Genomic DNA, 56,486 nt, shown 5'->3' on the forward strand with positions numbered 1-56,486 from the left:
ACATAAGTTGAGCGTAAGTGGCTCAGGTCCTTTGACTCCGGGGCGGGTGTGATGCATCCTTGAGTCAGATCCACTCAAGTAGTCAGTTGGAGGAATCGAAATGGCACGTGCGGTCGGCATCGACCTGGGCACGACTAACTCCGTCGTCAGCGTTCTCGAAGGCGGCGAGCCCACCGTCATCACCAACGCCGAAGGCGCCAGGACCACGCCGTCCGTCGTCGCCTTCGCGAAGAACGGCGAGGTGCTCGTCGGCGAGGTCGCCAAGCGTCAGGCGGTCACGAACGTCGACAGGACGATCCGTTCGGTCAAGCGCCACATGGGCACTGACTGGAAGATCGAGCTCGACGGCAAGAACTTCAACCCGCAGCAGATGAGCGCCTTCATCCTGCAGAAGCTGAAGCGCGACGCCGAGGCGTACCTGGGCGAGAAGGTCACCGACGCGGTGATCACCGTTCCGGCGTACTTCAACGACTCCGAGCGTCAGGCGACGAAGGAGGCCGGCGAGATCGCGGGCCTGAACGTCCTGCGCATCGTCAACGAGCCGACGGCCGCCGCGCTGGCGTACGGGCTCGACAAGGACGACCAGACGATCCTCGTCTTCGACCTCGGTGGCGGCACCTTCGACGTGTCCCTCCTGGAGATCGGCGACGGCGTCGTCGAGGTGAAGGCCACCAACGGTGACAACCACCTCGGTGGCGACGACTGGGACCAGCGCGTCGTCGACTACCTGGTGAAGCAGTTCGCCAACGGGCACGGCGTGGACCTGTCCAAGGACAAGATGGCTCTCCAGCGTCTCCGCGAGGCCGCGGAGAAGGCGAAGATCGAGCTCTCGTCCTCGACCGAGACCACGATCAACCTGCCCTACATCACGGCGTCGGCCGAGGGCCCGCTGCACCTGGACGAGAAGCTCACGCGCTCGCAGTTCCAGCAGCTCACCGCGGACCTCCTGGACCGCTGCAAGAACCCGTTCCACAACGTCATCAAGGACGCGGGCATCCAGCTCTCCGAGATCGACCACGTCGTTCTCGTCGGCGGCTCGACCCGTATGCCGGCCGTCGCCGAGCTCGTCAAGGAGCTCACGGGCGGCCAGGACGCCAACAAGGGTGTGAACCCGGACGAGGTCGTCGCCATCGGCGCCTCGCTCCAGGCCGGTGTCCTCAAGGGCGAGGTCAAGGACGTCCTGCTCCTCGACGTGACCCCGCTGTCCCTCGGCATCGAGACCAAGGGAGGGATCATGACCAAGCTCATCGAGCGCAACACCACGATCCCGACCAAGCGTTCCGAGATCTTCACGACGGCCGAGGACAACCAGCCGTCCGTGCAGATCCAGGTCTACCAGGGCGAGCGCGAGATCGCGGCGTACAACAAGAAGCTCGGCATGTTCGAGCTCACCGGCCTGCCGCCGGCCCCGCGGGGCGTGCCGCAGATCGAGGTCGCGTTCGACATCGACGCCAACGGCATCATGCACGTCGCCGCCAAGGACCTCGGCACCGGCAAGGAGCAGAAGATGACCGTCACCGGTGGCTCCTCGCTGCCGAAGGACGAGGTCAACCGGATGCGCGAAGAGGCCGAGCAGTACGCCGACGAGGACCACCGCCGTCGTGAGGCCGCCGAGTCCCGCAACCAGGGCGAGCAGCTCGTCTACCAGACGGAGAAGTTCCTCAAGGACAACGAGGACAAGGTCCCCGGCGACGTGAAGACGGAGGTGGAGACCGCGCTCACCGAGCTGAAGGAGAAGCTCAAGGGCGAGGACACCGCCGAGATCCGTACGGCTACCGAGAAGGTCGCGGCCGTCTCCCAGAAGCTGGGCCAGGCGATGTACGCCAACACCCAGACCGAGGGTGCGACGCCGGGCGCCGGGGCGCCGGGTGACGGCCAGGCCAAGGCCGACGACGACGTCGTCGACGCCGAGATCGTGGACGACGAGAAGGACCAGAAGGGCGGTGCGGCGTGACCGAGGAGACTCCGGGCTTCGAGGAGAAGCCTGACGTCCCCTCCGGCGCCAACTCCGACGACGCCGAACCGACGGCCGCCACCCCCTCCGAGGAGGAGGCGGCGGCCCCGGCCGGGGACGTACAGCAGACAGTGGCCCTGACAGCTCAGCTGGACCAGGTCCGCACCGCGCTCAACGAGCGCACGGGCGACCTGCAGCGGCTCCAGGCCGAGTACCAGAACTACCGTCGCCGTGTGGAGCGCGACCGGGTCCAGGTCAAGGAGGTCGCGGTCGCGGGCCTGCTGTCCGAGCTCCTGCCCGTGCTCGACGACGTCGGGCGCGCCCGGGACCACGGCGAGCTCGTCGGCGGCTTCAAGTCGGTGGCCGAATCCCTGGAGACGGTCGTCGCGAAGCTGGGACTCCAGCAGTTCGGCAAGGAGGGCGAGCCCTTCGACCCGACGATCCACGAGGCCCTGATGCACTCGTACGCGCCGGACGTCACGGAGACGACCTGCGTGGCGATCCTGCAGCCGGGGTACCGCATCGGGGAGCGCACGATCCGCCCCGCGCGGGTGGCCGTGGCGGAGCCGCAGCCGGGTGCCACGCCCGCGGCGGCCAAGGAAGAGAAGGCAGACGACGAGGAGAGCGGTGGCACCGAAGAGGTCTGACATCACGTCCGACCACTGCGGTGCACACCGACGGGGCGTGCGGCCGGCCGACTGGCCGGCCGCACGGCCGATCGTCCGGAAGGAGGGACGTCGATGAGCACGAAGGACTTCGTCGAGAAGGACTACTACAAGGTTCTCGGCGTCCCCAAGGACGCCACCGACGCCGAGGTGAAGAAGGCGTACCGGAAGCTCGCCCGCGAGTTCCACCCGGACGCCAACAAGGGCGACTCCAAGGCTGAGGAGCGCTTCAAGGAGATCTCCGAGGCGAACGACGTCCTCGGTGACCCCAAGAGGCGCAAGGAGTACGACGAGGCGCGCGCCCTGTTCGGCAACGGGGGCTTCCGGGCGGGTCCCGGTGGTGCGGGCGGCAACTTCAACTTCGACCTGGGCGACCTCTTCGGGGGAGCGCCCGGGGGCGGCGGTCAGGGCGGCGCCGGTGGGTTCGGCGGTGGTGGCCTGGGCGACGTCTTCGGCGGACTGTTCAACCGGGGCGGTGCGGGCACCCGTGTCCAGCCCCGCCGCGGCCAGGACATCGAGTCCGAGGTGACCCTCAGCTTCACGGAGGCCGTCGACGGGGCCACGGTCCCGCTCCGGATGTCCAGCCAGGCCCCCTGCAAGGCATGTTCGGGCACCGGAGACAAGAACGGCACTCCGAGGGTCTGCCCGACCTGTGTCGGTACCGGGCAGGTGTCGCGCGGGACCGGCGGCGGATTCTCGCTCACGGACCCCTGCGTGGACTGCAAGGGCCGCGGCCTCATCGCGCAGGACCCCTGCGACGTCTGCAAGGGCAGTGGCCGGGCGAAGTCGGCGCGCACCATGCAGGTGCGGATCCCTGCGGGCGTCCTGGACGGGCAGCGGATCAGGCTGCGCGGCAAGGGCAGCCCCGGCGAGCGCGGCGGCCCGGCCGGTGACCTCTACGTCGTCGTCCACGTCGGCGCCCATCCGGTCTTCGGCCGCAAGGGCGACAACCTCACGGTCACCGTGCCCGTCACCTTCGTGGAGGCGGCGCTCGGCGGTGAGGTGAAGGTGCCCACGCTCGGCGGACCGCCCGTCACCCTGAAACTCCCGCCCGGCACGCCGAACGGGCGTACGATGCGGGCCCGCGGAAAGGGTGCCGTGCGCAAGGACGGGACCAGGGGCGACCTGCTGGTCACCGTCGAGGTCTCCGTACCCGGCGACCTCGGCGCGGAGGCTCAGGAGGCCCTGGAGGCCTACCGGAAGGCGACCGCGGGGGAGGACCCGCGGGCGGAGCTGTTCCAGGCTGCGAAGGGAGCTTGAGATGGACGGCCGTCGACGTAATCCGTACCAGCTGACGGACGAATCACCTGTCTACGTGATCTCGATCGCGGCCCAGCTCTCGGGCCTGCATCCGCAGACGCTGCGGCAGTACGACCGTCTCGGCCTGGTCTCGCCCGACCGTACGCCAGGGCGCGGCCGGCGTTACTCCGCACGGGACATCGAGCTGCTGCGCACGGTGCAGCAGCTGTCGCAGGACGAGGGCATCAACCTCGCGGGCATCAAGCGCATCATCGAGCTGGAGAACCAGGTCGCCGCGCTCCAGCAGCGTGTCGCCGAGCTCTCGGCGGCCGTGGACGGCGCGGCCGTGGCCATGCAGCAGCGCGAGGCCCAGGTGCACGCCTCCTACCGGCGCGACCTCGTCCCGTACCAGGACGTGCAGCAGGCCGGTGCGCTGGTGGTCTGGCGGCCCAAGAGGCCGAAGGACTGAGACGGCCGGACAGGGCCCGCCCCCGGGGTTTCACGACCCGGGGGCGGGCCCTGTCCGCGTGGGGGCCGGAGTGCGGCGGGGAGCCGCCCGTACGGCTCGCAGGACGGCCTCCGGCCGCTTCCGTGGTGCCGGAGCCCTCAGGGGTCAGGCGTCCTGGTCCAGGATCCCCGAACGGGCGATCAGGTAGCCGAGCTGGGCGCGGCTCGTGCTGCCGAGGGTGGCCGACAGTTTGGCCACATGGGCCCGGCAGGTGCGGACGTTCATGCCGAGGCGGCGGGCGATGGAGTCGTCCACGTGTCCCTCGACGAGGAGTTGGGCGATGGAGCGCTGAACACCGCTGATGCCCGCGGGAGTCGGCTCGTACTTGATCTCTTCGAGCAGCGGGGCCGCCCTGGTCCAGAGCTGTTCGAAGACCTTGGCGAGGTACTCGACCAGGCCGGGGTGCCGTAGCTCCAGGGCGACCATGCGGTCGTCCTGGGCGGGTATGAAAGCGACGGTGCGGTCGAAGACGATCAGGCGTTCGATGAGTTCTTCGAGGGTGCGTATCTCCACGTGGTCGCCGGCCATGCGCTCGGCATAGGCGAGCGTGCTCTGGCTGTGGCGCGCGGTGTGCTGGTAAAGCGTGCGTATCCTGACGCCGCGGTGCACGACCGACAGCCCGCGCTCCAGGGACTTGCTGAGGCTGTCCTCGGGCCTCCCGCCGCCCGGCTGGACCGTGAGGACCTCGGAGCGGCATTCGGCGGTCGCCAGGTCCAGGGACGCGTTGATCCGGTTGACGCCCTCCAGCACGGTGATGGCGTGCGTGGTCGAGGGGCCCTGGGCGCTGATGTCCATGAACGGCTCGAAACACTCGGCCAGCGCCAAGGAATGCCGCCGCCGTTCCTGGATCTCGCGCTCGATGGGATGCATGTGCTGGGCCAGGACCGCCGACGGGGCGACCGGGCGGAGCCAGTCCGTGGCGTCGGGATCGGGATGCAGGAGGGCGAACTCGATCAGGCAGGGGGCTGGTTCGACCTCGGCGCGGGCGATCCGCCCGGTACGCAACGCGATGGCGTAAAGGCGCACTCCGTCTTCACACAGATCGGCGATCCCATGAGGATGTACCGGTTTTGCGGTACTTGCGCCCATATCTCCACCCCCCAGCTTCCTGCTCTTACAGGAACATGATGCATCGACTCGGTGGTGTTCGAGTGCCCAGGTGAGACATCGTCTTCAGTGCGGGGGAGAAGAATCCACAAGTGAGGACGAAGCCGACTATGTACAAGCGAATGCTTCGCTCGGCGCTTGCCGCCTCGTTCGTCGCGGCCATGGGTTTCGGGCTGTCGAGCGCGGGCGACATCGGCTGGAGCAGCGAGGCGGCTGCTGCGCCGGGTGACATCGGCTGGAACGTGCAGGCAGCAGCGCCCAAGGACATCGGCTGGATCGCTCCCCAGGGTGGCCAGGGGGACATCGGCTGGAACGCCCAGGGCGACATCGGCTGGAACGCTCCGGCTCGCACAGTCGCATGACCACCCCTCCGGACGACCGCACCTTCCGGCGGGAGATGGCTACGGCGTATCGGTCAGGGTGGCACTTCATCGATCTGCTCACGGCCCTCACCCGCCAGGGCGATTCGTTGATGGTCACCCTGTTCGGAGAGCCGATCGTCGTCGTGATGGAAACGGATGAGGACATCCGCGCCTATCGATGCCTCCGTCGGCCCCGGGGGGCTCCGCAACCGGTTCGCTGTGCCGTGAGGTACGGCATGATTTTCGTCAATCTCGATCAGCGCGACCACGAGCTGTTCGAACAAGAAGCCATTTCCGCCACCCCCCGCAGTGCCTGAACGATTCCCCCGTCGTTCCATATCGTTCAGGCGCTTCCCCCACACAACGGCGCCATCGTGACCTGAACACGGTGGCGCCGTTGTGCTGCCCGGAACCGGAAACCGGGTCCGGGCGGGTAAGGGAAGGGAAAAGGAAAAGAAAAGTGCGGCGGAAAGTGAAAGGCCGCAGGAAAGACGGAGCGAAGACGTTCAGCCCCTTCCGAGCGCCCTGTCCACGGCGATCTCGATGACGACCCGGTCCGGGTTCGGCCTCGGCGTGCGCTCGTACCGCTCCGCGTAGCGGCGTACGGCGTCGTCCACCTCGCCGGGCTCCGTGCGGACCACCGCGCGGCCCTCCAGGGTCGCCCAGCGGCGCCCCTGCATCTGGCAGACCGCGACCCGTGCCCCCTCCGGGCCGGCCGCCAGGACGTGGGCGACCTTCCGGCTGTGCCCGTCGGTGATGACGCGCGCCGTCAGCGTCTCGGGGTCGTACGTCACGCCGACCGGCACCACGTGCGGTGTCCCGTCGGGCCGCGGCGTCGTCAGCGTGCACACGTGGCGCTCCCGCCAGAAGGCGAGGTACTCGGGTCCGGGGTTGCGTACATCAGGCATGGGGTCAGCCTAGGTACAGGGGACACGAAGGGCCACGGCGGAGGCGACGGTTCAGGCTTGAGTGGAATAGACTCAACTTTGTACTCGTTGTGAGAGTCATAGTTGCCAGGCCGGATACACCAGCACGAGGAGGAGACAGCGCCCGTGGACGCCGAGCTGACCAACAAGAGCCGGGACGCCCTCAACGCGGCCACCAGCAGGGCCGTCAAGGACGGGCACCCCGATCTGACCCCCGGACACCTGTTGCTCGCACTGCTCGCCGGTGAGGACAACGCGAACATCACCGACCTGCTGGCCGCCGTCGAGGCCGACCAGGTGGCCGTGCGTACGGAGGCCGAACGGCTCCTCGGCGCGCTGCCGAGTGTCACCGGGTCGACCGTGGCGCCGCCCCAGCCCAGTCGTGACCTGCTCGCCGTGCTCGCCGACGCTGACCAGCGGGCCAAGGAGCTCGGGGACGACTACCTCTCCACCGAGCACCTGCTGATCGCCATCGCCGCGAAGGGCGGCCGCGCGGGTGAGATCCTCGACGGACAGGGAGCCGGCGCCGAGAAGCTGCTGGACGCGTTCGAGAAGAGCAGGGGAGGGCGCCGGGTGACCACTCCCGACCCCGAGGGCCAGTACAAGGCCCTGGAGAAGTTCGGCACCGACTTCACGGCCGCCGCGCGTGAGGGCAAGCTGGACCCGGTCATCGGCCGGGACCAGGAGATCCGCCGCGTCGTGCAGGTGCTGTCGCGCAGGACCAAGAACAATCCGGTGCTCATCGGCGAGCCCGGCGTCGGCAAGACGGCCGTCGTCGAGGGTCTCGCCCAGCGCATCGTCAAGGGTGACGTCCCCGAGTCCCTCAGGAACAAGCGGCTCGTCTCCCTGGACCTCGGTGCGATGGTCGCGGGCGCCAAGTACCGCGGTGAGTTCGAGGAGCGCCTCAAGACCGTCCTCTCCGAGATCAAGGAGAGCGACGGCCAGATCATCACGTTCATCGACGAGCTGCACACCGTGGTCGGCGCGGGCGCCGGCGGTGACTCGGCGATGGACGCGGGCAACATGCTCAAGCCGATGCTCGCCCGCGGTGAGCTCCGCATGGTCGGCGCCACCACGCTGGACGAGTACCGCGAGCGCATCGAGAAGGACCCCGCCCTGGAGCGCCGGTTCCAGCAGGTCCTGGTCGCCGAACCGTCCGTCGAGGACACCATCGCGATCCTGCGCGGCCTCAAGGGCCGCTACGAGGCCCACCACAAGGTGCAGATCGCGGACTCCTCGCTGGTGGCCGCCGCGACCCTCTCCGACCGCTACATCACCTCCCGCTTCCTCCCCGACAAGGCCATCGACCTGGTCGACGAGGCGGCTTCCCGGCTCCGTATGGAGATCGACTCCTCGCCCCTGGAGATCGACGAGCTCCAGCGCGCCGTCGACCGCCTGCACATGGAGGAACTGGCCCTGAAGAACGAGTCCGACGAGGGTTCCAAGCAGCGGCTGGCGAAGATCCGCCGCGACCTCGCGGACAAGGAGGAGGAGCTGCGCGGCCTGACCGCCCGCTGGGAGAAGGAGAAGCAGGGCCTCAACCGCGTGGGTGAGCTCAAGGAACGTCTCGACGACCTGCGGGGTCAGGCCGAGCGCGCCCAGCGCGACGGCGACTTCGACACCGCCTCCAAGCTGCTGTACGGGGAGATCCCCGGCCTGGAGCGAGAGCTGGCCGAGGCGGCCGAGGCCGAGGCCGAGCAGGAGGCCGCCAAGGACACCATGGTCAAGGAGGAGGTCGGCCCGGACGACATCGCCGACGTCGTCGGCGCCTGGACCGGCATCCCGGCCGGGCGGCTCCTGGAGGGCGAGACCCAGAAGCTGCTGCGCATGGAGTCCGAGCTGGGCAGGCGGCTGATCGGCCAGACGGAGGCCGTGCGCTCCGTCTCGGACGCGGTCCGGCGCACCCGTGCGGGGATCGCCGACCCGGACCGGCCCACCGGATCGTTCCTCTTCCTCGGACCGACCGGTGTCGGCAAGACCGAGCTGGCGAAGGCGCTGGCGGACTTCCTGTTCGACGACGAGCGGGCCATGGTCCGCATCGACATGAGCGAGTACGGGGAGAAGCACAGCGTCGCCCGTCTCGTCGGTGCCCCGCCCGGCTACGTCGGCTACGAGGAGGGCGGCCAGCTCACCGAGGCGGTGCGCCGCCGTCCGTACAGCGTCGTCCTGCTGGACGAGGTGGAGAAGGCCCACCCCGAGGTCTTCGACGTCCTGCTCCAGGTACTGGACGACGGCCGGCTCACCGACGGGCAGGGCCGGACGGTGGACTTCCGCAACACCATCCTGGTCCTGACCTCGAACCTGGGCAGTCAGTTCCTGGTCGACCCGCTGACCGAGCCCGAGGTGAAGAAGGAGCAGGTCCTGGAGGTCGTGCGGGCCTCGTTCAAACCGGAGTTCCTCAACCGGCTGGACGACCTGGTCGTCTTCTCCGCCCTGTCCGGTGACGAGCTGGCCCATATCGCGGGCCTCCAGATCGGCCGCCTCGCAGGCCGGCTGGCCGACCGCAGGATCACTCTCGACGTCACCCCGGACGCACTGGCCTGGCTCGCCGTGGAGGGCAACGACCCGGCGTACGGCGCCCGGCCCCTGCGCCGGCTGATCCAGACCGCGATCGGTGACCGGCTCGCGAAGGAGATCCTCGCGGGCGAGGTCAAGGACGGTGACACGGTCCGGGTGGACCGGGCCGGAGACGGGCTGACCGTGGGAGCCGCGCCGGCGGCGAAGAAGCTCTGAGGGCGGCCCTCAAGGAGCCGCGGCGGCGGCGAAGGGCCCGCTGGACCGGGCCCGGTGTCCCCCCGGCCGGACGTTCGCGTTCCGGCCGGGGGGACACGTGTGTGCGCGGTCCGCCCGCAATCATGCGTGCATGCGGCACGCACCGCCTGACGGGCAGCCCCCGAAATCGAGCCGAAATCTCTCGCTCGGTGGCCGAATTGAAGGAGGAGGCGTTCGTGGATGTCGCCGCACTTTGTATCCCGGCCATACATATTTCCCTCCTTGCTCGGAGCCGGATCCGTTCCCGCGCGGGTGATCGGGCCCCGCTCGATATCAGGACACTCCGGACTCTTTTCCTTCCTTACGAGCGCAGCGTTCCTGAATTCGGAAACCGGTAAGGTGCGGGCATGAAGGAGCGGATACCCGGTGAGGCGGACGCGGAGCCGAAGGATTGCAGAAGTGACAGTCTTATTCGCCGAAGCGAATTCCGTACTCTGTGGGCGGCTTTCGCTCAGTCGGTCCTGGGTGACCAGCTGGCCCGGGTGGCGCTCTCCCTGCTGGTTTTCGAACGCACCGACTCGGCGGGCTGGACCGCGGCGGCCTACGCCCTGACGAGCCTGCCCGCCCTGCTGTCCGGAGTGCTCCTGACCGGACTGGCGGACCGTTTCCCCCGGCGCACCGTCATGATCGGCTGCGACCTGGTCCGTGCCGTCCTCGTCGGGCTGATGGCCCTGCCCGGTACGCCACTGCCGCTGCTGGCCGCCCTGCTGGTGCTGGCACAGCTCGCCGAGGCTCCGTTCGGCGCCTCGCAGGGCGCCCTGATGCCGGCTGTGCTCGGCACCCGCCTGTACGAGCGGGGGCAGCGGGTCATGCTCATCACCCACCAGGCCGGGCAGCTCGTCGGCTTCGCCGTCGGCGGGGTCCTCGTGGTGTGGCTGGGCAGCCACGTCTCCCTGGGACTGAACGCGGTCACGTTCCTGGTCTCCGCCCTCCTGATCCGGCTGGGAGTGAAGGCGCGGCCCGTGGACGAGAGCGCCGACGCCCGGCCCAAGCGGATGAGCGCGCAGGTCGGCAGCGCCGCCGCGCTGATCTGGTCGGACCCCCGGCTGCGCTCCCTCGTCGCGCTCGGCTGGCTGGCGGGGTTCATCGTGCTCCCGGAGGGCCTGGCCGCCCCCTTCGCGGAGGAGGCCGGCGGGAGCGCCGCGTCGGTGGGACTCCTGCTGGCCGCGCACCCCGCGGGCATGGTCGTCGGCGCCGCCCTCCTGGGGCGGGCGGCCGTCGGCGCGGAACGCCGCAGGCAGCTGCTCGGGCCGCTTGCGGTGGGCTCGAACGTTCCGCTGCTCGTCTACTGGGCGGACCCCGCCGTGGGGCCCGCCCTGCTGGTGCTGCTGGTGTCGGGCATCTGTTCCGCGTACCAGATCACCGCCGGAGCCACCTTCGTCCTGCTCACCCCGGCCGGCCAGCGCGGTCAGGCCCTGGGGCTGGCGAGGTCGGGACTGACCGCCATGCAGGGGATCGGTGTCGCGGCGGGGGGCTTGGCGGCGGAGCTGTCCGGGTCCTCCGCCCGGACGATCGGCGGGGCGGGCCTCGTCGGGACGATCTGCGCGATCGCCGTCGCGGTCTCCTGGGCGCGGGCCCGGGAGACGAGCGCGGGGACGATTCCCCTGAGCGCGTAGGACTACCGGCCGCGAGGGCGGCTAGGGTCGACGGCAGGAAACCACGAGCGATCCACAGGAGTACCCAGCGATGTCTATCGACCCGTCCTCGATCCCCAACTTCGGCGGCCAGCCCGAGCCGCAGGCGGCAGGACCCGAGGGTCCCGTGGTCCCGGACCAGGACCTCGTCAAGCAGCTCCTCGAGCAGATGGAGCTGAAGTACGTCGTCGACGACGAGGGCGACCTCGCCGCGCCGTGGGAAGAGTTCCGCACGTACTTCATGTTCCGCGGCGAGGAGGAGCAGCAGGTCTTCTCGGTGCGTACGTTCTACGACCGCCCGCACGCCCTGGACCGGCGTCCCGAGCTCCTCGACGCGATCGACGACTGGAACCGCCGCACGCTGTGGCCCAAGGTCTACACCCACTCCCACGAGGGCGAGGAGGGTGCGGCGGCCTCCGTCCGGCTGATCGGTGAGGCGCAGATGCTCATCGGTACCGGCGTCAGCCTGGAGCACTTCGTCTCCTCGACGGTCAGCTGGGTCCGGGCCTCCATCGAGTTCGACAAGTGGCTCGTGGAGCGTCTGGGCCTGGAGCCCGGCGAGAAGAAGACCGAGGGCGAGGGCACCGAGCAGTCCACCGAGGGCTGACCCGGGAACGGCGCGCCGGTCCGGCACGGTGCCCGGCCGAGCACGTACCGAGGGCCCGGTCCGGGCGGTGGTCGTCGTGACCGCCGCCCGGGGCCGGGCCCTCGCGCGCGCCGCGCGGGTCAGTGCGCGGCGAGGCTCTTCAGCCGGGTGACCGCCTCGGCGAGCACGTCCGCGCGCTTGCAGAACGCGAAGCGGACGAACGGCGCGCCCTGGTCCCGGTGGTCGTAGAACACGGCGTTCGGAATGGCCACCACCCCGCACCGTCCGGGCAGTTCGCGGCAGAACGCGAAGCCGTCCCGCCCGCCGCCGAGCGGACGGATGTCGGTGGTGACGAAGTAGGTGCCCGCGGGCCGGAAGACCCCGAAGCCGGCCTCGGCGAGGCCGCTGCTCAGCAGGTCGCGCTTGGCCCGCAGATCCGCACGCAGGCCGTCGAAGTAGTTGCCCGGCAGCCGCAGGGCCTCGGCGACGGCGTACTGGAGCGGCCCGCCGGAGACGTACGTCAGGAACTGCTTGACGGAGCGCACGGCGGTGACCAGGTCCTGGCTCGCGGTGATCCAGCCGACCTTCCAGCCGGTGAACGAGAACGTCTTGCCGGCGCTGCTCACGGTAACCGTGCGCTCCCGCATGCCGGGGAAGGACGCCAGCGGGATGTGCTCGCCCTCGAAGACCACGTGCTCGTACACCTCGTCGGTGATGACGAGGAGATCGCGATCGCAGGCGAGTTCGGCGACGGCCGCCAGTTCGGCCCGGGTCAGGACGGTGCCCGTGGGGTTGTGCGGGGTGTTGAGGAGGATCAGCCGGGTCCGCGGGGTGACGGCGGCGCGGAGCTCGTCGAGGTCCAGCACGTAGCCGTCCTCGTGCGGGCGCAGCGTGACGGGGACCCTGGTCCCGCCCGCCATGGCGATGCAGGCGGCGTACGAGTCGTAGTAGGGCTCGAGGGCGATGACCTCGTCGCCGGGCTCCAGGAGGGCCAGCAGCGCGGCGGCGACGGCCTCGGTGGCGCCCGTGGTGACCAGGACCTCCGTGTCGGGGTCGTACGTCAGGCCGTACCACCGCTGCTGGTGCTCCGTGATCGCGGTACGCAGCTCGGGGACGCCGGGGCCCGGGGGGTACTGGTTCCCGTGCCCGGCGCGCAGGGCGCGGACCGCGGCCTCGCGGACCTCATCGGGGCCGTCGGTGTCGGGGAAGCCCTGCCCGAGGTTGATCGAGCCGGTCCGTACGGCCAGCGCCGACATCTCCGCGAAGATCGTCGTACCGAACGCGGCGAGGCGGCGGTTGAGCAGCGGTCGTCCCTGCGGTCCCTGTGTCATGGACGCCATCCTGTGCCGAAGCTCTGGACTTGCTCAAGTCCGCTTTGGCTCCCGCGGGGCATGGGAATCTCCCGGTCAGTCGAGAAGCGGGGACCTCGCTTCGGGGGAGAGAAGGACGTGAGGTCGATGGCCTTGTTCATCGGGGTGGCCGTGGTGGTGGTCGTGGTCGTGGGACTGATCGCGCTCGTCGCGGGCGCGGGACGCAGAGGGGACCCGCTGGCGGGCCGCAGCGGGCGTGGCAGCCGGCGCGGATCGGGTGGGGACGGTGGCGGAGGCTCCGACGGGGGCAGCTGGTGGAGCGGTGACAGCGGCACCGGTCACTCCGGCGGCCACTCGTGCGGGGGCGGCGGCCACTCGTGCGGCGGTGGGGGCGGCTGCGGGGGCGGGGGCGACTGAACCGCGCCTTCCGTTCCTGCCCGCCCTCCCAGGACGGGCTCAGGTGCCCGACGGGACGAACTCCCGCCGGGCACCTCTTTGTTGGGCCGCACAGGGAACAACTGAACCGTGCTGTCCCCTGAGGGATGGAAACCACGGCAAGTTGGGTAAAAACACTGCGGGTAGGGGTACTTCATGATTCCCTCGTCGGAGAGAACATTCAGCCCTCGGACCCGAGTTGGGCCGGATCGGGTGTTCCCCTCCCCCACGTGCACCGCACCGCCGCACCGGGGGCGCCTCCTGTCCACGTGTCCATGTGTGTTTGCGGAGCCGACCCATGCTCACGACCCTCCAGACCGCCTATTCCGATACCCGCGCCGCCGATCTGGCCTGGACCCTGGGGTGCGGGCCGCTGCCCGCCCTCGCCGTGCTCGACCTCCGGCTCGCCGGCGCCGACCTGCAGCTCAGGCTGCTCGGCGCCTCCCATCAGGTACTGCTGGAGGAGGAGCGCGGGACGTGCTCCGAGACCGTCGCCTGCATGCCCGGCAGCAGCACGCCCCTGCCCCTCGGTGTCGCCGAGCGGCTGGGGGACTGGGAGTACGAGTTCGCGGCACGCGTCGAAACGCTCTCCGAAGGCTCGTTCGCGGGGCGCGCCCAGGAGTTGCTCGCCCTGGTGGCCGACCACCCGCACGGCCTCGCCGGCACCTTCCCCGGCAGCCCGTACGCCTTCACGGCGATGCTGGCGCAGAGTGCGGAGGGCCAGGTGCGGTGGCGTACGTGGCACGCGTACCCGCAGGAGGGGCAGTTGGTGGTCACCCGCACCCGGGTGGGCGTACGCGCGGCGGCGCCGGTGTCATGAGTGGGGTGTCATGAGGGGGCGGAAGGGCGAGGGTGCGGTGCGGAGCCGTGCGCGATCGCCGTATTTGCACCCGTGTGGGTGACAAGGAGCGACCTTTCCGTCACGTAGCGTCTTTTTCATGATCGACCACGAGGTGTCGCAGCGAGGGAGCGCGGCGCGGCTTCCGGTGCGGCCCAGGACCGGCCGCTTCCTGGTGCTGGCCGTGGTCTTCATCTGTGCCGCGTGCGGGCTGGTGTACGAGCTGGAGCTCCTCGCCCTGGCCTCCTACCTCGTCGGCGACTCGGTCACGCAGGCTTCCGTGGTGCTCTCCGTGATGGTGTTCGCGATGGGCCTGGGCTCGCTGCTCGCGAAACGTCTACGCGGCCGTGCCGCCGTCGGATTCGGGCTGATCGAGGCGGCCCTGGCCCTGGTCGGCGGCGCCTCGGCGCTCGTCCTGTACGCCTCCTTCGCGTGGCTGGGGGAGTCGCGATACGCGCTGGTCGGGTTCTCACTGGCCATCGGTGTCCTGATCGGGGCGGAGATCCCCCTGCTGATGACGCTGATCCAGCGGGTGGACCGGCAGGACGCGGGCGGGGCCGTCGCCGACCTCTTCGCCGCCGACTACGTCGGCGCTCTCGTCGGCGGCCTCGCCTTTCCGTTCCTCCTCCTTCCGCGGATGGGGCAGCTCTCCGGCGCGCTGTTCACCGGCGCCGTCAACGCGGCGGCCGGGGGCGCGCTGGTGCTCTGGGTGTTCCGGCGGGACCTCGCCCCGGGGTCGCGGCGGCTGCTGATCGTCGCCAACGTCACGGTGATCGCCCTGCTGGCCACGGCGTCGGTGCTGGTCGACGACTTCGAGCGGGCTGCGCGGCGCGCGATGTACGGCGCCGAGGTGCGGGTCGCCGTGCGGACCGAGGTGCAGGAGGTCGTCCTGACGGGGGCGGGACACGGCTCGCTCGACCTGTATCTGGACGGCCGGCTCCGGGCCAGCTCCCGCGACGAGTGCCCCCTCCACGAGGCGCTGGTCCACCCGGCGATGAAGGGGGTCCACGGGCGGGTGCTCATCCTGGGCGGCGGCGACGGGCTGGCCGCCCGTGAGGTGCTGCGCTATCGCGACGTGCGGTCCGTCGTCGTGGTCGAACTCGATCCGGGCGTCACCCGGCTGGCCCGTACGGACCCGGCGCTCTCGAAGCTGAACGGGCACGCGTTCGAGGACGCGCGGCTGACGACGGCCACGGCGGACGCGTTCACCTGGCTCCGGGCCACGCGCGACCGGTACGACGTCGTGATCTCGGACCTGCCCGACCCGCGCGTCACGGCCAGTACGAAGCTCTACTCCGCCGAGTTCTACGGCTTGGTCGCCCGGGTCCTCACTCCGGGCGGGCGGCTGGCGGTGCACGCGGGGGCTCCGGACAGCGTGCGGACGACGTTCTGGACGGTGGAGGCCTCGATACGCGCGGGCGGCCTGGCGACGCGCCCGTACCGCGTCGAGGGGCGGCTCACCGGCCTCGCCGCGGGTCCCGGCCGGGCGGCGGGCGGGCCGGGCACGCCCCACGACTGGGGGTTCGTCCTGGCCGCCCCGCACAGGGTGGGGCGGCTCGGCACCGACCCGCGGGCCCCGGCGCTCCGGTCGCTGGGGGAGCGGGAACTGGCGGCGGCCGGGCGGTCCGCGGAGCGGGTACGGCAGAGGGACGTACCCCCCTCGACGCTGGTGCACCCGCGCTACCGGGAACGGATGTGAGGTGAGGGACGAGAGGGGTCCGTGAGGAGTCACGGGTGTGGAAGCGCTGACGGGACGGCCGGAGCTGAGTAGGCTCGGACGATATGGAGCATGAGGTGTTCGTTCCGGTTCCGGTCGCGTCCCTTCGACGGACGCTGGGTGATCCTGCCCGGGTGGCGCGCTGCGTCCCGGGCTTCCAGCAGGAGGCCGACGCGGCCGCCGGACCGCTGGCGGGCCGGCTGAAGCTCCGGATCGGCGGGCACACGATCACCTACCGCGGGTCGCTGACGCTGCGGCCCTCCGGCACGGGCTTCTCCGTGACGGGGGAAGGGGCGGAAGCCCGGGGCACGGGCTCGGCGCGGCTCGCCCTGACGATCGGCCTCACCGAGTCGGACGGCGGTACGACGATCGGGTTCGCCGGGACGGCGAGCGGCGACGGCCGCATCGTGGACCTGGAGGAGGACGCGGCGCTCGCGGCGGCGCACCGGCTGCTGGACCGGCTGACGCAGCAGCTGGTGACGGAGTCGCTGGCGTCACGGGACGGGGCCGACGCGGCACCGGACCGGGATGCCACGGCGCGGGACGCGGAGGAGCCCGGCGCGGCTTCGGCGGCCGGCGCGACCGGCCGGCCGGCCGCGGACGCGCCGACCGGCGACGCCCCGGTTGCGGAGGCGCCGGCCGGCGATGCCCCGGTTGCGGACGTACCGGAGGACGCACCGCAGGAGGTACCGGCCGAGGAGAAGCCGGCTGCCGGTGCGCCGGCCCCTGGATCACCCGCCGAGGAGCGGCTGTCCGGGGAGCGGCCGTCCGAGGAGGAGCGGCCTTCCGGAGAGCGGCCGTCCGAGGAGGAGCCGGGCAGTGAGTCGGTGTTCGACGCACCCGTGCCGCCGTCCGCGCTCGATCCTGCCGCGGAGCTGGAGTTCACCGTGCCGGACGAGCCGCCGGCCGAGGCCGCGCACGCCCGCCGCACCATGATCGGCCGCAGTACCGAGGAGGTCGACCACGCCCCGCCGCGTGGCCGGTACGCCCCCGTGCCGTCGACCGACACGAGCCCGGCGGGCCTCGCGCTGCGCTGGGCCGCTCCGGCCGCCGCGCTGGCGATCGCCTCGGCCGTCGTCATCGGCCGGGCCCTGCGCCGCCGCCGGTGAGGCCCGGACCGGCGGACGGGCCGGGCCCGTCCTCGCCCCGAGGCTCCGGGGTCCACCGGACCGGCGCCGTGTGCCGATCCGGAGGACGGCGGGTCACCTCCCGGCCGCGCCAGTAGTGTCGTGGGGGTGAGCAGAGCTGAGAAGAGCGTCCGGCTGACCGCCGGCGACGCCGAGTTGACCGTCGACCCCGTCCATGGCTGCCGGATCGGCAGCCTGCGCATCCGAGGCACCGAACTGCTGCGCCAAGGCGAGCGGTACGGCTGCTTCCCGATGGTGCCGTGGTGCGGTCGCACCGAGAACGGCCTCTTCCGCAACGGCGGAGAGCCGCGCCCGCACCAACTGCCTCTGAACTCCCCGCCGCACGCCATTCACGGCACCGGACGCGACACCGTCTGGCAGCTCGCCCGGCAGGACGACGCGGAGGCGGCTTTCTTCTACGACCTGGCCGACCCCTGGCCGTACGAGGGACGGGTGACGCAGTCCTTCGAGCTGACGGAGGACGCACTGACCCTCCGCCTCGGCATCGAGACGTACGGTGACTCCTTCCCGGCGCAGGCCGGTTGGCATCCCTGGTTCCTCCGGAATCTCGGGGGCCAGGACGTGCGGATCGCCTTCGACGCGGCCTGGCAGGAGGAGCGGGGCGACGATCACCTGCCGACCGGCCGGCGTATCGACCCCCGCCCCGGTCCGTGGGACGACTGCTTCGGGATGCCCGACGGCGTCGATGTGAAGCTCACCTGGCCCGAACAGCTCGAACTGACGGTCAGAAGCCGGGACGAGTGGGTCGTGATCTACGACGAGCAGGCCGAGGCGGTCTGTGTGGAGCCGCAGTCCGGACCGCCGAACGGGCTGAACACCACCCCTCGGCTGGTCACACCGATCGACCCCCTGGAGATCGCGGCCACCTGGAGCTGGGTGCGGCTCTGAGCGGCCGCGCGGTACCCGCCGCCTCGGCCGTTACCCTCATGGGCATGACTGACGTACGCGCTGAGCTGCTCCAGCAGATCAAGGACAAGGCCGTGGTGCACGGCAAGGTGACCCTCTCCTCGGGTCTGGAAGCCGACTGGTACATCGACCTGCGCCGGATCACGCTGGACGGCACGGCCGCGCCGCTCGTCGGCCAGGTGATGCTCGACGCCACCGCCGAGCTGGACTACGACTGCGTGGGCGGTCTGACGCTGGGCGCCGACCCGGTCGCCACCTCGATGCTGCACGCCTCCGCCGCACGCGGGAAGAGCCTGGACGCGTTCGTCGTCCGCAAGGCGCAGAAGGCGCACGGCATGCAGCGCCGGATCGAGGGCACGGACGTCAAGGGCCGCCGCTGCCTCGTCGTCGAGGACACCTCGACGACCGGCGGATCGCCGCTGACGGCGGTGGAGGCGGTGCGTGAGGCCGGCGGCGAGGTCGTCGCCGTCGCCGTGATCGTCGAGCGGGGCGCCGCTCCGGCGATCGCCGAGGCGGGACTGCCGTACGTCAACGTCTACTCCGTGGCGGATCTCGACCTGTCCTGACCTGCGGGTTTCCGGGGAGATGCCAGGTTTCACGTGAAACCTGGCCCGCTACCCGACGGGCAGGGCGGAGCCGGGACGAGAGTCTGGGAAGATGGGGGCGACGATGACGTCGCCCCCAGGTCAGGGACCAAGCACTGCACACCCGCACATCCCAAGGAGCGGACAGATGCCCATCGCAACCCCCGAGGTCTACGCCGAGATGCTCGACCGGGCGAAGGCAGGCAAGTTCGCCTACCCGGCCATCAACGTGACGTCGACCCAGACCCTGCACGCTGCGCTGCGCGGCTTCGCGGAGGCGGAGAGCGACGGCATCGTCCAGATCTCCACCGGTGGGGCCGAATTCCTGGGCGGCCAGTACAACAAGGACATGGTGACGGGCGCAGTGGCCCTCGCCGAGTTCGCGCACATCGTCGCCGCCAAGTACGACATCACGGTCGCCCTGCACACCGACCACTGCCCCAAGGACAAGCTGGACGGCTATGTCCGTCCGCTGCTCGAGGTCTCCGCCGAGCGTGTCGCCAAGGGCCTGAACCCGCTGTTCCAGTCCCACATGTGGGACGGTTCGGCCGAGACCCTCGCCGACAACCTGGCCATCGGCCAGGAGCTGCTGGCCAAGGCCGCCGCCGCCAAGATCATCCTCGAGGTCGAGATCACCCCGACCGGTGGCGAGGAGGACGGCGTCACCCATGAGATCAACGACGAGCTGTACACGACCGTCGACGACGCCCTGCGCACCGCCGAGGCGCTCGGCCTGGGCGAGAAGGGCCGCTACCTCCTGGCCGCGTCCTTCGGCAACGTCCACGGCGTCTACAAGCCGGGGAACGTCGTCCTGCGTCCCGAGCTCCTCAAGGACCTCCAGGAAGGCGTCGCGACCACGTACGGCAAGGCAGCCGGCAGCCACCCCTTCGACTTCGTCTTCCACGGCGGCTCGGGCTCCACGGCCGAGGAGATCGCCACCGCGCTGGAGAACGGCGTCGTGAAGATGAACCTCGACACCGACACCCAGTACGCCTTCACCCGCCCGATCGTGGACCACGTGTTCCGCAACTACGACGGCGTCCTCAAGGTCGACGGCGAGGTCGGCAACAAGAAGGTCTACGACCCGCGCAGCTGGGGCAAGTCCGCCGAGGGCGGCATGGCCAAGCGCGTCACGGAGGCCTGCGCCAACCTGCGGTCCTCCGGCACGAAGCTCAAGTAGTACGCCGAGCCCCGCCGGAGCGGGCACGTCAGCCGGAGCGGGCACGAGCGCCCGGCAGGCGGCCTCCGCACCTGAAGAAGCGGGCCCGTACGTCACGGCGTGCGCGTGGGCCCGGTCTCCCGTCACCACGGGAGGCCGGGCCCACGGCCGTACCGGTGAGGAAGGATCTTCCGTGGGCAGGGCCGCGCGCTACGACTTCGACACCGCCGTCGACCGCCGGGGCACCTGGTGCGTCCAGTGGGACGGGGTCGCCGACCGGTTCGGGGTGGACGGTCTGCTGCCGTTCACCATCTCCGACATGGACTTCGCGACCGCACCCGAGGTACTGAGCGCGCTGCGTGCCCGCCTCGACCACGGAGTCCTCGGCTACACCACCTGGCGGCAGGACGACTTCCGCTCGGCCGTCGCGCACTGGTACGCGACCCGGTACGGCACCACGATCGACACCGACCGGCTGGTCTACGGCCCTTCCGTCCTCAGCCAGCTGTCGCAGCTGGTCCGGATGTGGACGCAGAAGGGGGAAGGCGTCGTCGTCCACACGCCCACGTACGACGGCTTCCGCAAGGCGGTCACCGGGCTCGGCCGGGAGCTGCGCGGGGTGCCGCTGGGAGACACCGGGGCGCTGGAGCGGGAGCTCGCCCGCCCCGACGCGAAGGTGCTGGTGCTGTGCTCGCCGCACAACCCGACGGGCCGGGTGTGGACGGAGGCGGAGCTCCGGGAGACGGCCGCGCTCGCGGCCCGTCACGGGGTCGCGGTGATCAGCGACGAGATCCACGCGGACCTCGTCCACGACGGGTACACGCACGTGCCCTGGGTCAGGGTCGCGGGCGACGGTCGCTGGGCGGTCGTCACTTCCGCGTCCAAAGCTTTCAACTTCCCGGCGCTGACCGGGTCCTACGGGCTGATCGGTGATCCGGCCGACCACGCGGAGTTCCTGCGCCGCATGGAGACGGCGGAGGGGCTGGCCTCCCCCGCGGTCCTCTCCCTGACCGCCCACATCGCCGCGTACCGCGAGGGTGCGGCCTGGCTGGACGCGGTGCGGGAGTACACCGCGGGAAACCTCGCCCTGGTCGCGGACCGTCTGAACGGGGCCTTCCCGGAGCTGGGCTGGGAGCCGCCGCAGGCCGGCTACCTGGCGTGGGTGGACATCCGCCCGCTGGGCGTGGACGACGAGGCGCTCCAGCGGGTGCTGATCGAACGGGAGAAGACCGCCATCATGCCGGGGGCGGTGTACGGGGCCCCGGGCTTCCTCCGTCTCAACGTGGGCTGCCCGCGCCGCAAGGCGGAGGCGGGGGTGGCGGCGCTGGTGCGCGCGCTGGGGGCCGTGCACCCGTCGGCCGGGGGCAGGTTCCCGGAGTAGCGTCGCCTGCCCGGAGGGCAGGCCCGGCGGCGTCCGGTCCGTGCGATCGCACGGCGGAGGGTCACCCCCGGTACTGGAGGTGTCGAGGGTGCTCCCGACGACCCGGCGGGTGCGTGCCGGGCGTCGGCGGACAGGCGGGACGTCCCGGAACACGCCCTGCGGGAGAGACCGGTCCGGCCGGCGCCACCGACGCCGGCCGCGGGGCCGCCGGCCGGAAGCCGGAGCGCCGACCGGGTGGCCTTCGCACGCGGCGGCCCCGATGCTGGGCACATGGGCGAGACGACCTCCGACGGTGACATCCGCGTGGCCTCTGCACCCGGGCGCTGGGTGGTCCTGACCACCGTGCTCGGGTCGAGCATGGCCCTGCTCGACTCCACGGTCATCAACGTCGCCCTGCCCCGCATCGGCGCGGACCTCGGCACCGACCTCGCGGCCCTGCAGTGGACCGTCAACGCCTACATGCTCACGCTGGCCGGGCTCATCCTCCTCGGGGGCGCGCTCGGGGACCGGTTCGGCAGGCGCCGGGTCTTCGTCGTCGGGGTCGTCTGGTTCGCCGGGGCCTCGCTGCTCTGCGGGATCGCGCCCGGCGCGGGTGTGCTGGTCGCCGCACGGGCGCTGCAAGGGGTGGGCGGCGCGCTGCTCACCCCCGGCTCCCTGGCCATCATCCAGGCGAGCTTCCACCCCGACGACCGGGCCCGCGCGGTCGGGCTCTGGTCGGGCCTCGGCGGCGTCGGGGCGGCGATCGGGCCGTTCGTCGGTGGCTGGCTGGTGGACGGGCCCGGCTGGCGGTGGGTGTTCCTGCTGAACCTTCCGCTGGCCGCCGTCTGCGTGCCCGTCGCGCTGCGTCACGTGCCGGAGTCCCGGGAGCCCGGCGCCCACCAGAGCTTCGACGTGCTCGGGGCCGCGCTGGCCGCGCTCTCGCTCGCCCTGGTCACGTACGCGCTGATCGAGGTGCCCGAGCAGAGCGCGTCGCCCGTGGTCATCGGTGCGGCCGTCGCCGGAGTGGTGCTGGGCGCGCTGTTCGTGCAGGTGGAGAAGCGGCGGGCGGAGCCGATGGTGCCGCCGTCGGTCTTCGCCTCCCGGCGGTTCACCGCCGTCAACATCGTCACGTTCTGCGTGTACGCGGCATTCGGCGGGTTCTTCTTCCTGTCCGCGATCCAGCTCCAGGTCGTCGCCGGGTACTCGGCGCTCGGCGCGGGCATCGCGCTGCTGCCGACGACCGTGCTGATGCTGCTCTTCTCGGCGTCGGCCGGAGACTTCGGCCGGCGGATCGGGCCGCGCGTCCCGCTCACCGTGGGGCCGCTGCTGGCGGCCGCCGGCATGCTGCTGATGCTGCGGGTCGGCCCGGGGGCCTCGTACGGGCTGGACGTGCTGCCGGCCGTCCTGGTGCTGGGGCTCGGCATGGTCACCCTGGTCGCGCCGCTCACCGCGACGGTGCTGGCCGCCGTGGACACCGGGCGGGCCGGGCTCGCCAGCGGGATCAACAACGCCGCCGCGCGGGCCGCCGGCCTGCTCGCGGTGGCCGCGCTCCCGCTGCTGACGGGGATGGGCCCGGAGGCGTACCGGGACGCCGGGGAGTTCGCCTCGACGTTCCGGCGGGCGATGCCGATGTGCGCCGGGCTGCTGGTGGCGGGGTCGGTGATCGCCTGGTGGAGCCTGCGGACCGGACCGCGGGCCACGCGGGCCGCCCGGCCGGCGTGTGCGACGCACTGCGGGGTCACCGCCCCTCCCTTGGAGCCCGGCCCCGGGCCCAGGCACACTTGAGCCATGTCCATCCACGAGAACCTGCTCGGGGGCCCCGCCCCGACCCACCTGCCCGACGACCCGGAGCCGCGCGAGCTGCTCGCGGCCGGCACCGCACCCGCCGACGTCGCCGCGAAGTACCCCACGTCCTCGCTGGCCTGGGCTCAGCTCGCCGACGAGGCGTACGAGGGCGGCCGGGTCGTCGAGTCCTACGCCTACGCCCGCACGGGCTACCACCGCGGCCTGGACGCCCTGCGCCGGGCCGGCTGGAAGGGCCACGGCCCGGTGCCGTTCGAGCACGAGCCGAACCGGGGCTTCCTGCGGGCGCTGCACGCCCTGGCGCGCGCCGCGCAGTCGATCGGTGAGCAGGACGAGTACGAGCGCTGCTCGTCCTTCCTGCGCGACTCCTCGCAGACCGCCGCCGACATCCTGGGCTGATCCGCCCTTCTCCGGGCCCCGCGGGCCGTCGCCCGCGGGGCCCGGAGCATGCCGGGCAGCCCGGTCCGGTGCCGCCGGGACCGGCGATGGCCGCACCCGGAGGGACGTCGTCCGGTGCGGGCGACCGCACGGCGGACAGCGGCCTGGCAGGGAGCTGCCGGGCCGTCCGGCCGGCGCCGCGCGCACGCGTGCCGGGCGGCGCGACAGGGCGAAGCCTGCCTGAGGGGCACTAGGATGCCGGCAGGGGACCGGAGCTCCACTACCTCTCAGGAAGGGGCGGACCGCTACCCGGAAGCTCGTGTCGAGGAGACAGAAATGTCGACATTCCACCCCGACCCCGAAGCCACCGGTGCGGACTCCCCGCACCTGGACTTCGCGGGTACGACTCCGTACGAGGACTATGTCCAGGCGGATGTCCTGACCCACCTGCAGCACCTGCGCTCCGAGGATCCCGGAGAGATGGTCTTCCTGGTCACCACCCAGGTCATGGAGCTGTGGTTCACGGTCATCGTCCATGAGTGGGAGACGGCGGCGCACGCCCTGCGCGAGGACCGCGTCCAGGTGGCGCGCGACGCGCTGAAGCGCTCGCTGCGGGAGCTGGAGGCGCTGAACGCCTCCTGGAAGCCGCTGGCCGGCCTCACCCCCGCCCAGTTCAACTCCTACCGGGGCTCGCTCGGCGAGGGGTCCGGATTCCAGTCGGCGATGTACCGGCGGATGGAGTTCCTGCTGGGCGACAAGTCGGCGTCCATGCTCGTGCCGCACCGGGGCGCGCCCCGTGTCCACGCCGAGCTGGAGAAGGCGCTCCACGAGCCCGGCCTGTACGACGAGACGCTCGCGCTGCTCGCCCGGCGCGGTCACGCCGTCCCGCGGTCGGTGCTCACCCGCGACCTGTCGCAGAAGTACGAGCCGTCCCCCGAGGTCGAGGCCGTCTGGGCGGAGATCTACGCCGCCCCGGACCAGAACGACGAGCTCGTGCGGCTCGGTGAGGTGCTGACCGACGTCGCCGAACTGGTGTGGCGCTGGCGCAACGACCACCTGACCGCCACCCGGCGCGCGATGGGTTCCAAGACCGGCACCGGGGGCTCGGCCGGGGTCGCCTGGCTGGAGAAGCGGGCCACCAAGACCGTCTTCCCCGAGCTGTGGACGGCGCGCAGCCATGTCTGACCTGGCAGAGCGCGCACAGGCGCTCGACACCGCCGACGAACTCGCCGCGCACCGGGAGCTGTTCGCCCTCGACGACACCGTCTACCTCGACGGGAACTCGCTGGGCGCGCTGCCCCGCCACGTCCCCGCCCGCCTGCAGGACGTCATCACCCGGGAGTGGGGCGCGCTGCGCATCCGCTCCTGGGACGAGAGCGGCTGGTGGACGGCGCCGGAGCGGATCGGCGACCGCATCGCCCCGCTGGTCGGCGCGGCCCCCGGCCGGATCGTGGTGGGTGACTCCACGAGCGTCAACGTCTTCAAGGCCGTGGTGGCCGCGAGCCGGCTCGCGGGCGACGGACGCGACGAGATCCTCGTCGACGCGACGACGTTCCCCACGGACGGGTACATCGCCGGGTCGGCGGCGCGGATGACGGGGCACCGCCTCGTCCCGGTCGCCCCCGCCGACGTACCGGCCGCCGTCGGTCGGCGCACGGCGGCCGTCCTGCTCAACCACGTCGACTACCGCACGGGCAGGCTCCACGACCTGCCGGGGCTCACCGCCGCCGTGCACGGGGCGGGCGCCCTCGCCGTCTGGGACCTGTGCCACAGCGCGGGCGCCCTGCCGGTCGGGCTGGACGCGCACGGCGTGGACCTGGCTGTCGGATGCACGTACAAGTACCTCAACGGCGGCCCCGGTTCGCCCGCCTACCTGTACGTCGCCGAGCGCCATCAGACCGCCTTCGACTCCCCCCTGCCCGGGTGGACGTCGCACGCCGATCCGTTCGGCATGACCCCCGGGTACACGCCGGCGGACGGTTCCGTGCGGGGCCGGGTCGGCACCCCGGACATCCTCTCCATGCTGGCGCTGGAAGCGTCGCTGGACGTGTGGGACGGCGTCGGTGTGGAGGCGGTACGGGCCAAGTCCCTGGCGCTGACGGACTTCTTCCTGGAGTGCGTCGCCGCGTACGTCCCCGAGGGCCGGGTCGCCTCGGTCACCCCGGTCGCCCACGCGGAGCGGGGCAGCCAGGTGTCGCTGCGGTGTGAGGACCCGGCCGAGGCGGAGCCGGTGATGCGGGCGCTCGTCGGGCGCGGCGTGATCGGTGACCTGCGCCGCCCGGACATCCTGCGGTTCGGTTTCACCCCGCTGTACGTCGGCTTCGCGGACGCGGAGCGGGCGGCGCGGGTCCTCTCGGACGTGCTGGCGGCGTAGCGTCCGCGCCGGACGGGCCCGCTCTCCGGGCCCGTCCGGCTGCCGCCCGCCGTACTGATACCGTCCCCGCAGGTCAGTCCAGTTGGGCTTGTGCGTAGGACGGTTGGAGCAGCATGTCGGATTCTGCCGCGCGTGATCAGGAGGCCGCCGAGACCGAGTCGGCGCTCGGGCATCCGGCGGTCGCCCCCGACCGGTCGGCGGCCTACGGCGACCACCCCGACCAGGTGATCGACTTCTTCGCGCCGCGTGGCGGCCGGGACGCCGCGCCGCTCGTCGTCGTCCTGCACGGCGGAGCCTGGCGTGCCCCGTACGACCGGCTCCACGTCTCGCCGTTCGCCGGCTTCCTGGCCCGGCGCGGGTTCGCCGTGGCGAGCGTCGAGTACCGGCGCGGCGGCGAGGGCGGCCCGGGGCAGGGCGCGGACGCGCCCGTCGCCGGGCGCTGGCCCGATACCTTCGACGACGTGGCCGCGGCGATGGACGCCCTGCCCGAGCTGGCGGCCCGTGAACTGCCCCGGGCCGACATACGCAGGACCGTGGTCACCGGGCACTCGGCGGGCGGCCAGCTCGCCCTGTGGGCCGCCGCCCGGCACGTCCTGCCGGCCGGGTCGCCGTGGCGGCTGCCCGCGGCTCCCCCGCTGCGCGGGGTCGTCGCCCTGGCACCCATCGCCGACTTCGCGACAGCCGTGAAGCTGGACGTCTGCTCCGGCGCGGTGCACCAGCTCCTCGGCGGGCCGGACGAGGCCGCGGCGCGCGCCGCGCACACCGATCCGGCTCTGCTGCTGCCGACCGGGATAGCGACGGCCGTCGTGCAGGGCACCCGCGACCTCACCGTGCCCCAGGCGGTCGCGGAGGCGTTCGTGGACGCCGCGGCGAAGGCCGGCGAGATGGTCGGGCTGACGGTGCTCGACGGCGTCGGCCACTTCCCGCTGATCGACCCCTCCGCGGACGCCTGCGCGGTGGTGGCCGAGGAGATCGCCCAGCTGGCCTGGTAGTACTTGCGACGGACGGCCCGGGATCCCTATCACTGCTGACGACCGGGGCGGTGGGCTCCCCCTACCGTGTAAGCGTGACCGAGACGAAGACCAGAAGCCCGGAGTACCGGCTGGCCGCAGGGGCGATAGGCGACCTGCGGCAGGATCTCTTCCACGATGTGTTCGACTACCGTCCGATGGGCCCGCTGGGCACGGACGGACCGGTGATCCGCCGGCTGCCGAAGCCGCTCGGGAGGCGGGCCGTCTGGTTCCCGCACGCGGTGGTGGCCGCGGTCGCGCTGATCGCCCTGCTGGAAGGCGTCTTCACGGCGAACAGCTACTCCCCGTTCGGGATCGCGACCGTCCTCAGCGCCTTCCTGCCGGCCGGCACGCTGCTCCTGACACTGGTCCGGCCGGTCCTCGCGTTCTGGGTGTCGATCGTGTGCACCCCGCTGGTGGCCGTGGCGGGCAGCGGGGACTGGCCCTGGGAGCCGGCCGCGTTCGTCTGCCACCTGGGCGTGCTGATCGTCGTGGCGGCGAGGACCCGGCCGCGTACCGCCGCCTGGATGTGGGTGATCACCCTGCTCGTCGGGAGCTTCCTGGGCGAGTTCGGTCCGGGCTTCTCCAACACCGAGCCGATGGCCATGACCTCCGCCTTCGCCCTGCTCGTCGTCGCCATGCTCCAGGTCCGCCGCGAGGCGCAGCGCGAGGTGACCGTGCAGCGCACCGTCACCGCCGTCGAGCGGGACCGGCGCACGCTCCTCGAGGAGCGCACCACCATCGCCCGCGAGCTGCACGACGTCGTCGCCCACCACATGTCGGTCGTCGCGATCCAGGCCGAGGCCGCCCCGTACCGGGTGGAGAACCCGCCCCCCGAGCTGGAGCAGGCCTTCGTCACGATCCGGGAGAACGCCGTCGCCGCGCTCACCGAACTGCGTCGCGTCCTCGGTGTCGTACGGGCGGAGGACTACGAGGCGCCGGACGCCCCGCAGCCCACCCTCGCCGAGATCGACAGGCTGCTGGACAACGTCCGGGAGACCGGTCTGGAGACGGAGAAGACGGTGACGGGCGCGGTGCGCGAGCTTCCGCAGGGCGTCGAGCTGTCGGCGTACCGGATCGTCCAGGAGGCCCTCAGCAACACGCTCCGGCACGCGCCGGGCGCCACCGCCAAGGTGGAGATCGGCTATGTGCTCGGCGGGCTGGGGCTGCGGGTCGTCAACGGCCCAGCCCGGGGGCTGGTCAAGCCGTCGCCGGGAGCGGGCCACGGGATCACGGGGATGCGGGAGCGGGTCGCGATGCTGAACGGGGAGATGACGGCCGGGGCGACGGAGGACGGCGGGTACGAGGTCACCGTGTTCCTGCCCGTGCCGGCGGCCGAGGCCACCGCGGAGAAGGGGGGGACGGCGTGAACGACCCCATCCGCGTCCTCGTCGTCGACGACCAGATGATGGTCCGCGAGGGCTTCTCCGTCCTGCTCAACGCGATGCCCGGCATCGAGGTCGTCGGCGAGGCCGTCGACGGCCGGCAGGCCGTCTCGCAGGTCGCGGCGCTGCGCCCGGACGTGGTGCTCATGGACATCCGCATGCCGGAGCTCAACGGCATCGAGGCGACCCGCGAGATCGTCGCCGCGGACGCGGACGCCAAGGTGCTCGTCCTGACGACGTTCGACCTCGACGAGTACGTCTACCAGGCGCTGCGGGCGGGAGCCTCCGGCTTCCTCCTGAAGGACGCCTCCGCGCGGCAGCTGGCCGACGGCGTACGGGTCGTGGCTTCCGGCGAGGCGCTGCTCGCGCCGACCGTGACCCGCCGCCTCATCACGGAGTTCTCCAAGCTCGCCGGGGCGCCCCGGCCACCCGCCATGGCCCGGATCGGCGACCTCACCGAGCGGGAGACCGAGGTCCTCGTCCTGATCGCCCAGGGGCTTTCGAACCTGGAGATCGCCTCGCACCTGGTGGTCGCCGAGTCGACGATCAAGACGCATGTCAGCCGCGTCCTGGTGAAGCTGGGCCTGCGTGACCGTACGCAGGCCGCCGTCTTCGCGTACGAGGCGAGGCTGGTCACCCCCGGATAGCGTCGCGGCACGCGGGGGCCGGTCTCCGGGCCGGCCGGGCCCGGAGTGTGCCGCCGACGCGGAGCGACCCCCTACGGGCCCCCGGTCGTCGGCCGCCCTGCCGTGGAACCGCCGCGTCCCGCTGCGGGACCGCCTTCGGCGGACCCGCCCCCTTGCGCCCCGGGCCTTCGGCCCGGGGCGCCCTCAGCCTTCGGGTGGGTCCGCCGGGAGTATCAGCCCCCAGGCCCCCGCCCGCACCGTCCAGGTGCGCGTGCGGACCGGGCCCGCGGCCTGTATGTCCGCGCGGTAGCGGAAATCCGGGCCGGAGACCGTGACGGCCTTGGCCTCCGCCGTGACGGTCTCACCGGAGGCCGTGTGGATCACCACGTCCACCAGGCCGCCGTCGCCCCGGGTGGTCACCGACACCCCGTCGACCGGCCGGTCCAGGTCGTTCAGCAGGGCGCCGTCCGCCTCCACCCGGAGCCGGTGGGCCCGGGGCGCCGCGGACGCGGAGGCGGGGGCCGGGCGCACCAGGGCGGCCACCAGCGTGCGGCAGGTGTCCCAGACCGTGGAGGGCGTCGGCCCGCCCGCGGCCGGGTCGGTGGCCGGGATGCGCAGATCGCCCAGGACCACCCCGTCGCTGTCGTCGACCAGGAGGTCCAGGCGGCGCGCGACGCCGTCGAGCGCCGTGCGCGCCGCCGCGACCGCGCCCCTGGGCACGCCGAGCGCGTGGGCGAGTTCCAGGGTCTGCGCCGTGCCGACCGGGACCAGCGAGAGCGTGCTGTCCGCGAGCTCCCGCTCCCGGTGCAGCTGGGTCACCGCACGCAGCAGGGCATGGTCGTCGCCGACGACCACCGGCCGTCTCCCGCCCCTCCTCGACAGGGCCCGGGCGAACTCCTCCGGGCCGTCGGGCAGGCAGATCTTGGCGTGGGAACCGGCACTCAGCACGTCCTTCGCGATGCGTACGGACTCGCCGTCGAAGCGCCTGGCGAGGGGGTCGATGAGTACGAGTAGCTGGTGGTCGCCGTCGCCGGGGGGCTCTGCAGCCGACACCTCGGTCCTTCCTCGGGTAGCATCTTGGTGCAAGAGCCCCTTGCGCTATTGCGCCAGGGGCTTCGTCTATTCCGGGGCACCCGGTTCGACGGCTCAGGCTGTGCCGTACATCGTCGTGCGGCAGGTACGACCTTTACGTACGCCCCCTGGCCTTGGACATGCCCCGCCCGGAAGGGGTGTACGCCTGTGCCCGCACTTGTGCTGCTCGGTGCTCAGTGGGGTGACGAGGGCAAGGGGAAGGCCACCGACCTCCTCGGTGGATCCGTCGACTATGTGGTGCGTTACCAGGGCGGCAACAATGCCGGCCACACGGTGGTCGTTGGCGACCAGAAGTACGCACTGCATCTCCTCCCCTCCGGAATCCTGTCACCGGGATGTACCCCGGTCATCGGTAACGGTGTCGTGGTCGACCCGGCGGTCCTGCTCTCCGAGCTGAGCGGTCTGAACGAGCGAGGCGTCGACACGTCCAAGCTCCTGATCAGCGGCAACGCTCATTTGATCACTCCGTACAACGTCACCGTCGACAAGGTGACGGAACGCTTCCTCGGGAAGCGCAAGATCGGTACGACCGGGCGCGGCATCGGCCCGACGTACGCCGACAAGATCAACCGTGTCGGCATCCGCGTCCAGGACCTCTACGACGAGTCGATCCTCACGCAGAAGGTCGAGGCGGCGCTGGAGCAGAAGAACCAGCTCCTGGCCAAGGTCTTCAACCGGCGCGCGATCGAGTCGGGGAAGATCGTCGAGGAGATGCTCCAGTACGCGGAGCAGATCAGGCCGTACGTCGCCGACACGACGCTGATCCTGAACGACGCCATCGACGAGGGGAAGGTCGTCCTCTTCGAGGGTGGCCAGGGGACCCTGCTGGACGTCGACCACGGCACGTACCCCTTCGTCACCTCGTCGAACCCGACCGCGGGCGGCGCCTGCACCGGGTCCGGAGTCGGCCCGACGAAGATCAGCCGGGTCATCGGCATCCTCAAGGCCTACACCACGCGTGTCGGTGCCGGCCCCTTCCCGACCGAACTTCTCGACGAGGACGGTGAGGCGCTGCGCCGCATCGGGGGCGAGCGCGGTGTCACCACCGGCCGTGACCGCCGCTGCGGCTGGTTCGACGCCCCGATCGCGCGGTACGCGACCCGGGTCAACGGCCTCACGGACTTCTTCCTCACGAAGCTGGACGTGCTGACCGGCTGGGAGCAGATCCCGGTGTGCGTCGCGTACGAGATCGACGGCAAGCGCGTCGAGGAACTCCCGTACAGCCAGACCGACTTCCACCACGCGAAGCCGATCTACGAGATGCTGCCGGGCTGGTCCGAGGACATCACGAAGGCCAAGACCTTCGGCGACCTGCCGAAGAACGCGCAGGCGTACGTGAAGGCGCTGGAGGAGATGTCCGGCGCCCCGATCTCCGCGATCGGTGTCGGCCCCGGCCGTACCGAGACGATCGAGATCAACTCCTTCCTGTAGGTCCCGGCACGGACCGCGGGAGCCGCAGGAGCGAGTGAGGGCCGAGGGCCCCGGCGGACGCCGGACGAAGCGTCCGCCGGGGCCCTCGCCTGTGCGGGCCCGGTCAGTCCGCGCGCCGGAAGGTGGCCGGCGCCTTGTCCTCCTCGGATCCCACCCCGGAGAGGGACAGCCCGTCGGCGCCCTTCATCTGCACCGTGCGCGTGCCGCCGGCCTCGCACTTGTCCTCGGGCTCGGCGGCCGTCACCTCCTGCGGGCCGAGCCTGAGCTCCTTGCTGTTCGCGTAGACGAGGATGCTCCGCTTCTCGCAGTGGTAGGCGGGTCCGTCGGTGGTGTAGTCGGCGACGGCCTCGCCGTAGGCCCCCTGGCGCAGCACCAGCGTGGCGCGGTCGGGGGACGGGGTGCCTCCCGTCCCGAGGTACTCCCAGGTCCCGAGGAACTCCGCCGGGATGGGCGCGGTGTTCTCGGCGCTCCTGGTGAGGACCGCGCTCTCGCCGTCGTCGTCGGTCCAGATGAGTGTGCCGTCACCGGCGGCCCGGACCGTCTGCCGTCCCCCGTCGGAGCACGCGTTCTCGGGGATGCTGCTGAGCGCCCGGGACTCCAGCACCATCAGGTTGTCGAAGGAGACCAGTTCGGCGGCGCCGTTGCACAGCGCGTCGTCGAACGAGTTGAACGTCGTGGCCACGTCGGCTCCCACCCCGCCCTGGGTGAGGGTGATGCGGCGGAAGGAGACGGGCTGCTGCTCGTCGTTCTTTCCCGTCCCTTCCCAGGTGCCCAGGTACTCCTTGCCGATGATGCCCTCCACGGCGGCGGAGACCGCCGGGTCGGGGGACGGGTCCGGGGACGGCGTGCCGTCGGTGGAGGTGCCCGCCGCCGGCTCGACGCCCTTCCCCGCGGAGGGGGAGGTCTGCGCCCCCGTGCGCTTGTCGTCGGTTCCGTCCGATCCCGCGGTCACGGTCGCGTACGTGATCCCGCCCGCGAGCAGGGCGATGACGGCGACGGCCGCGCCGGCGAGGAGGGCGGTGCGCCGGCGCCGGGGGCCGGGGGGCTGTGGGCCGGTGCCGTGCGGGCCTGGATCGGCGGCGAGCAGGGGTGCGCCGAAGACGCCCAGGGGTGCAGGTGCGGCGGGCGCCCCCGCTGCCGCGGCCGGCGGGTTCACGGCCGGGGTCGCCTCGGGAGCCGTGAGCGGGCGCGCGGTGGGCGGCGGGGGTGTGGGCGCCGCGGCCGGCAGCGGCGCGGGAGCGGCGGAGCGCAGGGGCGCGGGCGGAACGGAGGGAGGCGGGGTGGGGGGCGACGCGGGGAGCGGCGGCGTGGCACCGGCCGGCGGAGGTGTCGCGCCGGGAGGCGGGCCGGCGGGAGGGGCCGGGACCCGGTGTCCGGGGCCGTCCGAGTCCAGCAGCTCCGCGGCCTTGCGGCCCAGCTCGGCGATGAGTGCGGACGGCAGCCACGGCTCGGTGTCCTCGGCCACCTCCCGCGTACGGGCGACGACCTCCGCCGGAGTGGGACGGTCGGCCGGGGCCTTCGCCAGGCAGGCCCGCACCAGCTCGGTGAGCCCCCCCGGGAAGGCCCGTCAGGTCCGGCTCCTCCTGGGCGATGCGGAACATGACCGCGTGCATGCTGCTCTCCGAGGAGCCGAACGGATGCCGGCGGGTTCCGGCGAACGCCAGCACCGATCCCAGGGAGAACACGTCGCTGACGGGTTCGAGCGTCTCGCCGCGCACCTGTTCGGGCGACATGTAGCCCGGTGATCCGATCACCGCGCCGGTACGCGTCAGTTTGCCGTCGGCGGTCACCGCGTCCAGGGCCTGGCGATGCCGAAGTCGATGACGCGCGGCCCGTCGATGGTCACCAGGACGTTGGCGGGCTTGAGGTCACGGTGGATCAGGCCCGCGGTGTGGACCGCGGTGAGCGCCTGGGCGAGCCGGTGGGCGAGGATGCGCACCGAGCGTTCCGGCAGCGGTTCCGTCCGTCGGGCGAGGACCGCGTGCAGGGACGGCCCGGGAACGTACGCCGTCGCCACCCACGGGGCGGGGGCGTCCGTGTCCGCGTCGAGCACCGCCGCGGTCCACAGCCCGCCGACCCGGCGGGCCGCCGCGATCTCCTGCGCGAAGCGCCTGCGGAACTCCGGCTCGGTGGCGAGTTCGGAGCGTACGAGCTTCACGGCGACGGTCCGCCCGCCCGCGGAACGTGCCAGGTACACCTCGCCCATGCCGCCCGCGCCGAGGCGGGCGAGCAGGCGGTACGGGCCGATGTGTGACGGGTCGTCATGTGTCAGCTGATCCACGCCCGGATCCTCGCACAGGGGCCGCCGCCGGAGTGCCCGGACAGCCCGCTGTGGTGCAGTTCCGTTACCGTGCCGCGGTGTTGCCGTCGCCTGCGGCCCAAGCCCCCCGCCCCACCGCTCGGGGGCCGCGGTCCTCGCCGCAGACCCGCAGACCCGCAGACCTGCAGACCCGCAGACCCGCAGACCCGCAGACCCGCAGGCCCTGCGGCGTCGGGCACGGCAGGTGGCCGTGGACGGCGAGTACGCCCTGGCCGTAGTCGTCCAGGTAGTTCAGGAAGCTGGACGCCAGGGAGCCGGCGGTCGGCGACGGCGACGGCGCCGGACCCGGACAGTTCGGGACCGGCCGGACCCGTTCTGGTCTAGACCTTGACAGGTTCAGACCAGCGACGCTTGAGTAGGGGGACCCCCCATGGCGGCGCACGCTCATCGGCGGCGCCGCGCCGAAGGAGTGATCACGTGATCAAACGTGTCATGAGCCTGCTAACCGCGGTGGCCGCGGTCGTGGCCACGCTCGTCTTCCTCCCCGCAGCCACGGCATCGGCGGCCACCTGCGCTCCGGCCTGGAACTCCTCGTCCGTGTACTGGGGCGGCGGGGCCGCCTCGTACAACGGGCACAACTGGTCCGCGAAGTGGTGGACGCAGAACGAGAAGCCGGGCACGGCCGACGTCTGGGCCGACCAGGGGACCTGCGGTACAGGTGGCGGGACGGACCCGGGCCAGCCGGATCCCTCGGGATTCGTCGTCACCGAGGCCCAGTTCAACCAGATGTTCCCGAGCCGGAACTCCTTCTACACCTACAGCGGCCTGACCGCGGCCCTGAGCGCCTACCCGGGCTTCGCCACGACCGGCAGTGACACGGTCAAGAAGCAGGAGGCCGCGGCCTTCCTCGCCAACGTCAGCCACGAGACCGGCGGCCTGGTCCACATCGTGGAGCAGAACACCGCCAACTACCCCCACTACTGCGACAGCGGCCAGCCCTACGGCTGCCCCGCCGGCCAGGCCGCCTACTACGGCCGTGGCCCGATCCAGCTCAGCTGGAACTTCAACTACAAGGCCGCCGGTGACGCGCTCGGCATCGACCTGCTGGGCAACCCCTGGCAGGTGGAGCAGAACGCCTCCGTCGCCTGGAAGACCGGCCTCTGGTACTGGAACACGCAGAACGGCCCCGGGACCATGACGGCCCACAACGCCATGGTCAACGGTGCCGGCTTCGGCGAGACGATCCGGTCCATCAACGGCTCCCTGGAGTGCAACGGCGGGAACCCCGCCCAGGTCCAGAGCCGGATCGACAAGTACCGGGCGTTCGTCCAGATCCTCGGCACCACACCCGGCTCCAACCTGAGCTGCTGAGCACGGCACCGCCGCACCGCCCGGGACGGGGGGTGTACCCGGCAGCTGCCGGGTACACCCCCCTCTGCCCCGCTCCCGGCCCGCCCCCCGCTCGGGCCGGGAGCCCGCCCCGGTCCGGGGCCGACGTCACAGCAGAGCGGGCTTGACGGACATCAGCAGGTGCTGGTGAGCCGGGGAGTCCACGTCCTGCCCGCCTGTGATCATGGCCCGCTGCCCCGGCCCCATCAGGCGCATCCGGACCCTCCCGCCCGTGCAGGAGCCGAAGGAGGCGAGGGCATCCATGAGGTACCCCGGGTTGAACGCCACCGTCATCTCCTCGGCGCCCTCCAGCGTGGCAGGCAGCCGCTGCGAGGCCACATCGTCCTCGTAACCCGCCTGGAGCAGCACCGAACCGTCCCGGCCGCCCGAGAAGCTCATCTGCAACGGGCTGCCGCCGTCCGCGACCACGGAGACGCGCTTGACGGCTTCGGCCAGCCGGCCCCGGTCCAGCACCGCCACAGCGGGGCCGTCCAGCGCGAAAAGCTTGTCGTGGCGCGGCAGCCGGCCGTCCAGCAGACGCACCGTCGTCCGCGCACCGGCGTGCTCGAAACCCACCGAACTCCCGTCCAGCGCCACGCTGACCAGGCCCGACCGGCCGAGCGTGCGGGCTGTCTCCGTCAGCCGGCGGGCCGACACCAGCACGTCGGCCACCACGTCGGGGGCCGTCGCCTTCCAGGGCAGGGTGCGCACCGCGAAGCGGTACCGGTCGGTCGCCGCGAGCGTCATCGTCGAGCCGTCGAGCGCGATCCGGACGCCGGTGAGCGTCGGCAGGGTGTCGTCCCGTCCGGCGGCCACCGTCACCTGGGCGACCGCCGCGGCGAACTCCGCCGCGTCCACCGTTCCACGGACCTCCGGCAGCGGCGGCGGTGCCGGGTAGTCGTCGAGCGGGAGGAGGGAGAGTCCGAAGCGGGCGCCGTCCCCCGTCACCGTGAACCGGGACGCCTCCACCGCGCACTCCACCGGCCCGTCGGGCAGCACCTTGCAGATGTCGAGCAGCCGCCGGCCCATGACCAGAGCCCTGCCGGGCCGCAGCACACGAGCCTCCGTCTCGACGCGTGCCGAGGCCTCGAAGTCGAGCCCGGAGACGCGCAGCCGGCCGTCGGCCGCGTCGAGGAGCAGGCCTCCCAGGACGGGCACCGGGGACCGGGCCGGAAGGACCCGGGCGGCCCACGCCACGGCATCGGTCAGTGCGCCACGCTCAATACGGAACTCCACGGCGGAGCCTCCCTGGTCCGGCAGACGACACGGTCGCAGGACACCGTAGGCCGCACCACTGACAGGCGGCCGCGCCCGGCGACAGCGACCACTCCCGGCGGCTGCAGGCGCCCTACTTCCACGGCATCCCCCGGGGCCCCGGCGCCCGGGAGGCCACCGGCGTCCCCCGGTGCGTCCCGGACGTCCCGGGACACCTCGGGACTCCGAGGGGAAGGGGTGCGGAGCCGCTGTTCAGCCCGTCCTGGTGTACGTCAGGCTCTCGCCGGTCTCCGGGACCTCCCGGCGCAGGGTCCCGTCGGGCAGCAGCGTCAGTACCGTGGGCTTGCCCGGGGTGCACGAGGTCACCGGTTCGCCGGCCGTGACCTCGGAGGGGCCGAGGCGTACCGGGGAGCCGGAGGAGGGCTCGGCCTGCAGGGAGGCCTCGAAGACGCAGTGGTAGGAGCCGCCGGTGTCCAGCGGGCCCTCGGCCGTGAGGGACAGGACGGGCTCCCCGATGTCGCCCTGCCGGACGACGAGGTCACGGGTGGACCGGCCCGTGCCGGTGTCGACGGTGCCCGACCAGGAACCCAGATAGCCGGTGGGGATCGCGCCCTCGGCGGGTTTCCCGTCCTCGGAGGGGTCCGGCGACGGACCGGAGCCGTCGGAGGCGGAGCCCTCCGTGCCGGAGCGCGTCGCGGACGTGGTGGGTGACGGCGAGGCGGCGCCGTACCCCTCGGCGCCGCGCATGAAGGCGTAGACCGACCAGCCCGCCCCTGCCGCGACGACCAGCGCCACCGCGACCAGGAGCACGGTCGAACCCGCCGAGCGCCGGTGCTCCGGCAGGGGGGCGGGGCCGGTGTGCAGGAAGTGCGGCGGTGGCGGGCCGTCCGGGGGAGTGGCACCCGAGCCGGTGCCGTACGCCGGGGTGGGCTGCTGCGGGTACCCGTACGACGGCGCGGGCTGCTGCGGAGCGGTGTACGCGGGCTGCGGTCCCGGCTGCGGCGGGGGCGCGGCCGGTCCGGCCGGTTGCGGCGGTGTGGCCACGCCTGCGGGCGTCCTCCCGGGCGCGGGCGGAGCGGCGGGTCCCTGCCCCCGGTGGGGGCCGCCGCCGGCGGCACCCGCCGGGACCGCCGGGCCTTCCGGGTCCGGGTCCTCGGCGTCCAGCAACTCGACCGCGTGCCGCCCCAGCTGGGCGATGAGCGTGCCGGGAAGCCAGGGCTCGGCGGTCTCCGGGTCGCCGAGCCGCTCCAGGACGGCGTCCGTCGTGGGCCGCGCGGCCGGGTCCTTCGCCAGGCAGTCCCGGATCAGCCCGACCAGGCCCCCGGGTACGCCGGTGAGGTCGGGATCCTCCTGTGCGATACGGAACATCAGCGCATGGGCCCCGCTGTCCTGCGACCCGAAGGGAAGCCGCCCGGTGGCGGCGTACGCCAGGACGGCGCCGAGGCAGAAGACGTCGCACGCGGTGGTCACCCGCTCGCCGCGGACCTGTTCCGGTGCCATGAATCCGGGGGAGCCGATCAGGGCGCCCGTGCGGGTCGGACCACCGTCGGCGGCGGTGTCCAGCGCCCTGGCGATGCCGAAGTCGATGACCCGGGGACCGTCGATCGTCAGCAGGACGTTGGACGGCTTCAGGTCGCGGTGGATGAGGCCGGCCCGGTGGATGTCCTGGAGGGCGCTCGCGAGTCCGGCCCCCAGGACGCGTACGGAGCGTTCGGGGAGCGGACCGTACTCCCCCGACGCACCGGCCGGGGCGCCCGGGTGCCCCGAGACGATCCGGTCGAGGGCGGGCCCGGCGACGTACCCGGTGGCCACCCACGGCACCGGCGCGTCGATGTCCGCGTCGAGGACGGGGGCGGTCCAGGCGCCGCCCACCTGCCGCGCCGCCCGCACCTCGGCCCGGAAGCGGTCGCGGAACTGCTGCTGCTGCGCGAGATCGGGACGGACCAGCTTGATGGCGACGGTGCGTCCGCGCCCGGAGCGGGCCAGGAACACCTGGCCCATCCCGCCGGCGCCGAGGCGTCCCAGCAGGCGGTAGTTCCCGATGTGTCGCGGATCGCCGGAGCCCAGCTTCTCCATGTGCGCTTCCTCCCCGTACGGCCGTGGTGGGCCGGGGTCGAGGATAGCGACGGGTTCCCCCGGCCGGCCCGGGGCGGCCGGGGGCCGGGTTCGCGCGCCCGACAGGGATTACGGGGCAGCCCTGAGGTGATGCCGCCCGCTCGGGGCGGTTTCCTTACCGGGTTGCTATTGACGGCGAGGAAACGTGAGGACTGCTCACGCATTCCTCCGAAGTCGTCGGACTTTTTCGCGCACGCCTATGGCTCGCGGCGGTTATCCGCGAGCTGATTTCGTTACCCACAGGTAGTAAATGGATTTGCCGAAGTGGCTGGGCGCGATCCATGCGGAGAACGCCGTATGGCGGGCAGGGGGACGTTTTGCGGAATATCGGACGGGGACGGTGGGAATTGCTCGTGCGATCAGCGGTGACCATGTGTGTTCACACCTATGGAGACGCTGTGTGGCGGCGCAACGGTTGCAGTCGGTCGGTCGTCCGTCGGGAGGCCCGCGCGACGGGCCGCCGGAAGGCCCTCACGGCCGGTCGCGAAGAGGGCCCGCGGTGCCCGGTGCGGGCGCGAGGGAGTCCCCGGGCCCGGTGGGTTCCGCCGCGGCCCGGGCCGGCGGGCGGGCCGCGGCGAGCACGCTTCCCCCTCGCCCCGCGGGGCGCGAATCCCGTGCTCCGCACCCGCCTGACGGAGCGTCGCGAACATCGCCAGGCCAGTGGCTCCGAGGTGTGACGCGGGCCGGAGAGGTATGACACGGGCCGGACCGGCGGGGTGACGGGCGGTCGGCGACCAATGGTCCACGCCTTTGGTCGCCGCGTGCGGGGCGGATCCCCCACGGCGCCCGGTGCTTGCCGGCCGCCTGGCGGAGATCTCCGGCAAGAGGCGTCCGGCCGGCCCCGAACGCGTCGACGCCGCAGACGTGTTCGCGGCGGTCCGGCCGTCCGTGCCCAGCGGGTCCCGGAGGATCCGAGATCGGCCGGATCGTGCTCAACCCGGGCCGGTGGCCGCCGTCCGGCGGCCGAATCGGGCACGGCGGAGCACGGGATTCGGTCATGGGGGGAGGGGAGGCGGGCTCTGCGCGTTCCAGAGGTGGATGGCCTCTACCGGACATCACCGGCTCCGCTGAGTGATCATGTGGTCACATACCGCCGGGTAAGCGGAATGTGGAGGGCCTGAATAGGGGCCCCGGATGCAGCTTGGTGACATTTTCGCGCCGCCGGGTGGGCCCGGAGGCGCCTGGAGGGGAAATCGCGGATCGGATCCGTCCGCTTGTGCCGGTGAGCCGTTGACTGGTTCACGTCCGAGATCTAATGTCTGCGAAAGTAGCGCGATGGCGCGTAAGTGACCCTGGGAAAGTAAACGGTTTACCGGTCAACCTCATTTGACTCCGCGGCGCCTTTGAGGGGTGAATGCAGCGCGCGTGCTTGTTTCCCGGGTCGGTCGAATCAGTGAACGAGGGAGCGTAATGGGTTCGGGGGTGACGGATGCGCCTGAAGGTATGCGCGGTGCTGATTCCGTGGAGCGCGCACTCTTGGAGGCGCGGGCACTGATCGAGTCCTCGGTGTCGATGCACCGCAGTCGGCCGGGAGGTGCCTCGCTGCTGGTGAGGGCGGACGACGGCTCGGTGGACAAGGCCGTGAAGCGCGTCATGGCGGGTGCCAAGTACTCGGCGCACCTCGCGGTGACCGGCAACTGGAAACACTCGTCGGTGGTGATCAGGGCGGTGGCCGCGGCAGTGGCGCAGCCCGCGGCGCCGAGGAGACGGGGCCAGCTCGCCGTGCGGCTGCTCGCGGCGGGCCGGGCGCTCGAACTGTCCGCCGACTGCCATCAGGGCTTCGCCGAGACGTCGCTGGAAGTGCGCATGACCAACGGTGAGTTACGCGAAGCGCTGATCGTCGACGGCCGGACCGCTCTGGTGCAGTCGGGCGACGGATCCGGCGGCAGGCACGCGGCGGTCGTCACCGACCCCGCGGCGGTGGGCGCGCTCGATCTGCTCTTCGCCGGAGCCTGGGCCGTCGCCCGGCCCGTCGCCGACGAGCTCCGGCTGGAGGGAAGCCTGCGCGGCGAACTGGCACGGCGGATCCTGGAGCAGCTGCGCGCGGGGCGCACCGACGACGTGGCCGCCCGGGAGATCGACGTGTCACTGCGCACCTACCGGCGCCATGTCGCCGCGATCATGCGCGTGCTCGGGGCGAACTCCCGCTTCCAGGCGGGAGTCCGCGCCGTGGAGCTCGGGTTACTGGAACGGTGCTGACGCGTCGGTCCGGGCACTGACACAAGCTGTGGAGCAACGGGGGCAAGAGAAGATGACGAGGACCACACCCGAGACCGGCCCGAGTGCGGAGGACGGCGAGGGGCGGAGACCCGAGGAGCCCGGCGGGGAACCGCTCGGGCCGCCGGACCGCGGCCCGAACGGCCAGGAGGAGGGGCAGGACGCCATAGAGCAGGCGCTGCTCCAGGTCAGGGCCCTGATCGAGTCGACGGTTGAGCGGCACCGCAACAGGGTCTCCTGGGACCACCAGATCGTCGCCGTGGACGGCCGCAGGGCGCAACTGCTGGACCAGGCGCGCGAGCTGGTGCTGACGGCCCGGTCGACCATAGACGTGGTGCTGGCCTCCGGCCCGAGCTGCGGGGCGGAGGCCAGGGCGCCCCTGCGGGAGCTGACCTACGTGGTGCCCGGCACCGTCCGTATGCGGATGCTGTGCTCCCCGGCCATGATCGACGAGGACTTCGTACGCGAACAGCTCGACCAGGGAACCCCCGTCGAGGTCCGGGTGGCCCGGGTCCCGCCCCTGCAGGCCGTCATCGTGGACGGGGCGGTGGCGCTCGTCTCGGCCGAGTCGTCGACCGGCCGCCGGGCGTCGCTCATCAGGGTGCCCGACGTCATCAGCACGCTCCGTACGCTCTACGAGGGCGTGTGGCGCAACGCGGTGCCGGCCTCCGCGCGCATCACCTTCGGCGACCACTGCCGCACGGATCTCGCCCGGCGGATACTCGGGGCCCTGCGCGCCGGTGTCACCGACGAGGTGGCCGCACGGGAGCTCATCGTCTCCGTACGCACCTACCGGCGTTACGTCGCGGAGATCATGACCCTGCTGGATGCCAGTTCCCGCTTCCAGGCGGGCGTCAGGGCCGCCGAGCTCGGCCTGCTGGGCGGTATCGAGGGACCGGGGCGGTCATCGGCCCCTCCCCCGGACGGGAGCTGACGGACCGGAGACGCGGTCCGTGCTGGCAGCTTCCTGAAGTTGCCGTTGTCGGGCCGGGAAGCGGACGGCTACAACTGGCTGCGTCGACGGACGGCCGCGACCGGCCGCGTCGGCCGGGCGCGCCTGCGTGCCCCGGCGCAGTACCGCCACGAAGTACCGCTGACGCGAGGTGCGAACAGGATGAAGGCCGGCACGGGCGGCGGACGGGTCCGCCGCCACAGGGCTGCGGTTGTCCGCACAGGTCCGCTGGTCCCGCCGCCTGCGGGAGGCCGTGCCGCGCTCCTCCCTCCCGCGCCGTGCCCGCTCGCCGGCGCGGTGGGCGAGGAGGCGCTGATCCCCGTCGCCGGGTGCCCCGCCGGCACGGACACGACCGTTCCGGGGAACCCGGACGCGCGGGCCGCCGCCCGGCGGGCCGAACCGGCCGAGTCCCTGGAGTGTGCTCGATGACCACCATGTCCTTCCCGGGCCTCGCACTCCCCCACGACAGCGGGGTCGGCGTGCTGAACAAGGCCTCCCTGCTGCTGAGCGTGCTGGAGGACGGCCCCGCCTCGCTCTCCAGGATCGTCGTGGTGTCGGGGCTGACGCGCCCCACCGCCCACCGGCTGGCCCTGGCCCTGGAGCGCCTGCGGCTCGTCACCCGGGACGCCAGGGGCCGGTTCCAGCTCGGCCCCCGGCTGGGGGAGATGGCGGTCGTCGTGCACGGCGACCGGATGCTGGCCCTCGCCGGGTCCGTACTGGCCGGGCTGCGCGACCGTACCGGGGCGAGCGCCCGGCTGTACCGGCGGTGCGAGGGAGGGCAGTTGTGCGTGGCCGGTGCGGAGGTGGCGGGGGAGCAAGCGGTGCCGGTGGGGACCGCCTTCTCCCTGCGCTCCGGTGCGGTGGCCCAGGTGCTGCTCGCCTGGGAGCAGCCCGAGGTGCTGTACGCGGGCGTCTCCCGGGCCCGCTTCACCGCCGCCGCGCTGACGCAGGTACGCCGCCGGGGCTGGGCGCAGAGTCTCGGCGTCTGGGACACGGACGTCGTCACGCTGGCCGCTCCCGTGCGGGGGCCCGGCGGGCGGGTGGTCGCGGCGCTCTCGCTGTCGGGGCCGGTCCCGGTGCTGTCCAGGGAACCCGCGCGGGAGTTCGGTGGCGCCGTGATCGACGCGGCGCTGCGACTGGGCGAGGCGTCCGACGGATGATCTTCCCCCAACAGGACGGGGGGCGGCCCCACCTGCCGGGAGGGCAGGACGTGCCGATGCCGCAGACGGAGTTCAGGATCCTGGGTCCCACCGAGATCTGGACGCGGGGAGTGCGCGTCCCGCTCACCGCGGCCAAGCAGCGCACGGTACTGGCGGCGCTCCTCCTCTCCCCGGGGCGGTTCGTCTCCGACCGGTGGCTCGCCGAACTGCTGTGGGGGCCCACCCCGCCCGCGACGAAGTCGGCACAGCTCTACACCTACGTCTCGCGGCTGCGGCGCAGCTGCGAGCCCGGGGTCCGGCTGGTGCGAAGGCACCGCGGCTACGGCCTCGTCCTGGGGGCCTCGCGGCTCGACTGGAAGACGTTCCAGCACCTGGCCGAGCAGGGGCGGCAGTACCTGGCACAGCACCGTTACGCGGAGGCCGCCGCATGCCTGGAGCCGGCCCTGCGGCTGTGGCGGGGTCCGGCTCTCGCGGACGTCACGGACGTCCTGGCCCTGACCGAACTCCCCCTGCTGGAGGAGGCCCGGCTGCGGGCGCTGGACCACCGGATGGAGGCGGTCCTGGCACTCGGCAGACACGAGACCGCGCTGCCGGAACTCACCCGGCTGGTGGCGGAGAACCCCGCGCGGGAGTCGCTGCGCGGCCACCTGATGACCGCGTTGTACCGCTGTGACCGGCAGATGGACGCGCTGCGCGTGTACGAACAGGGCCGCCGGGTCCTGCAGGAGGAGCTGGGGGTGGCCCCGGGGGCGTCGCTGCGCGCACTCCACCGGGCGGTGCTGCTGGAGGAGCTGCCCGGTCCGGCCGCCGCCGAACCCCTGACGCTGACCGTGCGGCGCGCCGGGTGCGCCCCGCCGGGCCCGGACGCGGCGGCCGGCGGTCCGTGGAAGGCCGCGGACAGCCCCTGGAACGGTCTCGTCCCGGCGATGCTGCCCGTGGACGCGGCCGGATTCGTCGGCCGTCGGGCCGAACTGACGCGTGTGGTCGAGGAGTTGCGGGACAGTCACAGCCCCTACCGAGGCGTCGTCCTGACCGGTGCGGCGGGCGTGGGCACCTCGGCGCTGGCCGTGCGCGTGGGGCACGCCTGCCGGGACGACTTCCGGCAGGGCCAGCTCTACACCGACCTGCGCGGCGAGGGCGGCCGCGCCAAGGACCCGCTGGACGTGCTCGGCAGCTTCCTGCGCGCGTTGATGTCCGTCCGGGGGGAGGACCTGCCCGCCACGCTGGAGGAACGCGTGCAGCTCTACCGCAGCGCCCTGTCCCGCCGCCGGATCCTCGTGGTGCTCGACAACGCGTCGGACGAACGCCAGGTACGGCCCCTGCTGGCGAGCGGCCCCGGCTGCCGGGTGCTGATCAGCGGCGGCCGCCGGCTCGTCTCGATGGAGGGCGTCAGGGTGGTGCCCGTCGGACGGCTCGACGACCGGGAGGCGCGTGAGCTGCTCGCCTCCCGGGTCGGCCGCGAGCGGCTGACCGCCGAACCGGGCGCCACCGGGCGGCTGCTGGACCTCTGCGAGGGCCTCCCGCTGGCCCTGCGGTTCTGCGCGACGCGGCTGGTGGCCCGCCCGCAGTGGCCGGTGGGCAGGCTGGTGGACCGGCTGGAGAGGGGAGAGGTCCGGCCGGACGAGTGGGGGGAGGGGGCCGACGAGTTGTGGACCGTCCTGAGAGAGGGCGTCATGCGGCTGGAGCCGCCGCTGCGCCCGGTCCTGCGCACGCTGGCCCATAAGGAGCCGGGCTCCGTGTCACCGGCCTGCCTCGCGCGGCGGCTCAACTGGTCGGAGGACCGGGCCCGGGGCGCACTGGACGCGCTGGTGGAGGCGGGGCTGTTGGAGGTGGTCGCCGGGAAGCCCCTGGTGGGCGCGGTGACCGACGGGGGTACGGAGGCGGCGCCCGGCGCGCCCCCTGCGTTCCCGCCGGCCGTCGCGGCGCCGGTCCAGGAGCGCTACCGGTGCACACCGCTGGTCAGACTGATGGCCCGCGGGACGGCGTCGGTCGTCGGCGGCCCCTGACGCGGACGCCCCCGGTCAGCCGGCCGGCGGAGGGCCGGCCGGCGGGGGCTGTACGTCATTGATGAACGCCGCCAGCAACGCCGCCCAGCGCAAACCCTCGTCGTCCGCCACCGCGTCCTCCTCCGGGAACCCCTCCTCCTCGGGTCCACCTCCCCCCACCCCGCCGGGGACGTCGGCCGGTGCGTACCCGTGCCCCTGCGCCCCGGTCCGCTCCGGAGTGTCCGGCACCTCGGTCGGATCCGGTGCGGCGTCCGTGCTCATGTTTCCCTCCTCGTCGAACCGCCCCTGCCAGGCGTTCCCTCCAGAGTTGGGTACATACCTATGCCTTTTCTATACTCCGGCCCCCCGGACGCACACGGGGCCCTCGGCGCCCCGCCTGCTGGCAGCTTCCTGAAGCGGGTATTGCCGAGCACGACGGGCCGGCAGTTCCATGAACGCGTCAGGTGCGGTGTTCACCCCGATCGCGGAGCCCACCTGTCCGGCAGGCGACCCCCCTCGTACTGCCGGGACGCCCGGGGGTCCGGTCCCTGCGGGTGGCCGGACCGCCGGAGTTGAAGCGTGACGTGCCCGCCGTGCCCTCCCGCGACGCCGCGAGCCCGCCGAGAAGAGGACGAGGACATGACTGCCACGGCCCTGCCCGGTTCCGAACTGCTGGCCCACCTGGCCGCGCACGACCCGCGCTTCCGGGAACGGACGGCGCACGCGCTGCTCGCCGTCGAGAGACGCCTCCTGGCCTGCGCGGCGGACGCCCCCGATCCGCGTGTCGCCGAACTCGTGGGCCACATCGCGACGGCGGGCGGCAAACGGCTGCGCCCCCTGCTCGTGCTGCTCGGCGCGGAGTTCGGAGAGCCGTGGAGGGACGGCGTCGTGGAGGCCGCCGTGATCGCCGAGCTCGTCCACATCTCCTCCCTCCACCACGACGACGTGATGGACGGGGCCGAGCTGAGGCACGGAGTGGCCAGTGTCAACGCGCTCTGGGGCGCCCGGCTGGCCGTGGCGGGCGGCAACTGGCTGCTCGCCCGGGCGGCCCGTCTCGCCGCCGAACTGGGCCCGGAGATGGTGCGGCTCCAGGCCGACGTGGCGAGCGAGCTCGTCGAGGGCCAGCTGCGCGAGATGACGGGGCCCGGCGAGGCCGAGGACCCCGTGGACCACTTCTTCCGGGTCACCTCGGGCAAGACCGCGTCCCTGCTGGCCATGGCGCTGAGCGCCGGTGCACTCCACGCCGGTGCCCCGGCCGCGTACGGAGCCGCCCTCGACGCGTACGGCCGTCAGCTGGGCGTCGCCTTCCAGATATCCGACGACCTTCTCGACCTGGTCGCGCCCGCGTCGAGCACCGGCAAGGAACTCGGCAAGGACCTGGCCGCCGGGGTTCCCAGTCTGCCGGTGGTCCTGGCCGCCACCGACCGGCGGCCGGCCGGTGCCGAGCTGCGGAAGCTGCTGTCGTCCGGGCCGCTGGACGACCCCGAGGACCGCAGGCGCGCCCTGGACCTGTTCGCCGCCTCGCCCGCCCCGGCGGCGGCCGCGGCGCATATGGGTCACCGGCTGCGCCTGGCCCGGGAGGCGCTGGGCGTGCTGCCGCCGGGCCCGGCCCGCCGGGCGCTGCACGCCCTGTGCGACTACGTCGACTCGCGCGTCGCCCGCACGGTGGACGCGGGGCACCGATCTGACCAGCAGACACGACAAGGGGTGGGACATGCCGACGGAAACGGTTGACGAACTGGCGGCGATCCGCGCCGAAGCACTGCGCGGGCCGGGTGACCGGGCGACCGAGGCGCAGCATGCCAAGGGCAAGCTGACGGCCCGGGAGCGTATCGCGCTGCTGCTGGACGAGGGGTCGTTCAAGGAGGTCGAGCAGTTGCGCCGGCACCGGGCGACGGGGTTCGGCCTGGAGGCGAAGAGGCCGTACACGGACGGTGTGATCACCGGCTGGGGGACGGTGGAGGGGCGGACGGTCTTCGTCTACGCGCATGATTTCCGGATTTTCGGGGGTGCGCTGGGTGAGGCGCACGCGACGAAGATCCATAAGATCATGGACATGGCCATCTCGGCGGGGGCTCCGCTGGTGTCGCTGAACGACGGTGCCGGGGCGCGTATCCAGGAGGGTGTGAGCGCGCTCGCCGGGTACGGGGGCATCTTCCAGCGCAACACGCGGGCCTCGGGTGTGATCCCGCAGATCAGTGTGATGCTCGGTCCGTGCGCGGGGGGCGCGGCCTACAGTCCGGCTCTGACCGACTTCGTGTTCATGGTCCGTGAGACCTCGCAGATGTTCATCACGGGGCCGGACGTGGTCAAGGCGGTCACCGGTGAGGAGATCACGCAGAACGGGCTCGGTGGCGCGGACGTGCACGCCGAGACCTCGGGCGTCGCGCACTTCGCGTACGACGACGAGGAGACCTGCATCGCCGAGGTCCGCTACCTGATCGGCATGCTCCCCTCGAACAACCGGGAGAACCCTCCGGTCGTGGCGAGCGACGACCCCGCCGACCGGCGCGGCGACGCCCTCCTCGACCTCGTCCCGGCTGACGGCAACCGCCCCTACGACATGCACAAGGTCATCGAGGAACTCGTCGACGACGGCGACTTCCTCGAGGTCCACGAACGCTGGGCCACCAACATCATCTGCGCGCTGGCCCGCCTGGACGGCCACGTCGTGGGCATCGTGGGCAGCCAGCCCCTCTCGTACGCCGGGGTGCTGGACATCCACTCCTCGGAGAAGGGCGCGCGGTTCGTCCAGTTCTGCGACGCCTTCAACATCCCGCTGGTCACGCTCGTGGACGTACCCGGCTTCCTGCCGGGCGTCGACCAGGAGCACGGCGGGATCATCCGCCACGGGGCCAAGCTCCTGTACGCGTACTGCAACGCCACCGTGCCGCGGATCTCGCTGATCCTGCGCAAGGCCTACGGAGGCGCGTACATCGTCATGGACTCCACCTCCATCGGAGCCGACCTGTCCTACGCGTGGCCCACCAACGAGATCGCCGTCATGGGCGCCGAAGGCGCCGCCAACGTCATCTTCCGCCGCGAGATCGCCGCCTCCGACGACCCCGAGACGACGCGCGGCCAGTTGGTCAAGGAGTACAAGGCCGAGCTCATGCACCCCTACTACGCGGCCGAGCGCGGCCTGGTCGACGACGTCGTCGATCCCGCCGAGACGCGGCACCTGCTCATCCGCTCCCTGGAGATGCTGCGGCTCAAACACGCGGACCTGCCCTCCCGCAAGCACGGCAACCAGCCCGCGTGAACGCCGGGCCCGTGCAGGGCGGTTCCCTGCTGAGAGTCGTCCACGGCTCGCCGACGCCCGAGGAACTGGCGGCCGCGGTCGCGGTCGTGCTCGCCGCCGTCCAGCGGTCCGGAGCGACCACCCCGGGTGCGACGGCGCCCGCGCGTGCGCCGTGGCGCCGGGCGGAGGCCCCGGCCTCCTCCCGTGTCTCCTGGCGGGGCGGACGCTGACCGGCGGGCGGATGCAGGTCGTTGCACGCCTACTTGATGTCGGCGGGCACGTTGCGCAACGTGGCCGTCAAAAGGTCCGAGTGCAGATACGCGGCGGGACGAGCCGCGGGTGAAGACGTGGAGGAATCCCATGTTCCGAGGGATCGGGCGGTTCTCGGTGAACCGCCCATGGTCGGTCGTCGTGCTGTGGCTACTGGCGACCACCGCCCTGATCGCGCTGGCTCCGCAGCTGAAGCCGACCGACGACCAGGCGGAGTTCCTCCCGTCGCACTACGAGTCGGTCCGCGCGGTGCAGCTCCAGCAGGACGCCTTTCCGCAGAGCCGGCAGCCCGCGGCCATCGGCGTCGTCCAGCGCGCCGACGGCGGCAAGCTGACGGCGGCCGACACGCAGAAGGCCGGCGAGATCGCGGCCGCCCTGGGGGACGAGAAGTTCCCGAAGATCACCGAGGTGGTGGCCGACCCGAAGGCGGTCTCACCGGACGGGAAGATCGCCCTCGTCCACGTGTTCGCCTCCACGCAGAAGGCCAACGACGAGACCCTGGTCGCATCCGTCGGTGAGCTCCGCACCGCGACCGCCGACCGGATCGGGGGCAGCGGGCTGGAGTGGGCCTACACGGGCCCGGCCGCCACCGTGCTGGACTCGATGGAGGCGTCGGACAGCACCGACGCCATGGTCATGATGGCCACCCTGGTCCTCATCATCGTGCTGCTGCTGGCCATCTTCCGCAGCCCGGTCATCGCCCTGATGCCCGTCCTCGTCATCGGGGTCGTGTTCATGGTCACCATGGGCGTCATCGCCACCGCCGTGGAGCTCGCGGGCATGCGGGCACCCGCCTCCATCTCCGCCATCCTCATCGTGGTGCTCTTCGGCGTCGGCACGGACTACACGCTGTTCCTGCTGTTCCGGTACCGGGAGCACCTGAGGAACGGCATGGAGGCCAAGGAGGCGCTGGCCACCGCCGCCGGCCGGGTCGGCGAGACCATCGCCTCCGCCGCGGGCGTCGTCATCGCCGCGTTCCTCTCCCTGCTGCTGTCGTCCATGGGCATGCTCAGCAGCATGGGCCTGTCGCTGGCGCTCGCCGTCGCCGTCACGCTGATCTCCGCGCTCACCCTCGTGCCGGCCGTGTTCTCGCTGCTGGGCACCAAGGCGTTCTGGCCCTCGAAGGCCTGGCGCACCCAGCCGAAGAACGCGCTCTCGGGCCGGGTCGGCAGCTTCGCCTCCCGCAGGCCCGGGCTCATCGCCGGCGTCTCCGGCCTGGTCCTCGTGGCGCTCGCCTCGGGAGTGTTCGGCTTCCGCGCGGAGTACGACACGGAGAGCTCGCTCCCGGACACCCTGGAATCCGTGCAGGCCATGGAGGACTTCCAGACCGGCTTCTCGGCCGGCCAGTCCGACCCCACGTTCGTCTACGTGAAATCCACCGGTGGTACGGCGCTCGACAAGGCCGGACTGGACGCCTACCAGAAGGAACTGGCGGACGTCGGCGGGGTGGCCCAGGTCGCCCCGGCCGTGGTCAGCCCCGACGGCAGGGTCGCGCAGTACGGCGTCGTGCTCGACTACCGTCCCACCGAGGACCGGGCCATGGAGCTCGTCGGGGGCGCGCTCCGGGACCGGGTCCACCAGGCCGCGCCCGAGGGCACCGAACAGTTCGTCGGCGGCAGCACGGCCCTCCTCGCGGACGTCCGAACCGCCGTGAACCGCGACTACAAGCTCGTGTTCCCGGTCGCCGCGGTGGCGATCATGCTCATCCTCGGCCTGATGCTGCGCAGCGTCATCGCCCCCTGGTACCTGATGATCTCGGTCGGCCTGGGCTTCGGCGGCACCCTCGGTGCCACGGTCTGGCTGTTCCAGAGCGGTTCGGGCGGGCTGCTGTTCATGCTGCCGGTGATCGTCTACCTCTTCGTCGTCGCCATCGGGACGGACTACAACATCCTGATGGTGGCCCGGTTGCGCGAGGAGATCAGCAGTGGCAAGGAGCCGAAGGAGGCCGTCCGGCTGGCCGTCACGCACTCCGCTCCCACCATCAGCGCCGCCGCCGTCATCCTGGCCGGCACCTTCGGCGTGCTGATGCTCGCGGACAACGCGATGCTCAAGCAGATGGGTTTCGCCGTGGCCTTCGGCATCCTGCTCAGCGCGTTCGTGATGGCGATCCTCCTCGTTCCCGCGGTCACCACCCTGGCGGGACCGAAGGCGTGGTGGCCGGGCAACCGCGACGGCGCGGTGGCGGGCGAGGGCACGGAGCCCCTCGCCGGCCACGGCTCCGACGACCTCGTCGGCTCCCGGAGCCGGTAGGGCGTGTCCCGGAAGGAGTGCCGTCCGCCCGCGGGGCAGGCGGCACTTCGGGACCTGGCCTGACGGCTGTCCCCTCCGGGCCGCCCCGCATCACCGCCCGCCCCCGACCGGACTCCCGGCCGGGGGCGGGCGTCTTCCGTCCCCCGGCGTGCCGTGCAGCTTCCTGAAAGACGAGGAGAGCGAACAGCGGGGGTGTCTGTAGGATTTTGATACGGCGTTCCAGGTCATCGGAATTCCCGCCGCGGTATCGGCCGAATGCGAGGTGTGATGCACGAGCGTGAGTTGAGAGCTTTCGTTTCGGTCGCGGAAACCGGACGGATGGATGCCGCGGCACGGCAACTCGGCTATTCCCAGCCGGCGATCACCTATCAGATCCAGTGCCTGGAACGTTCCCTCGGCTTCAAGCTGTTCACCCGGCACCCCGGTGGTGCCAGGCTGACCCGCGGCGGACGGTCGGTCCTGCCGTCCGCCCAAGCGGTTCTGACGCTGATGAACGACATTCGCGGTCCGCGCCCGGACGAGGACGCGGAGTGCGGACGGACGCCGGCCGGGGCCGATGTGCCGGCGGCCCGGAAGAACAGCGCCTGACAGGCGTGCGCCGATTTCCTTCGGCGCCGTTCGCTCTTTCCGCGGCCGTTCCGGCAGAGATCTCTTCCCATCTTCTTCCCCTTCCAGAAACGTTGGAGAGAAAACGATGAGCACCAACCCGTTCGAGGACAACGACGCCTCCTACTACGTGCTGGTCAACGAGGAAGGCCAGCACTCCCTGTGGCCCGCGTTCGCCGAGGTCCCCGCCGGCTGGACGGTGAAGCACGGCCAGGACAGCAGGCAGGCCTGCCTGGACTACGTCAACGAGAACTGGACCGACATGCGCCCGCTGAGCCTCCAGCGCCAGATGGCCGAGTCGAAGTAGGACGGGGCCGGAAAGGACGATCATGCAGACGGTCTCCCCCACCTCGGCGGTGTACCGGCCCCGGCCGCGTCCGGGCGCCGGCCGGGTCCTGGTGTGCCTGAGCTTCTGCGGTGGCGGCACCGCACCGTTCCGCCGGTGGGCCGACGTGATGCCCGCGGACGTGGAGTTGGCGCTGATCTGCTATCCGGGGCGGGAGATGCGGTTCGGCACGCCGTTCGCGCGGGACTGGATCGCCCTGCGCGACGACGTGGTGAACGCCGTCCGCGGGCTCACCTCCCGGCCCTACACCCTGTTCGGCCACAGCATGGGGTCCTGGCTCGCCTTCGAGACGGCGGCCCAGCTCGGGCGCCTCGGCGTCCCACCCCCGTCCGCGCTCGTCGTCTCGGGCGGGGTGGCGCCCCACAAGCGCCAGGCCCACCGGGCCCACACCCCCCGCTCGGACGACGGCGACGACGCCCTCGTCGCCTGGATGCGCGCGTTCGGGCAGATGCCGGCGGTCGTGGCCAACGAACCCGAACTCCGCTCCATCGCCGTGGAACTGCTCCGCGCCGACCTCGCCGTGTCGGAGTCGTACCGCTTCACCGAGGGGACCCGGGCGAGCGTGCCGCTGCGGCTGCTCTACGGCTCCGGCGACACCGCGCCCTTCGCCGAGGTGGAAGCGGACTGGAGATCCCTGGCGGACGGCGGCTTCGAGTCCTGCGAACTGCCGGGCGGGCACTTCTACGAGACGGACGTGTGGTCCGGGCTGCCGAGATGGTGCACGGAAGCCCTCCCGGGCGCGGCCCGTCCGTGACGTGAGAACGCCGCGCCGACCATGTCGACGCGGCGTTCACCGTACGGGGGGAAGGGACGTCAGGCCGTCTCGCGCAGTGCGCGCCTGCGGTCGTGCAGCACCAGCAGGATGACCATGCCCATGAGCACACCCAGGACCGTGCCGGCCTGGCCGGCCAGCAGGTGCGCCACCTCGCTCTCGGGGGCGGGACGCTTCGTGCCGAGGTTGGTCAGCAGGCTGTAGAGGCTGTACGAGAAGAGCATGCCCGAGGAGATCCAGGACGCCGCCATGGGGACCAGGAACTTCCTGGCCCCCCGCCGCCCCGTCAGGACGAGCAGCCCCCAGGCGCCCAGGAAGGCCCAGACCCCCATGCTCAGGGACAGCAGGTGCCACCACATGTCGCGGTAGGACAGGCGGTCCGCGTCGAGCCCCACCGTCGCGCCCGCCGCCCAGAACACCTTGACGAGGCCGAGCGCGACGCAGCCCGCGGCGAGCAGCCGCGCCACCGTGATCTGCAGCGACCGGGTGCCGCCCGGGGCCTCGCCGCCGTCGACCGGACCGCTCAGGGCTTCCGGCCAGCGCGCCCGCGCGTACCCGGCGAGCGCGAGGGGCAGGCCGATGCCGACCCCGACCAGCGAGATCATGACGAGCACCTGCTCGTACGCCCACAGGTCGTTGGAGGCGTCGGCCTGCTCGTCCTGGGACATGGCGGCCGGGCCGAGCACCGGTGCCAGGACCAGCATCGGGATGAGCAGGCCGGTGCCCACCCAGACGGGCAGGACGATCAGCCAGGCCGGAAGCCTCTCGCCCCAGGGCTGCATGAAGGCCACCGCCAGCATGATCCCCACGGCGGCGAGCACCGCAGTCGTGGCATTGATCGCACGCCAGTCCGCCTCGCCCATTTCCTCGTTCGGGAGGAAGATTCCGAATGTCCAGACGATTTTGATCAGCATGTACGGCATAACCGCGACCACGGTGCCGTAGCCGCATATTCTGCGCATCTTGATCAGCCGTGAGGTCGGCTGTGCCGCCATTACTGTCATGATCGGCATGCTATCTGACCGGTCATCAGCGGTCAAAGTACCCCACCTCCTTTCGTGGGGAATTCGGTTGCGGAAGAATGGTGAAATCCAGGTTCTCCCGGGCTGCCCAGTGCTATGGCGGTGAGATGCCCCGATGCGGAGACGGAGACCAGGAGCGCGGTCCCTCCCGCCCGCGCCAGCGCTGTCAGCTCCAGAATTCCCGAGGCGGTGCAGTGCCGGGCCTCGGTGAATTGCCCGCCGGAGCCGCAGAGCGAACCCCCGGACGCGGCGATCGCCGCGGTGACGGCGTCGAGCACCGCCGCAGCGAGCGGCGCGGCCCCGGGCGGTGCGCTGACGACGAGCCGTACACCGTGCGCGCCGGCGGCCAGGGCGGCGACGCGCGTGCCGGCCGCCGCGACGGCCGCGGGGTCCCGCCGGCCGGCGGGACCCCGCGGCAGGAAGCGGGAGAGGCCGCCGGTGATCTCGGCGAGCGCGCCGGCCCGGCCGGCCGCGTCCGGCGTGGACAGGACGACGGCGGCGGCGCCGTCCAGCAGGCCGTCCCCCTCGTCCCCTTCGGGCGCCTGGTCGGTCGCCGCGGCCACCACCCGGTCCGCACGGCCGGTCCGCAGCGCCGTGAGCGCGAAGTGCACGGCCTCCAGCCCCGCGGTGACGGGATTGGTCAGCGTGACCGAGAACGCCCGGGCCCCGGTGCTGATGGCGAGCTGGCTGCCGGGGGTGCTCATCGAGAAGGCGGGGACCTCGGCCGGGCTGATGGCCCGGACGCCCTCCGTGCGCAGGGTGTCGTCCATCCGGCGGTGCGCACGGGCGATCGCGAACTGGGTGCCCGTGACCACGCCGAGGCGCAGGCTCGGATCGCCGTCCAGGGGCGGGTCGTCGTGGCGGCGGCCGAGCGCCTGATGGCCGGCGGCCAGGAGGTAGCGGGTGGCCGGGCCGAAGTACTTCCAGCCGCGCCGACCGAGGTGTGCGGCGGGGTCGAACCAGGCCGGGTCCCTGTCCCGCGCCGCGTCCGGGGGAGTCTCCGCGACCGCGCCGGCGCCCGTGATCAGGATGTTCACGCCACGGCCTCCCAGGCGAGCACCGCGTTGTTGGCCCCGAAGCCGGTCCCGCTGACCAGCACGGCCGGGCGGGGCAGCGGCACGGGCCCCACGCGGGGGACGTCCATCGGGCAGGTGGGATCGACCTCGGTGACGTGGGCGTTCGGTGGCACCAGGCCGGTGCGCAGCATCCGGGCGGCTATGACACAGCCGAACACCCCGGCCGCTCCCGCCGTGTGGCCCATGACCGCCTTCGGCGCGTAACCGGCCGTCCGGGCGATGTCGCCGCCGGCGGCGGTGACGGCCTCGCTGACGGCCGTGCTCTCCACGGAGTCGTTGAGCGCCACCCCGGCGCGGTGCAGGACCACGGCTCCGGGGAGCCCCGAGGTGGCGAGGGCCTGGGCCGCCGCACGCCGCAGCTGCCCGCCGGACGGCTCCGGGGCCATCGGGTGGTGGGCGTCGCAGCTCCATCCCTGGCCGGTGAGTGCCGCCTGGGCGCTCACCCCCCGGCGCCGGGCGGACTCGGCGGACTCCAGCACCACGGCCGCGGCGCCCTCACCGGTGACCATGCCCGCGCGCCCGGTGTCGAAGGGCCGGCAGCACTCGGGGTCCAGCAGCCCGAACCGGTGGAGCGTGCCGACGGCGACCCGGGAGAAGGCGTCGCCGCCGCAGGCGACGACGATGTCGGCCTGCCCCGTCTCGATCAGCCGGGCGCCCCAGCCCACCGCGTACGCTCCGGCGGAGCAGGCGGTGGACAGGGTGTGGGCGCACCCCCCGATGCCGAACCGGTCGGCGACCACCGCGGTCACCCCGTGCGTGGCGGTCCGGCGCTCCGGCCCGTCCGGCAGCTCGGCCAGGTCGATGTCGCCGAGCGACGTGCCGACGGTGAGGCCGGCGTCGAACAGGTCCTCCCGGGTCAGCCGGGCCTCGGCGACGGCCTCCGCGACCGCCTCGACGACCAGCGAACTGGTACGTCCGGGGGCACCGGCTCCGGGCGGGGCGGCGTACAGCCGCGGATGCTCCGGCAGCCCGCAGCCGTCCGGCGCGGGCTCCGGCCGGCGGTCGGCGCGCAACAGCCCCTCCCACAGCGCGTCGACCCCGCTGCCGAAGCAGGTCATCGCCCCCAGTCCCGTGACAACGACCGTCACCGGCACCCCACTCCTTCGTACGTGCGGAATAAATTGACCGATAGCGACCAGAGTGCCGTCGTGGATGCCCGACGGCCGTTATCCCTGCAAGTACCTGCAGGAAAGGGCCGGGCGTTCGGCGGCCTCCCATACGATTCGGGGCGATCGGTCCGGCTCCGTAAAAAAGGAAATAGAACTCCTTATGAAGCGGAGTCGAATATGAATATGCGAAGGAAAGGGGATCCGGTGACGGTCGAAAGCACGCTGGACACGTCGGAGCTGCGGGACATGGTGGCGGACACCCTGGACGTCGAGTCCACGGCCCTGACCGACGACGCGCTCCTCATCGAGGAGCTGGGTGTCGACTCGGTCGTCGCGCTGGAGCTCGCCGTCACGCTGGAGCAGCGCTACGGGATCAGGATCCCCGAGGAGGAGCTCGTCGAGCTCCGGACCTTCACCGACATCCGCGAACTGCTCAGCCGGAAGCTGAGCGGTTGATGGAGGCGCAGCCGGTCCGGACCGCGGACACCGGCGGGACCGCCGCCTCCTACCTCCTGATCGAGAGCAAGGGCACCTGGGCGGGCCCCAACGCGGGCACCTTCCTCCTGGACGCCGTCGCGCTGGCCGAAGCCGGCCACCGGGTACGGGTCTACCTCGTCGAGGACGGGGTGCTCAGCGCGGTGGGAACCGACGTGCCGGAGATCGGGCGGCTCGCCGAGGCGGGGGTCGAGGTCCTGGTGGACGACTTCTCCGCGGCGCAGCGCGCGCTGGCCCCCACCCGGCTGTCACCGCACGTGAGGATCGCGGGCATGGACAGCGTCGCGGCCGCCCTGGCCGAGGACGACTGCAAGGGGGTGTGGCACTGATGGGTACTCCGATGAAGCGCCGCGTCTGGGACCTGCTGCTGATCATGACGGCGGCCCCGCACTCCGGTGACGTGGTCACCTCGGCGCTGCGGCTCTCGCACGCGGTGCTGGAGAACGGCGGCTCGGTACGCGTCTGGGCGTGCGGCTACGCCAACATGCTCACCCAGGACACGTTCGGCGACACCAAGCTGCCGAACACCCGTGATCCCGAGGGGCACTACCCCTCCACCTCGGCCCTCGTCCGGCAGCTGACCGCCGACGGCAAGGGCCGTTTCGCCTGGATCGCGTGCACCGCGTGCTCCGAGGAGCGCGGCGCGACCCACCACATCCCGCAGGTGCGGCACCGCTCGCCGCTCCGGCTGGCGGGG

Annotated in this window: 52 protein-coding genes (1 of these 52 running past the window's edge); 40 read left to right on the forward strand and 12 right to left on the reverse strand. The window is 72.3% G+C overall.

Annotated elements, in window-relative coordinates; genetic code table 11:
• Positions 1-100 precede the first annotated feature (100 nt).
• From dnaK to ACH4VO_RS14370, 4 genes are all read left to right on the forward strand, one after another.
• Positions 101-1,954 carry a molecular chaperone DnaK gene (gene dnaK / locus ACH4VO_RS14355; RefSeq protein ID WP_360995945.1) on the forward strand — a complete coding sequence of 618 codons (1,854 nt, stop codon included), beginning with the start codon at positions 101-103 and terminating at the stop codon, positions 1,952-1,954.
• Positions 1,951-2,601 carry a nucleotide exchange factor GrpE gene (gene grpE, locus ACH4VO_RS14360; protein WP_360995948.1) on the forward strand — a complete coding sequence of 217 codons (651 nt, stop codon included), beginning with the start codon at positions 1,951-1,953 and terminating at the stop codon, positions 2,599-2,601. Before dnaK ends, grpE begins: the two co-directional genes overlap by 4 nt.
• A 93-nt stretch (positions 2,602-2,694) precedes the next feature.
• The gene (dnaJ, locus tag ACH4VO_RS14365) at positions 2,695-3,879 is read left to right on the forward strand and encodes a molecular chaperone DnaJ (RefSeq protein WP_360995951.1); all 1,185 of its coding nucleotides are present in this window, start codon (positions 2,695-2,697) and stop codon (positions 3,877-3,879) included.
• Position 3,880: 1 nt separating this feature from the next.
• Complete coding sequence (locus tag ACH4VO_RS14370) at positions 3,881-4,327, forward strand: heat shock protein transcriptional repressor HspR (protein WP_360995954.1); 447 nt, start codon at positions 3,881-3,883, stop codon at positions 4,325-4,327.
• A gap of 144 nt (positions 4,328-4,471) precedes the next feature.
• On the opposite strand, the gene ACH4VO_RS14375 is transcribed toward ACH4VO_RS14370, so the two are convergent.
• Positions 4,472-5,455 carry a helix-turn-helix transcriptional regulator gene (locus ACH4VO_RS14375; protein ID WP_360995957.1) on the reverse strand — a complete coding sequence of 328 codons (984 nt, stop codon included), beginning with the start codon at positions 5,453-5,455 and terminating at the stop codon, positions 4,472-4,474.
• Between the two features lie 128 nt (positions 5,456-5,583).
• Between ACH4VO_RS14375 and ACH4VO_RS14380 the strand changes: the two genes are divergently transcribed.
• Both ACH4VO_RS14380 and ACH4VO_RS14385 read left to right on the forward strand, forming a co-directional pair.
• Positions 5,584-5,835: a 5'-nucleotidase gene (locus ACH4VO_RS14380; protein ID WP_360995960.1), complete on the forward strand. Its 252-nt coding sequence runs from the start codon at positions 5,584-5,586 to the stop codon at positions 5,833-5,835.
• The gene (locus ACH4VO_RS14385) at positions 5,832-6,152 is read left to right on the forward strand and encodes a (2Fe-2S)-binding protein (RefSeq protein WP_069171793.1); all 321 of its coding nucleotides are present in this window, start codon (positions 5,832-5,834) and stop codon (positions 6,150-6,152) included. The genes ACH4VO_RS14380 and ACH4VO_RS14385 overlap by 4 nt, the downstream gene beginning before the upstream one ends.
• 189 nt (positions 6,153-6,341) lie before the next feature.
• Here the strand turns inward: ACH4VO_RS14385 and ACH4VO_RS14390 are convergent, their stop codons facing one another.
• Positions 6,342-6,743 (reverse strand): TIGR03618 family F420-dependent PPOX class oxidoreductase, encoded by a 402-nt coding sequence (locus ACH4VO_RS14390; RefSeq protein WP_360995962.1) that lies wholly within the window; start codon positions 6,741-6,743, stop codon positions 6,342-6,344.
• 144 nt (positions 6,744-6,887) lie between these two features.
• Here ACH4VO_RS14390 and clpB point away from each other — a divergent pair, with 144 nt between their 5' ends.
• The 3 genes from clpB (at position 6,888) to ACH4VO_RS14405 (ending at position 11,774) form a co-directional block, all read left to right on the forward strand.
• Positions 6,888-9,494 (forward strand): ATP-dependent chaperone ClpB, encoded by a 2,607-nt coding sequence (gene clpB / locus ACH4VO_RS14395; RefSeq protein ID WP_360995965.1) that lies wholly within the window; start codon positions 6,888-6,890, stop codon positions 9,492-9,494.
• 386 nt (positions 9,495-9,880) lie between these two features.
• Positions 9,881-11,149 (forward strand): MFS transporter, encoded by a 1,269-nt coding sequence (locus ACH4VO_RS14400; RefSeq protein ID WP_360995967.1) that lies wholly within the window; start codon positions 9,881-9,883, stop codon positions 11,147-11,149.
• 70 nt (positions 11,150-11,219) lie between these two features.
• Positions 11,220-11,774 carry a YbjN domain-containing protein gene (locus tag ACH4VO_RS14405; protein WP_360995970.1) on the forward strand — a complete coding sequence of 185 codons (555 nt, stop codon included), beginning with the start codon at positions 11,220-11,222 and terminating at the stop codon, positions 11,772-11,774.
• Between the two features lie 119 nt (positions 11,775-11,893).
• On the opposite strand, the gene ACH4VO_RS14410 is transcribed toward ACH4VO_RS14405, so the two are convergent.
• On the reverse strand, positions 11,894-13,093 hold the full coding sequence (locus tag ACH4VO_RS14410; protein ID WP_398440942.1) for a pyridoxal phosphate-dependent aminotransferase: 1,200 nt from the start codon (positions 13,091-13,093) through the stop codon (positions 11,894-11,896).
• Positions 13,094-13,210: 117 nt separating this feature from the next.
• On the opposite strand from ACH4VO_RS14410, the gene ACH4VO_RS14415 reads away from it, so the two are divergent.
• From ACH4VO_RS14415 to ACH4VO_RS14485, 15 genes are all read left to right on the forward strand, one after another.
• Positions 13,211-13,480, forward strand: coding sequence for a hypothetical protein (locus tag ACH4VO_RS14415; protein WP_360995976.1), 270 nt, complete (start codon positions 13,211-13,213; stop codon positions 13,478-13,480).
• Between the two features lie 316 nt (positions 13,481-13,796).
• Positions 13,797-14,318 (forward strand): DUF2617 family protein, encoded by a 522-nt coding sequence (locus tag ACH4VO_RS14420; RefSeq protein ID WP_360995979.1) that lies wholly within the window; start codon positions 13,797-13,799, stop codon positions 14,316-14,318.
• A 118-nt stretch (positions 14,319-14,436) separates the two neighbouring features.
• A complete protein-coding gene (locus ACH4VO_RS14425; protein ID WP_360995982.1) occupies positions 14,437-16,035 on the forward strand; it encodes a polyamine aminopropyltransferase in 1,599 nt (532 codons plus the stop codon).
• Positions 16,036-16,118: 83 nt separating this feature from the next.
• Positions 16,119-17,162 carry an SRPBCC domain-containing protein gene (locus tag ACH4VO_RS14430; RefSeq protein WP_360995985.1) on the forward strand — a complete coding sequence of 348 codons (1,044 nt, stop codon included), beginning with the start codon at positions 16,119-16,121 and terminating at the stop codon, positions 17,160-17,162.
• Between the two features lie 126 nt (positions 17,163-17,288).
• Positions 17,289-18,089: an aldose 1-epimerase gene (locus tag ACH4VO_RS14435; RefSeq protein ID WP_360995988.1), complete on the forward strand. Its 801-nt coding sequence runs from the start codon at positions 17,289-17,291 to the stop codon at positions 18,087-18,089.
• Positions 18,090-18,133: 44 nt separating this feature from the next.
• Entirely contained in the window at positions 18,134-18,673 is a 540-nt protein-coding gene (gene pyrE, locus ACH4VO_RS14440; RefSeq protein ID WP_360995991.1) for an orotate phosphoribosyltransferase, read from the forward strand.
• Positions 18,674-18,839: 166 nt separating this feature from the next.
• Complete coding sequence (gene fbaA / locus ACH4VO_RS14445) at positions 18,840-19,871, forward strand: class II fructose-bisphosphate aldolase (RefSeq protein ID WP_360995993.1); 1,032 nt, start codon at positions 18,840-18,842, stop codon at positions 19,869-19,871.
• Positions 19,872-20,043: 172 nt separating this feature from the next.
• A complete protein-coding gene (locus tag ACH4VO_RS14450) occupies positions 20,044-21,231 on the forward strand; it encodes a MalY/PatB family protein (protein WP_360995996.1) in 1,188 nt (395 codons plus the stop codon).
• A gap of 270 nt (positions 21,232-21,501) precedes the next feature.
• Positions 21,502-22,995, forward strand: coding sequence for an MFS transporter (locus ACH4VO_RS14455; RefSeq protein ID WP_360995999.1), 1,494 nt, complete (start codon positions 21,502-21,504; stop codon positions 22,993-22,995).
• Positions 22,996-22,998: 3 nt separating this feature from the next.
• The gene (locus ACH4VO_RS14460) at positions 22,999-23,412 is read left to right on the forward strand and encodes a DUF3151 domain-containing protein (protein WP_360996002.1); all 414 of its coding nucleotides are present in this window, start codon (positions 22,999-23,001) and stop codon (positions 23,410-23,412) included.
• A gap of 315 nt (positions 23,413-23,727) precedes the next feature.
• Complete coding sequence (locus ACH4VO_RS14465; protein WP_360996005.1) at positions 23,728-24,576, forward strand: tryptophan 2,3-dioxygenase family protein; 849 nt, start codon at positions 23,728-23,730, stop codon at positions 24,574-24,576.
• Positions 24,569-25,765, forward strand: coding sequence for a kynureninase (gene kynU, locus ACH4VO_RS14470; protein WP_360996008.1), 1,197 nt, complete (start codon positions 24,569-24,571; stop codon positions 25,763-25,765). Before ACH4VO_RS14465 ends, kynU begins: the two co-directional genes overlap by 8 nt.
• A gap of 113 nt (positions 25,766-25,878) precedes the next feature.
• Positions 25,879-26,757, forward strand: coding sequence for an alpha/beta hydrolase (locus ACH4VO_RS14475; RefSeq protein WP_360996012.1), 879 nt, complete (start codon positions 25,879-25,881; stop codon positions 26,755-26,757).
• Between the two features lie 74 nt (positions 26,758-26,831).
• Complete coding sequence (locus tag ACH4VO_RS14480) at positions 26,832-28,145, forward strand: histidine kinase (RefSeq protein WP_360996015.1); 1,314 nt, start codon at positions 26,832-26,834, stop codon at positions 28,143-28,145.
• The gene (locus tag ACH4VO_RS14485) at positions 28,142-28,807 is read left to right on the forward strand and encodes a response regulator transcription factor (RefSeq protein ID WP_360996018.1); all 666 of its coding nucleotides are present in this window, start codon (positions 28,142-28,144) and stop codon (positions 28,805-28,807) included. Before ACH4VO_RS14480 ends, ACH4VO_RS14485 begins: the two co-directional genes overlap by 4 nt.
• Before the next feature lie 183 nt (positions 28,808-28,990).
• On the opposite strand, the gene ACH4VO_RS14490 is transcribed toward ACH4VO_RS14485, so the two are convergent.
• Positions 28,991-29,839, reverse strand: a complete 849-nt coding sequence (locus ACH4VO_RS14490; RefSeq protein ID WP_360996020.1) for a diacylglycerol kinase — start codon at positions 29,837-29,839, stop codon at positions 28,991-28,993.
• Between the two features lie 186 nt (positions 29,840-30,025).
• Between ACH4VO_RS14490 and ACH4VO_RS14495 the strand changes: the two genes are divergently transcribed.
• The gene (locus tag ACH4VO_RS14495) at positions 30,026-31,309 is read left to right on the forward strand and encodes an adenylosuccinate synthase (RefSeq protein ID WP_360996023.1); all 1,284 of its coding nucleotides are present in this window, start codon (positions 30,026-30,028) and stop codon (positions 31,307-31,309) included.
• A 103-nt stretch (positions 31,310-31,412) separates the two neighbouring features.
• Here the strand turns inward: ACH4VO_RS14495 and ACH4VO_RS14500 are convergent, their stop codons facing one another.
• Together ACH4VO_RS14500 and ACH4VO_RS14505 are read right to left on the reverse strand one after the other, a co-directional pair.
• Positions 31,413-32,846 (reverse strand): hypothetical protein, encoded by a 1,434-nt coding sequence (locus ACH4VO_RS14500; protein ID WP_398440943.1) that lies wholly within the window; start codon positions 32,844-32,846, stop codon positions 31,413-31,415.
• Positions 32,847-33,095: 249 nt separating this feature from the next.
• Positions 33,096-33,590: a serine/threonine-protein kinase gene (locus ACH4VO_RS14505; protein WP_398440944.1), complete on the reverse strand. Its 495-nt coding sequence runs from the start codon at positions 33,588-33,590 to the stop codon at positions 33,096-33,098.
• Between the two features lie 456 nt (positions 33,591-34,046).
• Here ACH4VO_RS14505 and ACH4VO_RS14510 point away from each other — a divergent pair, with 456 nt between their 5' ends.
• Positions 34,047-34,940, forward strand: a complete 894-nt coding sequence (locus tag ACH4VO_RS14510) for a glycoside hydrolase family 19 protein (RefSeq protein WP_360996025.1) — start codon at positions 34,047-34,049, stop codon at positions 34,938-34,940.
• 126 nt (positions 34,941-35,066) lie between these two features.
• Here the strand turns inward: ACH4VO_RS14510 and dnaN are convergent, their stop codons facing one another.
• Together dnaN and ACH4VO_RS14520 are read right to left on the reverse strand one after the other, a co-directional pair.
• Positions 35,067-36,194 (reverse strand): DNA polymerase III subunit beta, encoded by a 1,128-nt coding sequence (dnaN, locus tag ACH4VO_RS14515; protein WP_360996028.1) that lies wholly within the window; start codon positions 36,192-36,194, stop codon positions 35,067-35,069.
• Positions 36,195-36,425: 231 nt separating this feature from the next.
• Positions 36,426-38,249, reverse strand: coding sequence for a serine/threonine-protein kinase (locus ACH4VO_RS14520; RefSeq protein WP_360996031.1), 1,824 nt, complete (start codon positions 38,247-38,249; stop codon positions 36,426-36,428).
• Positions 38,250-39,749: 1,500 nt separating this feature from the next.
• Here ACH4VO_RS14520 and ACH4VO_RS14525 point away from each other — a divergent pair.
• The 4 genes from ACH4VO_RS14525 to ACH4VO_RS14540 all read left to right on the forward strand — a co-directional run bounded on the left by ACH4VO_RS14525 (position 39,750) and on the right by ACH4VO_RS14540 (position 44,623).
• Positions 39,750-40,487, forward strand: coding sequence for a hypothetical protein (locus ACH4VO_RS14525; RefSeq protein WP_360996034.1), 738 nt, complete (start codon positions 39,750-39,752; stop codon positions 40,485-40,487).
• A 52-nt stretch (positions 40,488-40,539) separates the two neighbouring features.
• On the forward strand, positions 40,540-41,439 hold the full coding sequence (locus ACH4VO_RS14530; RefSeq protein ID WP_360996037.1) for a LuxR family transcriptional regulator: 900 nt from the start codon (positions 40,540-40,542) through the stop codon (positions 41,437-41,439).
• A gap of 443 nt (positions 41,440-41,882) precedes the next feature.
• On the forward strand, positions 41,883-42,617 hold the full coding sequence (locus ACH4VO_RS14535) for an IclR family transcriptional regulator (RefSeq protein ID WP_398440945.1): 735 nt from the start codon (positions 41,883-41,885) through the stop codon (positions 42,615-42,617).
• A 56-nt stretch (positions 42,618-42,673) separates the two neighbouring features.
• A complete protein-coding gene (locus ACH4VO_RS14540) occupies positions 42,674-44,623 on the forward strand; it encodes a BTAD domain-containing putative transcriptional regulator (protein WP_360996040.1) in 1,950 nt (649 codons plus the stop codon).
• 15 nt (positions 44,624-44,638) lie between these two features.
• On the opposite strand, the gene ACH4VO_RS14545 is transcribed toward ACH4VO_RS14540, so the two are convergent.
• A complete protein-coding gene (locus tag ACH4VO_RS14545; protein WP_360996043.1) occupies positions 44,639-44,884 on the reverse strand; it encodes a hypothetical protein in 246 nt (81 codons plus the stop codon).
• A gap of 357 nt (positions 44,885-45,241) precedes the next feature.
• On the opposite strand from ACH4VO_RS14545, the gene ACH4VO_RS14550 reads away from it, so the two are divergent.
• From ACH4VO_RS14550 to ACH4VO_RS14580, 7 genes are all read left to right on the forward strand, one after another.
• Positions 45,242-46,336 (forward strand): polyprenyl synthetase family protein, encoded by a 1,095-nt coding sequence (locus ACH4VO_RS14550; RefSeq protein ID WP_360996045.1) that lies wholly within the window; start codon positions 45,242-45,244, stop codon positions 46,334-46,336.
• Positions 46,317-47,864, forward strand: a complete 1,548-nt coding sequence (locus ACH4VO_RS14555) for an acyl-CoA carboxylase subunit beta (RefSeq protein WP_398440946.1) — start codon at positions 46,317-46,319, stop codon at positions 47,862-47,864. Before ACH4VO_RS14550 ends, ACH4VO_RS14555 begins: the two co-directional genes overlap by 20 nt.
• Before the next feature lie 26 nt (positions 47,865-47,890).
• On the forward strand, positions 47,891-48,073 hold the full coding sequence (locus ACH4VO_RS14560; RefSeq protein WP_398440949.1) for an acyl-CoA carboxylase epsilon subunit: 183 nt from the start codon (positions 47,891-47,893) through the stop codon (positions 48,071-48,073).
• A 130-nt stretch (positions 48,074-48,203) separates the two neighbouring features.
• Positions 48,204-50,363, forward strand: a complete 2,160-nt coding sequence (locus tag ACH4VO_RS14565) for an MMPL family transporter (protein ID WP_360998073.1) — start codon at positions 48,204-48,206, stop codon at positions 50,361-50,363.
• A gap of 267 nt (positions 50,364-50,630) precedes the next feature.
• Entirely contained in the window at positions 50,631-50,951 is a 321-nt protein-coding gene (locus tag ACH4VO_RS14570) for a LysR family transcriptional regulator (protein WP_360998075.1), read from the forward strand.
• Positions 50,952-51,057: 106 nt separating this feature from the next.
• The gene (locus tag ACH4VO_RS14575) at positions 51,058-51,276 is read left to right on the forward strand and encodes an MbtH family protein (RefSeq protein ID WP_069171823.1); all 219 of its coding nucleotides are present in this window, start codon (positions 51,058-51,060) and stop codon (positions 51,274-51,276) included.
• A 22-nt stretch (positions 51,277-51,298) separates the two neighbouring features.
• Positions 51,299-52,069, forward strand: a complete 771-nt coding sequence (locus ACH4VO_RS14580) for a thioesterase domain-containing protein (RefSeq protein WP_360998076.1) — start codon at positions 51,299-51,301, stop codon at positions 52,067-52,069.
• Between the two features lie 59 nt (positions 52,070-52,128).
• Here ACH4VO_RS14580 and ACH4VO_RS14585 read toward each other — a convergent pair whose 3' ends face one another.
• The 3 genes from ACH4VO_RS14585 to ACH4VO_RS14595 are packed head-to-tail and all read right to left on the reverse strand — an operon-like array spanning position 52,129 to position 55,273.
• On the reverse strand, positions 52,129-53,091 hold the full coding sequence (locus ACH4VO_RS14585) for a hypothetical protein (RefSeq protein ID WP_360998078.1): 963 nt from the start codon (positions 53,089-53,091) through the stop codon (positions 52,129-52,131).
• Positions 53,092-53,123: 32 nt separating this feature from the next.
• Positions 53,124-54,146: a beta-ketoacyl synthase N-terminal-like domain-containing protein gene (locus ACH4VO_RS14590; protein ID WP_360998080.1), complete on the reverse strand. Its 1,023-nt coding sequence runs from the start codon at positions 54,144-54,146 to the stop codon at positions 53,124-53,126.
• Positions 54,143-55,273, reverse strand: a complete 1,131-nt coding sequence (locus ACH4VO_RS14595) for a beta-ketoacyl synthase N-terminal-like domain-containing protein (protein WP_360998082.1) — start codon at positions 55,271-55,273, stop codon at positions 54,143-54,145. Before ACH4VO_RS14595 ends, ACH4VO_RS14590 begins: the two co-directional genes overlap by 4 nt.
• Before the next feature lie 225 nt (positions 55,274-55,498).
• Here ACH4VO_RS14595 and ACH4VO_RS14600 point away from each other — a divergent pair, with 225 nt between their 5' ends.
• The 3 genes in view from ACH4VO_RS14600 to ACH4VO_RS14610 are tightly spaced (each overlapping or abutting the next) and all read left to right on the forward strand, a layout consistent with a single transcriptional unit that may run on beyond the window.
• A complete protein-coding gene (locus tag ACH4VO_RS14600) occupies positions 55,499-55,750 on the forward strand; it encodes an acyl carrier protein (RefSeq protein WP_360998083.1) in 252 nt (83 codons plus the stop codon).
• Positions 55,750-56,118: a DsrE family protein gene (locus tag ACH4VO_RS14605; RefSeq protein ID WP_360998085.1), complete on the forward strand. Its 369-nt coding sequence runs from the start codon at positions 55,750-55,752 to the stop codon at positions 56,116-56,118. The genes ACH4VO_RS14600 and ACH4VO_RS14605 overlap by 1 nt, the downstream gene beginning before the upstream one ends.
• A protein-coding gene (locus tag ACH4VO_RS14610) for a hypothetical protein (protein ID WP_360998087.1) crosses the window boundary here: on the forward strand, positions 56,118-56,486 show its 5' portion. Its footprint extends 45 nt past the window's final position; 369 of the gene's 414 nt are visible here — the first part of the coding sequence; the start codon lies at positions 56,118-56,120; its stop codon lies off the right edge, out of view. Before ACH4VO_RS14605 ends, ACH4VO_RS14610 begins: the two co-directional genes overlap by 1 nt.

Origin of the sequence: Streptomyces sp. NPDC020780 (genome assembly GCF_044334475.1) — a bacterium.
Taxonomy (GTDB): domain Bacteria; phylum Actinomycetota; class Actinomycetes; order Streptomycetales; family Streptomycetaceae; genus Streptomyces.

Bases quoted from the DNA above. Each gene is read 5' to 3' on its own strand.
- dnaK (WP_360995945.1), top strand. From the start codon at position 101: ATGGCACGTGCGGTCGGCATCGACCTGGGCACGACTAACTCCGTCGTC.
- dnaJ (WP_360995951.1), top strand. From the start codon at position 2,695: ATGAGCACGAAGGACTTCGTCGAGAAGGACTACTACAAGGTTCTCGGC.
- ACH4VO_RS14370 (WP_360995954.1), top strand. From the start codon at position 3,881: ATGGACGGCCGTCGACGTAATCCGTACCAGCTGACGGACGAATCACCT.
- ACH4VO_RS14375 (WP_360995957.1), bottom strand. From the start codon at position 5,455: ATGGGCGCAAGTACCGCAAAACCGGTACATCCTCATGGGATCGCCGAT.
- ACH4VO_RS14380 (WP_360995960.1), top strand. From the start codon at position 5,584: ATGTACAAGCGAATGCTTCGCTCGGCGCTTGCCGCCTCGTTCGTCGCG.
- ACH4VO_RS14385 (WP_069171793.1), top strand. From the start codon at position 5,832: ATGACCACCCCTCCGGACGACCGCACCTTCCGGCGGGAGATGGCTACG.
- ACH4VO_RS14390 (WP_360995962.1), bottom strand. From the start codon at position 6,743: ATGCCTGATGTACGCAACCCCGGACCCGAGTACCTCGCCTTCTGGCGG.
- ACH4VO_RS14400 (WP_360995967.1), top strand. From the start codon at position 9,881: ATGAAGGAGCGGATACCCGGTGAGGCGGACGCGGAGCCGAAGGATTGC.
- ACH4VO_RS14405 (WP_360995970.1), top strand. From the start codon at position 11,220: ATGTCTATCGACCCGTCCTCGATCCCCAACTTCGGCGGCCAGCCCGAG.
- ACH4VO_RS14410 (WP_398440942.1), bottom strand. From the start codon at position 13,093: ATGGCGTCCATGACACAGGGACCGCAGGGACGACCGCTGCTCAACCGC.
- ACH4VO_RS14415 (WP_360995976.1), top strand. From the start codon at position 13,211: ATGGCCTTGTTCATCGGGGTGGCCGTGGTGGTGGTCGTGGTCGTGGGA.
- ACH4VO_RS14420 (WP_360995979.1), top strand. From the start codon at position 13,797: ATGCTCACGACCCTCCAGACCGCCTATTCCGATACCCGCGCCGCCGAT.
- ACH4VO_RS14425 (WP_360995982.1), top strand. From the start codon at position 14,437: ATGATCGACCACGAGGTGTCGCAGCGAGGGAGCGCGGCGCGGCTTCCG.
- ACH4VO_RS14430 (WP_360995985.1), top strand. From the start codon at position 16,119: ATGGAGCATGAGGTGTTCGTTCCGGTTCCGGTCGCGTCCCTTCGACGG.
- pyrE (WP_360995991.1), top strand. From the start codon at position 18,134: ATGACTGACGTACGCGCTGAGCTGCTCCAGCAGATCAAGGACAAGGCC.
- fbaA (WP_360995993.1), top strand. From the start codon at position 18,840: ATGCCCATCGCAACCCCCGAGGTCTACGCCGAGATGCTCGACCGGGCG.
- ACH4VO_RS14455 (WP_360995999.1), top strand. From the start codon at position 21,502: ATGGGCGAGACGACCTCCGACGGTGACATCCGCGTGGCCTCTGCACCC.
- ACH4VO_RS14460 (WP_360996002.1), top strand. From the start codon at position 22,999: ATGTCCATCCACGAGAACCTGCTCGGGGGCCCCGCCCCGACCCACCTG.
- ACH4VO_RS14465 (WP_360996005.1), top strand. From the start codon at position 23,728: ATGTCGACATTCCACCCCGACCCCGAAGCCACCGGTGCGGACTCCCCG.
- kynU (WP_360996008.1), top strand. From the start codon at position 24,569: ATGTCTGACCTGGCAGAGCGCGCACAGGCGCTCGACACCGCCGACGAA.
- ACH4VO_RS14475 (WP_360996012.1), top strand. From the start codon at position 25,879: ATGTCGGATTCTGCCGCGCGTGATCAGGAGGCCGCCGAGACCGAGTCG.
- ACH4VO_RS14520 (WP_360996031.1), bottom strand. From the start codon at position 38,249: ATGGAGAAGCTGGGCTCCGGCGATCCGCGACACATCGGGAACTACCGC.
- ACH4VO_RS14530 (WP_360996037.1), top strand. From the start codon at position 40,540: ATGACGAGGACCACACCCGAGACCGGCCCGAGTGCGGAGGACGGCGAG.
- ACH4VO_RS14535 (WP_398440945.1), top strand. From the start codon at position 41,883: ATGACCACCATGTCCTTCCCGGGCCTCGCACTCCCCCACGACAGCGGG.
- ACH4VO_RS14540 (WP_360996040.1), top strand. From the start codon at position 42,674: ATGCCGCAGACGGAGTTCAGGATCCTGGGTCCCACCGAGATCTGGACG.
- ACH4VO_RS14545 (WP_360996043.1), bottom strand. From the start codon at position 44,884: ATGAGCACGGACGCCGCACCGGATCCGACCGAGGTGCCGGACACTCCG.
- ACH4VO_RS14550 (WP_360996045.1), top strand. From the start codon at position 45,242: ATGACTGCCACGGCCCTGCCCGGTTCCGAACTGCTGGCCCACCTGGCC.
- ACH4VO_RS14555 (WP_398440946.1), top strand. From the start codon at position 46,317: ATGCCGACGGAAACGGTTGACGAACTGGCGGCGATCCGCGCCGAAGCA.
- ACH4VO_RS14565 (WP_360998073.1), top strand. From the start codon at position 48,204: ATGTTCCGAGGGATCGGGCGGTTCTCGGTGAACCGCCCATGGTCGGTC.
- ACH4VO_RS14570 (WP_360998075.1), top strand. From the start codon at position 50,631: ATGCACGAGCGTGAGTTGAGAGCTTTCGTTTCGGTCGCGGAAACCGGA.
- ACH4VO_RS14575 (WP_069171823.1), top strand. From the start codon at position 51,058: ATGAGCACCAACCCGTTCGAGGACAACGACGCCTCCTACTACGTGCTG.
- ACH4VO_RS14580 (WP_360998076.1), top strand. From the start codon at position 51,299: ATGCAGACGGTCTCCCCCACCTCGGCGGTGTACCGGCCCCGGCCGCGT.
- ACH4VO_RS14585 (WP_360998078.1), bottom strand. From the start codon at position 53,091: ATGACAGTAATGGCGGCACAGCCGACCTCACGGCTGATCAAGATGCGC.
- ACH4VO_RS14605 (WP_360998085.1), top strand. From the start codon at position 55,750: ATGGAGGCGCAGCCGGTCCGGACCGCGGACACCGGCGGGACCGCCGCC.